The following is a 57,054-nucleotide window of genomic DNA, read 5'->3' on the forward strand; positions in this document are numbered from 1 at the left end:
GAAGGTGGCCAGTGGTACACGCCGGCCGATGGTCATTACAGCCCGCGTTCGCAGCATGGCTTCCACGAAGGCACCGGTTGGCAGTACCAGTGGTTGGCACAGCAGGATATGCCGGGGCTGGTGACTGCGATGCATGGTCGTGAAAAGGCCGGCGAACGTCTGGATGCGTTCTTCGCCTATGACGAACTGCTGAAGGCACCGCTCACCGCCGCGCGCAAGGCGTGGGTGGTTGGCCCGTACAGCTATTACAACCAGTACCGCTACAACCCGAACAACGAGCCGGACCTGCACTCCCCGTGGATGTACACGCTGATCGGCCAGCCGTGGAAGACCGCCACCGTGGTGCGCGCCGCGCAGCAGCTGTTCACCAACGCGCCCAACGGCGTCACCGGCAATGATGACCTGGGCACGATGTCGGCCTGGTACCTGTTCAGTGCGCTGGGCCTGTACCCCGCCGTGCCGGGAAGCGGTGAGTTGCTGCTGCATGCACCGCGCTTCAGCAATGCGCAGATCCAGCTGGGCAATGGCCGCACGCTGCAGCTGCAGGCGCCCGGCGCCGATGGCCGCAGCCTGCAGTACATCCAGGGCGTGCAGTTCAACGGCAAGCCGCAAACACAGGTGTGGCTGGATTGGGAACAGCTGCGCCAAGGCGGCACGGTGCGTTTTGAACTGGGCGCGCAGGCACCGGAGCGGGGCTGGGGCACGGCGGTTGCAGACCTGCCGGTGTCGTACTGCGCCACCCCGGGCAGCGAACTGAAGTGAGCGCCAAGCGCACCAGGCCTGCGGTGATGGCGGTGGGCGCCGATGCGCGCCCCGGCGATCCATTAGGCTTGGTGCATCCAGACAGACCAGCGGAAGCGATGAACGAGAAATCTCCAGGCGCCGGCAAGGGCGTACGCAAGGCCGGCAACCGGGCCGTCACCGTCACCGATATCGCGCAGGCGGTGGGGGTGTCGCGGGCAACCGTGTCGCTGGTGCTGCGTGGCAGCCCATTGGTCAATGTCGACACGCGGGCCAGGGTCGAGGCCGAGCTGCGGCGGCAACGTTACGTGTACAACCGCACCGCCGCCAATCTGCGTCGACGCACATCGTCATCGATCGCCTTGGTCATCAATGACCTTTCCAACCCGTTCTTCGCCGAATTCGCATCGGGTGTGGATGAGGCGCTGGGCGGCAAAGGCTATGTGACCCTGCTCGGCAGCACCGGTGAATCACCGGAGCGGCAGCAGGCGGTGCTGTCGACGCTGATGGAGCACACGCCCACCGGTTTCATTCTTTCGCCCGCCGAAGGCAGTGATACGCAGGCGCTGACGCAGGTACTGGGCGCGCACGCCAACGTGTTGTTGTTCAACCGCGAACTGGTTGGCGCAGAGTGGGACTTCCTCACCCTCGACAACCAACATGGCGCGTACATGGCCACGCGCCATCTGATCGAGCGTGGACATCGTGACATCGCCTTCTTCGGCGGTCATGCCGTTTCCAGTTCGTGCCATCAGCGCCGCACCGGGTATCAGCAGGCCTTGAATGAAGCCGGTTTGCAGGTGCGTCCGGATTGGTTGATCGAATCAGCGCCCAATCGTCTGGAAGCCGCTGCGCGCACCGGTGAGTTGTTCAACGGTGAGCAGCGCCCGAGTGCGGCGGTCTGCTACAACGACACCGTGGCGCTTGGCCTGATGCTGGGCCTGACCTCGCGCGGCATCCGCCCGGGCGGTGATTTCGCCGTCACCGGCTTCGATGACATTTCCGAAGCCGCGGTCGCGGTGCCGCCGCTGACCACATTGACCGCCGATCCACGTGAGCGTGGCCGTCAGGCAGCAGCCTTGTTGCTGCAGCGCCTGGACAACCCCGATGCACCGCCGATGCGCACCGTCGCGCCGGTACAGCTGCGTATCCGCGAAAGCAGTGCCGCGCGGCCGATCTGATCTTTCCTCCACCCTTCCGATATCACCGCACCGAGGCGTACCGCGCATGGCGATACCAACAACACCGCTGAAAACGACAGGTTCGTCCGCCTCGGTGGTCAATCCACGGATGGCCATGGCGGTCGCCACCACCATCTTCTTCATGTGGGGCTTTCTGACCAGCCTCAATGACGTGTTGATTCCACACCTGAAAGCGGTGTTCGAGCTGAACTATGCCCGCGCGATGCTGGTGCAGTTCACCTTCTTCGGCGCGTACTTCCTGATGTCGTTGCCGGCCGGTCGGCTGGTGGCACGGCTGGGTTACAAGAACGGCATCGTCGCGGGTCTGGTGATCGCCGGCATCGGTGCACTGGGCTTCTGGCCGGCGGCGGCGCTGCGGGTCTATGAAGGCTTCCTGGCCTCGCTGTTCGTGCTGGCGACCGGCATCACCGTGTTGCAGGTAGCTGCCAATCCATATGTGGCACTGCTTGGCCCTGAGCAGACCGCTTCCAGCCGGCTCACGCTGGCCCAGGCGCTCAACTCGCTGGGCACCACGCTGGCACCTTTGTTCGGTGGCCTGTTGATCCTCGGTACCACGGTCAAGAGTGGTGATCAGATCGATGCCTTACCCGCTGCAGAGCAGCTGGCGTATCGTGCCGCCGAAGCGCAGTCGGTGCAGGGGCCGTATGTCGGTCTGGCTATCGCGTTGGTGTTGCTGGCCGTGTTCGTCTACCTGTTCCGCCTGCCGCCGCTGTCCGAGGCCACCGAGCAGGCTGACAAGAGTCACCACACGCTGATGGACGCCCTGCGTCAGCCACACGTGCTGTTCGGTGTGCTGGCGATCTTCTTCTATGTGGGCGCGGAAGTGTCCATCGGCAGCTTCCTGGTCAATTATCTGTCGATGCCGGAGATCGGCGGGCTGACCGAGCAGCAGGCCACCAACTATGTGTCGCTGTATTGGGGCGGCGCGATGATCGGTCGCTTCGCCGGCTCTGCCCTGCTGGTGCGGCTGTCGCCGCGCAAGCTGCTGGCCGGATTCGCCGTGGCCAACGTGGTGCTGCTGGCGCTGACCCTGATGTCGTCCGGGCAGACCGCGCTGTACTGCATCGTGGCGACCGGCCTGTTCAACTCGATCATGTTCCCGACCATCTTCGCGCTCGGCATCGAGCGCCTGGGGCCGCTGACCAACAAGGCTTCCAGTCTGTTGATCATGGCCATCGTCGGCGGTGCGTTGATCCCGCTGCTGCAGGGTGTGCTGGCCGACCGCATCGGCCTGCATCACTCCTTCATCGTGCCGCTGCTCTGCTACGGCTACGTCATTTTCTACGGACTGGTGGGCTCGCGCCCCCGTACCGGCAACGGCCAGGGGGGCTGAGGCCAGATGGGCAAGATTGTTTGTTTCGGCGAAATTTTGATCGATCTATTAGCGCAGCCACCGGCCTCGGCGGACACCCCGCGCGCGTTCCTGCAGTACGCCGGTGGTGCTCCGGCCAACGTTGCCGTGGCCGCTGCACGACTGGGTGCCAGCAGTCATTTCGCCGGCATGCTGGGCCGTGACATGTTTGGTGATTTTCTTGCCGAGAGCCTGGCCGAGGCCGGTGTCGGTACCGATTGCATCGTGCGTACCGATGCGGCCAAGACCGCACTGGCATTCGTCGCACTGGATGCCGATGGCGAGCGCAGTTTCAGCTTCTACCGGCCGCCAGCGGCGGACCTGTTGTTCCGCAGTGAGGATTACCATCCCGCCTGCTTCGACGGCACGGGCTGCTTCCACGTGTGCTCCAACAGCCTGACCGAACCGGCCATCGCGCAGACCACGTTCACCGGCATGGAGCGCGCGCGCGATGCCGGTGCGGTGGTCAGCCTGGATCTCAACCTGCGCCCGGCACTGTGGCCAGCCGATGTCGATCCGACACCGTGGCTGTGGCAGGCGCTGGAGCGGGCCGACCTGGTCAAGCTGTCACGTGAGGAGCTGGACTATCTGGCAAAGCCGTACGGCAGTGACGGTGACACACACGTGCTGCAGCGTCTGTTGGCGGCACAGGCGCGCTGGGTGATCGTTACCGATGGTGCTGGCCAGCTGTACTGGTATACCCGCGACAGTCGCGGTGAGCTTTCCAGTTTCCGCGTTGACGCCGTGGACACCACCGCCGCGGGGGATGCCTTCGTCGGCGGCGTGTTGTTCGGTCTGGCCGAGCGCGCGGCCACCGGCACGGGCTTCGCTGCGTTCTGCCGTGATACGCAGGCCATCACCGACACGCTGCGCTTCGCCGCAGCCGTGGGCGCCCTGGCGGTCACCCGCAAGGGTGCCTTCGCCGCCATGCCCACCCTGGACGAAGTGCAACAGTTGCTGCAGCAACAGGACGCCATCGCATGAACACCACCACTCCCGATTTCCGTTCCCCGGCTTTCCTTCGCGCGCATATCGCCGACACGATGGCCTTCTACCATCCGCACTGCATCGATCCGCAGGGCGGCTTCTTCCATTACTACCGCGACGATGGCAGCGTCTACGACGCCAGTCATCGTCACCTGGTCAGCAGTACCCGTTTCGTCTTCAACTATGCGATGGCGTACCGCGAGTACGGCAATGCGGAGTATTTGGACGCGGTGAAGCACGGTGTGGACTACCTGCGCAACGTGCATCGCAATCCGGCCACAGGTGGTTACGCGTGGACGCTGCGCGATGGGCAGGTCGAGGACGACATGAACCACTGCTACGGCGTGGCGTTCGTGTTGCTGGCCTACAGCTGTGCGTTGAAGGCCGGCATCGAGCAGGGCCGCGAATGGATGGACGAAACCTGGCAGTTGCTGGAACGCCATTTCTGGGAACCGCAGCACGGCCTGTACCGCGATGAAGCCGATGCGCAGTGGAACTTCACCGGGTATCGCGGCCAGAACGCCAACATGCACATGTGTGAAGCAATGTTGGCCGCCTTCGAAGCCAGCGGTGAGCAGCGCTACCTCGAACGCGCACTGCAGCTGGCCGACAACATGACCCGTCGCCAAGCCGCCAAGGCCGGCGGTCTGGTGTGGGAGCATTACGACACCGCGTGGAATATCGATTGGGACTACAACCTCGACAATCCCAAGCACCTGTTCCGCCCATGGGGTTTCCAGCCCGGCCATCAGACCGAATGGGCCAAGCTGCTGATGATCCTCGACCGTCACGTGCAGGCGGATTGGCTGGTGCCGACTGCGCGCCACCTGTTCGATACGGCGATGGCCTGTTCGTGGGATGACGCGCGCGGCGGCCTCTACTACGGATTCGCACCGGAAGCACGCCGCCAGCCCGGCATGGACGGAGCGCCGATCGGTGGCGACAGCTTTGTCTGTGACGACGACAAATACTTCTGGGTGCAGGCCGAATCGCTGGCCGCTGCCGCGTTGCTGGCCAAACGTACCGATGACGCTGCGTACTGGCAGTGGTACGAGCGGCTGTGGGCGTACGCGTGGGAGCACTTCGTCGATCATCAGTACGGCGCCTGGTTCCGCATTCTGGATGCGGACAGCCGCAAGTACAGCGACGAGAAGAGCCCCGCCGGCAAAACCGATTACCACACCATGGGCGCCTGTCACGAAGTGTTGAACGTGGTGCGGGAGCCGCGTTGATCGTGCACGCGGTGTTTCCGTCGTCATCCCCGCCATCCCGGCAATGACGACTTCATGAACTTCAGAACCCGGTAAGGCATAGCGCAGACAGCGGCACGGAGGAGGGGACATGCAAGGTGCAAGCGTGAAATTTGGATCGATCCATAAGCGCCTCGTTCCGCGCTGGCGCAGCGTGCTGCTATGCCTGTTGTGCGGCATGAGTGGCATCGCCACAGCCGCACCGCTGCAAGCGCAATGGAGTTTCCGTCTGCTACCGGGAGATGCGCAGCTGCAGGCGCATGCAGGCATGGATGCCTGGCGTCCGGCGCAGGTGCCGGGCAGTGTGCACACCGATCTGATGGCTGCAGGCGTGATCGGCGATCCCTATGTAGGCGCGGCCGAGGCCGGGCTGCAGTGGATCGGCCTGGGTGATTGGGAATACCGTGCGCACTTTGACGTGGATGCGGCGACATTGGCAAAGCGTCACGCCGAGCTGCGCTTTGAGGGGCTTGATACGTTCGCCGAGGTCAGCCTCAACGGTGCGCCGTTGTTGAAGGCCGACAATGCACACCGCACCTGGCGCGTACGTGTCGACGGTCGCCTGCGTGCCACCGGCAACGAGTTGCGCATCGTATTCCGCTCACCGATCCGTACCCTGCTTCCTCAGGTGCAGGCGATGCCGCACAAGATCGCCGGCAACTATCCCTCGCCATATGGCGACGAGCCGAAGGATGCGATGGTCGGCAACTTCGTGCGCAAGCCGGCCTATCACTTCGGCTGGGACTGGGGGCCGCGCTATGTGACCGCGGGGGTGTGGCGCGGCGTGCAGCTGGAGAGCTGGAACGACCATCGCATCACCGACCTGGTGGTGCGCACCGACGCATTGGATGCGCAGCGCGCCGACCTGAGCGTACTGCTGCAACTGGAGCAGGGCGAGGTGGCTGGCAAGGCCAGGGTGGTGGTCGATGTGCTCGATCCGGACGGCAAGCGTGTGACGCGCCTCGAACGTGATGCCACATTGCAGCCCGGCAGCAACACGCTGCAGCTGCCGGTGAGCATCGCGCAACCGCGGCGCTGGTGGCCGGTGGGTTACGGCGCGCAGGATCGCTATACCGTGCAGGCCCGCGTGGACGGTGGCAGCAATGCCGAACACCGGGCCAGCCTGCGCACCGGCCTGCGTACCGTGGAGCTGCAACGCGAAGAGGACAAGGACGGCGGGCAGGGCTTTGCTTTCGTCATCAATGGCGTGCCGGTATTTGCCAAGGGCGCGAACGTGATTCCGTTCGATGCGTTTCCGGCCCGGGTCACCCCTGAGCGTCTGCGCCGCGATCTGCAGGCCGCGCGCGATGCCAACATGAACATGCTGCGCAACTGGGGCGGTGGCTACTACGAAGACGATGCGTTCTTCGACATCGCCGACGAACTGGGCCTGCTGGTCTGGCAGGACTTCATGTTCGGTGGCGGCATGCAGCCCGGCTACGATCCTGCGTTCCGCAGCAATGTCGTGGCCGAGGCACGCGACAACATCCGCCGCCTGCGCCATCACCCGAGCATCGTGCTGTGGTGTGGCAACAACGAAGAAGAAACGGCATGGAAAGACTGGGGGCATGGCAAGGACCTGAGCGCCGCCGACCCGGTGTTCGCGGCCAAAGTCTGGCAGGGCTATGTCGATCTGTTCGGCAAGGATCTGCGCGCGGTGGTGGCCGAGGAAAGCCTGGGCGTGCCGTACTGGTCCAGCTCGCCCAGCAATGATCTGGATGCCAAGGCCAATGATTCAACGCGTGGCGACAAGCACTACTGGCAGGTGTGGGGAAACCCCGCGCTGCCGGTGACAGCCTACCTGAGCGAAACGCCGCGCTTCATGTCCGAGTACGGCCTGCAGGCGTGGCCGCAGCTGTCCACCGTCGACGCGTTCGCGACGAAGCAGGAGCAGCAGATCGACGGGCCGGTGATCCAGGCGCACCAGAAATTCATGGCCGGCAAGGGCAACGAACGGCTGTTGCACTACATCGGAATGGAATATGGCGCGCCGCGCACGTTCGCCGACTTCGTCTACCTGAGCCAGGTGATGCAGGCCGAAGGTATCGAGCTGGCGGCGTTGCATCATCGTGCATCGCGTCCTTACACGATGGGCTCGCTGTACTGGCAGCTCAATGATGTGTGGCCGGGTGCGTCGTGGTCGAGCGTGGATTACTTCGGCAACTGGAAGGCGCTGAACTTCCATGCGCGCCGCTTCTTTGCCGACGTGGCGGTTGCCGCGCTGCGCGCTGCCGGCGAAACCCGGGTCAGCCTGCTCAATGATGGCCGTTCACCGCTTGCCGCGCAGCTGCGTTACCGGGTGATGGATTTTGATGGCCGCGTGCTGCAGCAACAACAGCAGGCGGTGACATTGGCGCCGCTGGCGGCTACCGAAATCATGCGCCTGAGTGATGCTGCATTGCTGAAGGGCGCCGATCCGCGTCGCACGCTGGCGGTGTTCGAGTTGCTCGGTGACGACAAGCTGCTGGCGCAGCGCATCGTCTACTTCGCCGCTGCAAAGGAACAGCTGCTTGCCGCCGACCAGGTGCAGGCCGAGCTGCGGGCGGAAGGCGATCACTACCGCCTGCGCTTGAACAGCCGCAGCCTTGCGCGTGCGCTGTGGATCGATTTTGACAATGCCAAGGCCGATGTCGAGGACAACGCCTTCGACCTGCTGCCCGGGCAACCCCATGACGTGGTCGTGCGCAGCCGCGCCGACCTGTCCACCCTGCGTGCCGCACTGCGTCTACAGACGCTGGGCGATGCGCTGCACTCCCACCCAGCTCCATCGCAAGACAACGCTTCCGTCCAGAGGATTCCATGATGACCCGTGCCCTGCGTAGTGCCCCCTTGGTAGTCGCCGTGATGTTGGCGCTCACTGCCTGCAACAACGCGTCCGCGCCTGCCGCTTCCACCGCCCCGGCAGCACCTGCAACGACGGCTGCAAAAGCCCCGCTGGCCGACGTGCCGGTGGTGGACGACGCCGAAGCCGCACGCATGGCAGAGCAGGTGCGCGAAGCCACCCGCCACGCCTGGCAGGGCTACATGCAGTACGCCAAGGGCCACGATGACCTGAAGCCGCTTACTGCCAAGCCGCGCGACTGGTATCCGGTGCCGTTGCTGATGTCGCCGGTGGATGCACTGGACACGCTGCTGCTGCTCGGCATGGACAAGGAAGCCAACGAAGCACGCGAGCTGATCGTCAGCCAGCTCTCGTTCGACCAGGACATCGACGTGCAGAACTTCGAGGTCACCATCCGTCTGCTCGGCGGCCTGCTGTCGGCTTACCAGATGACCAACGACGAGCGTCTGCTCAAGCTGGCCGACGATCTCGGTACACGCCTGTCGCCGGTATTCGACAGCCCCACCGGCCTGCCGTACACCCACGTCAACCTGCGCACCGGCAAGACCAGCGGCAAGATCAGCAACCCGGCCGAGACCGGCACGCTGCTGCTGGAGTTCGGCACCCTGGCCAAGCTCACCGGCAAGCAGGCGTATTACGACAAGGCCAAGCGTGCGTTGGTGGAAACCCACAACCGTCGTTCGAAGATCGGCCTGGTGGGCTTGAACATCAACGTCGAAACCGGCGAGTGGACCAACAAGGACGCATCGATCGCTGGCGGCATCGACTCGTACTACGAGTACCTGCTCAAGTGCTGGAAGCTGTTCGGCGATGAGGACTGCAAGCGCATGTGGGACGAGAGCATCGGCCCGGTCAACCAGTACCTGGCCGATGAAGTGCGTGAGGGTGAGCTGTGGTACGGCCATGCCGACATGGATACCGGCAAGCGCACTTCGGCGACGTATGGTGCGCTGGATGCGTTCATGCCGGGCCTGCTGGCACTGGGCGGTGACCTGGATCGCGCCAAGCGCCTGCAGGAGTCGAACCTGAAGATGTGGCGCTTGCACGGCATCGAACCGGAGTCGCTGGACTATGCCGCGATGGAAGTGCGCTCGCCGAGCTATGCGCTGCGTCCGGAGATCGTCGAATCGGCGTACTACCTGCACCACTACACCGGCGACGCGCGCTACCGCGGCATGGGCAAGGAGTTCTTCGACGACTTCGTGCGTTACACCCGCACCGAGCACGGCTTTGCCGCACTGAAGGATGTGCGCAGCAAGGAGAAGGACGACTCGATGGAGAGCTTCCTGTTCGCCGAGACGTTCAAGTATTACTACCTGCTGTTCGCCCCGGCCAAGACCCTCGACTTCGACGGCGTGGTATTCAACACCGAAGCGCATCCGCTGCGGAAGACCTGGTAAAGCGAAGGCGACCCTCGCCCCATCCTCTCTCCCGCAGGCGGGTGAGGGCCCAGGTCTGCATCGGCTGTTGCTCAAAGCCCCTCTCCCGCTTGCGGGGGAGGGGTTGGGGTGAGGGCACTCTCATTCATCCGGGCAGGCTCGGGCTTGCCGTAGGGGCGCGCTAAACTCCACCGCAACGGGGAGCGAGGCGAGCGCTGATGGAGTTGTCTTCCATCCTGATTGTCGATGATGACGCGGCGTCGCTGGCGCGGCTGGCACGGCTCGTGGCCGAACTGCTGGAACCGCAGCCGGTGAGGCTCCGGACCGCCGCCAACCTTGCCGATGCGCGCGACCTGCTGCAGCGTGAATCCTTCGCGCTGGCGCTGGTGGACATGCAGCTGCCAGACGGCACCGGTACCGATCTGATCGCGTGGATGCAGCGGCAGGTGACGCAGGTGCAGGCGGTGATCGTGTCCGCGTTCGCCGAGGAAGAGGCGATCTTCGCTGCGCTGCGTGCCGGTGCGGTGGGCTATCTGCTCAAGGACCGCGATGACATAGAGCTGCGCGTGGCGTTGCGCAGCCTGCAGCGTGGCGGTGCACCGATCGACCCGATGATCGCCCGGCGCATCCTTGCCTTCGTGCCCGCGGCGACACCCGCGGCACCTGCTCCGGCGGCCAGCGTGCCGCTGTCCGAACGCGAACTGGGCATCCTCGGCCTGGTCGCGCAGGGCTACGGCAACCGCGAGATCGCCGAGCTGCTCAGCCTGTCGCGCCTGACCATCGAGGCGCATACCCGCAACATCTACCGCAAGCTGGCCGTCGGTTCACGCACCGCGGCGGTGTTCGAGGCGCGCGTGCTTGGGCTGCTGCCATGATCCGCGGGCTGTTGGGCCTGTTGTTGCTGCTGCTGGTGATGGGGAGCGCGCTGGCCGCTCCCCCGGCGGTGGCGCGTATCGTGCAGGCCGAAGCGGTGCGTAGCGGCTGGGAGGCGCAGGCGCCACCGCTGCAGGGGTGGGAGCCTGTGACCCTGGCCGACCAATGGCAGACGCGCTGGCCCGACCATGACGGCGTGGTCTGGTACCGGCTGCGCTGGCAGCAGGGCGATGCCGGCGAACCGACCGGCCTGCTGCTGGACTACACCTGCATGGCGGCGGCGGTATACCTCAACGGCAGCCTGATCGACCGCGACCCGTCGCTGGTCGAACCGTTGTCGCGCAGCTGGCATGTGCCGCGCTACTACCTGCTGCAGTCACCGTTGCTGCGGCAGGGCGAGAACGAACTGCTGGTGCGGGTGTCGGGGCTGGTGGCGTACCAGCCCTCGTTCGGTGTGGTCGACGTGGGTGATGCCGCCGTGCTGCAGGCACGCTATCGGCAGGAAGTACGCGTGCGGCATGACCTGCAGCTGCTCGATACCGCCATCGGCTTCGTGCTGGCCGGCGTGATCGGCCTGTTCTGGTTGCTGCGGCGCAAGGAGGCGATGTACGGCTGGTATGCGCTGAGCGCGGTGTTCGGGCGCATGTATGACACCAACTTCGTGGCCACCAGCCCGTGGCCGTTTACCACCACCGATGGCTGGCAGGCCTTCATCGCTGGCTGCTACGTGGTGGCTGCGGCGGCGCATACCGTGTTCCTGCTGCGCTTCAGCGAGCGGCGCTGGCCGCGCTTCGAGCGTGTGCTGATGGGCCTGGCGGCGGTGGCGATGGCGGCGGCGCTGCTGTGGCCGCAGTGGATGGGGCCGCATCGCAACCTCTACCTGGTGCCACTCATCGCCTTCCTGTACGTGGTGTCGTTCACCTTCATGGGCTACGCGCTGCGCAGTGGCCGTCGTGACGCGCAGGTGCTGGCCTTGTGCATCGTCCTGCCGATCCTGGTGTCGCTGCACGACCTGGGCGTGTACATGGGCTGGTATGGCGGGGTCAGTTACCTGGGGTCCTTCACCTCGCCGTTGATGCTGCTGGGCATGGGCTTCGTACTGGCCTACCGTTTCGCCAACACGATGAAACGCGTGGAGGGGTTCAACGCCGAGCTGCGCCATGAAGTACAGCAGGCCACGTCCCAGCTGTCGGAAACCCTGAACGCGCAGCATGCGTTGGAGCTGGCGCACAGCCGCGCCGGCGAGCGCCTGCAGCTGGTGCGCGACCTGCACGATGGTTTCGGCGGCACCCTGGTCGGGGCGATCGCGCGGCTGGAGCAGGCCCCGCAGGAGATGCCGCGTTCAAAGGTGATCGAACTGCTGCGCGAGATGCGCGACGACCTGCGCCTGGTGATCGACAGCACCGCACGCGAGCACGCCGACCTGGCCGAGATGCTGGTGCCCTTGCGGCACCGCGCCAGCACCCTGCTGGAAGCCGGCGGCATCGATACCTACTGGCACCTGCAGGACCTGCACGGGGTGGAACTGGGCGCCTCCCGCAGCCTGGACCTGCTGCGGCTCATGCAGGAAGCCCTGACCAACGCGTTCAAGCATGCCCATGCGACACGGGTGGACATCACCCTGCGACGGGACGGTGACCGGCTGCAGCTGCAGATCGACGACGACGGCATAGGCCTGCCGGCGACCGTGCCGGGCAGTGCAGCGGGCGGCGCCGGCATGGCCAGCATGCAGCTGCGGGCCAGGCGCATGGGCGGTGACCTGCAGGTGGGTCCGGCCGATGACCGGAACGGAACCCGCGTGCAGTTGGAGCTTGACCTCGCCCGTTGATCCGCGTCCCAAGGACACCTGCGTACCTGATTTCGTGGATGCTGATCCTGCAATGATGGCGATAGGGTTTGCCCCTTGTTGAATCGGGGGACACCATCATGCGCGGCCGTGTCATTTCAAAAGCTGATCGAGTAGCCGCGGCACTGGCGGTCGCCGGCCTGCTCATCTTGTTCCCATCGCTGCCTGCGGATGCAGCCGAAGTGGTCGGCGGAACCACGCCAACGGCCCCCTGCACTCAGGATGCAAGTACCGGTGCCCTGGCCTGCCTGGACGGCAGTCGGGTGGGCGGTGACGGTGCGTCTGGGCCATACGAGCCCGGTGCTTCCAGTTCGGCCGGCGGCTTGGGAAATGCGACGGGCAACACGGCGATCGGTAAGGGCAGCTCGGTCGGCATGGGCGGGCAAGGTGCCAACGGGATGGCCGGTGGGAGCGGTGGGGTGGGTGGCAGCGGTGGAGGCTACAACCTCGCCTTTGGTGCCGGCAGCAGCGCTGGCAATGGCGGTAAGGCCGGCGACGGCATTGCCGGCGGCACCGGCGGAGATGGTGGTGCCGGCGGAAACTACAACATCGCTCTGGGCGATGGCAGCGAGGCGGGCAACGGCGCCGATGGCAAGGAAGGCTGTTGTGGCTTCAAGGGCACGTCTGGCACCGCAGGTACGGACAACAACGTGGCCATCGGCAGGAATGCCAAGGCAACGGGCGGTGGTTCAGTTGCACTGGGGGCGGGCAGCACCGATGCCGGCCTGGCCAATGTCGTGTCGGTCGGTTCGGCCAGCCAGCAACGGCGCATCGTCAACGTTGCCGCCGGCGTGGCCGCCACCGATGCCGCCAACGTGGGCCAGCTCACTGCGCTGGGGACGTCATTGAATGCGAACCTGGGAGGGGTCGCGTCATGGCTGGGCGGTGGGGCCGCTTACAGCGGCGGCGTGTTCACCGCGCCAACCTTCGCCGTCCAAGGCAACAGCTACGGCAATGTCGGTGCCGCGCTGTCGGCCATCGATACCCAGCTCACCGCAATCAAGGGCCGCGCCGACCTGGCGGTGTACTACGACGACGCCAGCAAGGCCTCGCTGACGCTCGGCGGGGGCGCCGGCTCGGGTTCCGCGGGAGCATCGGGGGGGACCCGGGTGGCGGGCGTGGCCGACGGCACCGCCGCCGACCATGCAGTCAACAAGGGGCAGATGGATGCGGGGGATGCGGCCGCCATCGACGCGGCCGGGAATTACACCGATACCCGCGAAGGCGCGATCCGTGCGGACATGGCCACGGCCGATGCCAACGTGTTGTCCTCGGCCAAGGCGCATGCGGACAGCGGCGATGCAGCCACTCTGGCCGCGGCCAACGGCCATACCGACGACCGCGAGGCGGCAATCCGCACGGACATGGCCAGCGCCGATGCCACCACGCTGCAGTCGGCCCGCAGCTACGCCGATGGCACTGCCAGCCAGGCCGTCGCCGCCGCGAACAGCTATACCGACAGCCGTTTCGAGGCCGTGGACCTGCAGTTCGACGGGTTGCGGCGAGAGATGGATGACCGCTTCATCCGTCAGGACCGTCGCATCGACCGGATGGGCGCGATGAGCAGCGCGATGCTCAACATGGCGGTGAATGCGGCGGGTTCGCAGAGCGGTGGCGGGCGCGTTTCGGTCGGCGCGGGTTTCCAGGGCAGCGAGAAGGCCGTGTCGATCGGCTACGGCCGCAAGCTCGGCGCACGCGGCTCGTTCTCGCTGGGTGGCGCATTCAGTGGCAGCGAGAAATCAGGCGGTATCGGCTTCGGCGTGGATCTGTAGGTCGTTCGATCCGCGCCAGCGATGTGGGGGCGTCATGAACACTTTCAGGTGCATGGTCGAGGCACGTCGTGCCGGGGGCGTGCCTGGCCGGCAGAACAACGCGTGGTGCGTGTGCAGCCCGATCCGCTGGTCCGCCGCGGGGCCGGTGGCAGGTGCATGGCTGGTCCACGACCCGGACCTGCGGCGTTGCATCGAGTGCGATGCGAACCAAGATGCCTGGCGAACGGTGATCGCGCAGCAGCAGGCGTTCGCCTCGGTGATCACACGCATTGAGGCCGCCGCAGTGTCCTCCATTGGCGGTTGAACGCTGCAACGTCAGTACAGGTCCATCGGATCCACATCCAGCGACCAGCGCACGCGCCGCGCCAGCGGCAGTGCTTGGACCTGCGCCATCAACTGGCTCAGCAGGCCATGCAGCGGCCGCCGTTGTTCGGCCGACAGCAACAACTGCGTGCGCTGGAATCCGGCCCGGCGCGGCATCGGCGCCGGCATCGGTCCGTAACGTTCGACGCTGCTCTGCGCGGGTATCAACTGTTTCACGGCGGCCAGAAACTCGTTGGCCTGCTCCACCTGTTTGGCTTCGGCACGCATCAGCGCCAGGTGCGCGAACGGTGGGAATCCCGCTGCCTCGCGCTGCAGCAGTTCGGCCTCGGCGAAGGCGTGATAGCCGCCGTTGACCAGCGTGTGCAGCAGGGCGTTGTCGGGATGGTGTGTCTGCAGCCAGACCTCACCAGGACGTTCCGCACGGCCCGCGCGGCCGGCGACTTGGATCAGCTGCTGCGCCAGTTTCTCGCTGGCGCGGAAGTCGGCCGAGAACAGGCCTTCATCGATACCGACCACCACCACCAGGGTCAGCTTGGGCAGGTCGTGACCCTTGGCCAGTATCTGCGTGCCGACCAGGATGCCCGGTTGTTCGCCGAGCGTGGCCAGCGTCTGTTCCAGCGCATCGCGGCGCGTGGTGGTGCCGCGGTCGATACGCAGCACCGGGTAATCGGGGAACAGCTGCAGCAGGCGTTCTTCCAGGCGCTCGGTGCCGATGCCCTGCGGTTGCAGTGCCAGGCTGGCGCAGTCGGGGCAGGCCAGTGGTACCGATTGGCGCGCGCCACAGTGATGGCACTGCAGACGACGGCCACCGCCATGCACGGTCATCGGCGTGGTGTGCAGCGGCGTGCTGCAGCGTTTGCACGGCGCCGTCCAGCCGCAGTCGTGGCATAGCAACACCGGGGCGTAGCCCCGTCGGTTCTTGAACACCAACACCTGGCTGCCGGCCTTCAGATGCTGGGCGATGCCAGCCAGTACCTCCGGTGACAGGCCATCCTGCAGCGGCCGTTTGCGCACGTCGAACACCCGTACGCCCGGCGGCTTTGCATCACCGGCACGCTGTTGCAGGCGCAGGTGCGTGTAGCGGCCGCTGCGTGCGTTGTGCAGTGATTCCAGCGAGGGTGTGGCACTGCCCAGCACCACCGGTATGTTCAGGGCCTTGCCGCGCACCAGTGCGAAGTCACGCGCGTGATAGCGGATGCCGTCCTGCTGCTTGTAGCTGCCGTCATGTTCTTCGTCGATGACGATCAATCCGGCCTGCGGCAACGGCGTGAAGATCGCCGAACGCGTGCCGACAATCACCCGCGCTTCGCCACGCGATGCGGCCGCCCATACCCGCGCACGTTCGTTGTCGTTCAAGCCCGAATGCAGCGCGTGCACCGGGATGCCCAGCCGGTTGCGGAAACGGCTCAGCATCTGCGGCGTCAAGCCGATCTCCGGCACCAGTACCAGCGCCTGGCGACCCTGTTGCAGGCAACGGCTGATCGCCCGCAGATAGACCTCGGTCTTGCCGCTGCCGGTGACGCCATCGAGCAGGAACGGCTGGAACCCGTCGCAGCTGTTGAGGGCGTCAATGGCGGTCTGCTGCTGCGGGTTGGGCGTCGGGCCGGGGCGGGTGTCGGCTTGTGGAATCAATGCCGGCACGTCGACGCGCTCTGCGAAGCCGCGCTTGGCCAGGGCGCGGGCCGCGCTGCGCCAGTCGTCGAGCTGGTCGTCCAGTAGGTCTTCGTTGACCGCGCCGACTTCCAGCAATGCGGCCAAGCGCTGCGGACGGGTGCCGGCGCGCAGCTTGGCCAGGCCGTCGCGACCGGCGGCGGTCAGCTCCCAGGCCCAGCCGTGGGTATCAGGCAACGCCTCGCCGCGGCGCAGGGGAGCCGGCAGGGCGGTGGCAATCACTTCGCCCAACGGGGCGTGGGTGTAACGCGACAGCCAATGCAGCGAGTCGGCCAACTCGCCGTCGATCAGCGGCGCCGGGTCCAGCCACTCCAACGCCGCGCGCAGGGGCACGTCGTCGTCGACCTGGCCGATGCTCTCCACCACCCCCACCAGCTCGCGCGGGCCGAACGGCACCCGCAGGCGCCGGCCCACGTCGTTGGCGGCGGGCGCGGGGCTGCCTTCGGGCGGCAGGTAATCGAACAATTGCGGTAGCGGCACCGGCAGGGCGATGCGCAGGGTGGGGCAGGCAGGCATGGGCGGCAGTGTAGCGTCAGCGGGCAGGGTGCCAGCGCTCATCGGCTTGCGTTGCGTTGTTGTGAGCGCGCGTATAAATGGCGCGTAAACGCAGGCCCTGATTGGGGATTTTGGCTTATCCACATTTGCTGTGGATAACTCTGTGGGTGAACATTGTGCTCCACGCGGTTTGGACGACAGTTCAAGCCTCAGGGTCAACTTGGACAAAAAATAGCCACATTGAATATTTAAATTAAATCAACAAGTTATCCGTGAAACAAAAACGAAATGTGGCCCGGTCCGGCTCCATGCGTGCTGTCTGTTACAGGGTATTGACGCTGTGCACAACTTGCGGCAGCCGCCTTGAAGCGCCCTGTGAAGGCCATGTGCAGGCATCGGCAGCCAAGGATGCGCTGGGTATCATTCCCGGGATGATGGAGTTCACATGACGGCCGCACCCGCCCCCCTTTCCCCGGCCGCAGCCAATGCACTGTCCGCCTTCCTGCGAGGCGTGGAGCGCCGCGCGCTGGTGGTGGCTGAACTGCAGGTCGGCGATGCCGGGCTGGCCGAACGTGCGGTGGCGGTGGCCATGCGTGCCTTCGTCGGCCACGCCGCCGACCTGCAGATGGCTGACTGGCCCGCCCGTTTCTGGGGTCTGTTGTGCAGTACCCCGCAGTTGCTGGCACCGCCGGCAGGTGGGCATTGGCCCGAGCAGGTTGCGCACCTGCAGGTTCTGGCCCCGGCTGAACGGCTGGCGATGCTGCTGCGCATCGGCGTTGGCATGGATGAGCCTGCCGCTGCTGCGGTGCTGGGGGTCGAGGTGGATGCCTATCGCCAGGCCCTGGCCGGCGCCTGCCCACGCGACGCAGAGGGTTACCCGGATGCAAATGGCTGGCGACAGCTGGCTGAAGACGTGCAGGCAAGGATCCGCGATCTCTCCCAGCCACGCCTGCAACAACTGGAGCAGCTGCGCGAGTCGGTGATCAGTGGCGTGCTCCCGACCAAACCGGCCCCGGCGCCTGCGCTCACCTTCCAGGATGACCGCCGCAGGCCCGCACCACGTCGGCGTCAGCGCGAGCCTTGGCGCCTGCGCACCTGGTTGCTGCTGTGCGTGCCGTTGCTGCTGCTGGCCGTGGTGGCGGTTTGGTGGTGGCGCTCGCATGCGCCAGCCGCCGCCAACACGGGCAATGGGGTGAGCGACACCGGCCCGGTGCAGGTGGAAGAACTGCCCGACGACAGCACCCCGCTGGCCCCGGGCGAGGACGCCCATGCTGCTGCTGATGCCGCCATGCTGGCCGATCCGCGCCTGGCGCTGGCACGCGACGCGGACTTCCTGGCCTGGTACGCCGCTGGTGGCCCGTTGCCGGTGGACGAATCCCAACCGCAGCCGAGCCGGCCGGAACCGGCAGGTGCTGCATTGGAGACGGTCGATGCCGAGAATTGATCGCCGCTGGCTGTGCGGCCCGCTGCTGCTGAGCGCCGCGCTGGTCGCGCATGCCGCCGTGCCCACCGCCTTGCCGGCGTCGGTTGAACAAGCCCCGCCGGTTGCCGGTGCGCAGACCCCGCAGGCGGCCTGGGCGGCGATGACACCGCAACTCAAGCGCGAACTGCGCGCCCGCTATGCCGCCTGGCAGGCGCTGCCCGAAGCCGAACGTCAGCGAATCGCGCAAGCGGCGGCCGCGCTGGCGGCCATGCCTGCCGCACAGCGTGATGCCCTGCAGACGCACTTCCAGGCCATGGACCAGATGCATCGCGATGGCTGGTTGCTGGGTCCGCGGCTGGGTGCGCTCTACGCCAAGCTGCAACCGCTGCTGGGCTATCTGCCGGCCGAACAGCGCGAGCCGATGCTGGCCCTGCTGCATCAGCTCGACGCTGCGCAGCTGGAACAACTGAGCCTGATTTCGCAGCGCACGCCGCCGCAGGAGCGGGTCGCACTGCGTGAACAATTGTTGGCTTTGGCGCCCACGCAACGTGCCGCGTGGCTGCAGCAGAACGTGGCACGCTGACCCAGTCGTGCCGGCCGTTCATCGGCGGGGCGGGGAAGTCACCTTCCTGCCACGCTAGAATGCGCACACTCCGCAACCCGGCATCGCTGCGCTTTCCGCGCCGGCCGCAGTCTGCGTCTTCTGTTTTTTATGTCTACTTCTCCCGCTACGCCGCGCTTCATGCAGGAAGTGCGGACGACCGGTCTGCTCGCGTTGCCGTTGGTGCTTGGCCACGTTTCGACCGGTCTGATCGCTTTCGTCGACAACACCATTGCTGGCCACCATGGCACCGATACCTTTGCTGCGGTCAGCATCGGTACGGCATTGCTGTGGCTGCCGATGCTGGTGCCGATCGGCACCCTGATCTCGCTCACCGCCTCGGTCTCGCAGTTGCATGGGGCAGGGCGCGAGCGTGAAATCGGCCCGCTGTTCCGTCAGGCGCTGTGGCTGGGCGTGGGCCTGAGCGTGCTGATGTTCCTGTTCCTGAGCGTGGTGCCGGCGTTCCTGCCGGCGTTCGGCATCGCCCCGGAAATCGTGCCCGGCGCCACCGATTTCCTGCATGCCATCCGCTGGGGCGTGCCCGCGCTGACGTTGTACTTCTGCATGCGCTATCTCAGTGAAGGCATGCACTGGACATTGCCGACCATGCTGATCGGCTTCGGCGGGCTGCTGGTACTTGGGCCACTGGGCTATGCGCTGTGCAACGGCAAATTCGGTTTCCCGGAACTGGGTGCCGAAGGCCTGGGCATCGCCTCGTCGGTGACCATGTGGGTGCAGGCACTGTGCTTTGGCACCTACCTGTGGATGACCAAGCGCTTCGCCCACCTGCAGTTGTTCAGTCACTTCGAGCTGCCGCGCTGGCGTGCCATCTGGGACCTGCTGCGTACCGGTTTGCCGATCGGCATCACCGTGCTGATGGAGGGCGGGTTGTTCATCATCACCGCGCTGCTGATCGGCCGCATCGGTGCCATCGAGGCCAGCGCCCACCAGATCGCCATCAACGTGGCGCAGCTGTGTTTCATGATCCCGATGGGCGTGGCCGAAGCCACTACCGTGCGCGTGGGCCATGCCGTCGGCAGCAACGATCCGCTGGGCGTGCGCCGTGCCACCTGGGCTGGCTATGCCATCGTCATGGTCACCCAGTTGCTGTCGATCACCGGCCTGCTGCTGGGCCATGACGCTGTGGTGCGCCTGTACACCGATGACCTGGCCGTGGCCGCGCTGGCCTCCACGTTGCTGCTGTACGCGGCCACCTTCCAGATTCCCGATGGCATCCAGGTGCTCTCGGCCGGTGCGCTGCGTGGGCTCAAGGACACGCGCGTGCCGATGTTCATCGCCATGTTCGCGTACTGGGGCGTGGGCATGCCGCTGGGCGCCGGTTTCGGCCTGGGCCTGGGCTGGGGGCCGCAGGGCATGTGGGTGGGCCTGATCATGGGCCTGACCGTGGCCGCGGTGCTGCTGGGCTGGCGTCTGCGGGTCAGCAGCCGGCGCCTGATCGCCCACGCGACCCCCTGACTTAAAGGCCATGCTGGCCTGCGTGGTTATGCGTATCCTGCTTTGCAACAAGCCCCATTCGGAGCGTCCATGAATCCCCCACCCCTGCCGCGTCGCAATCCCATCGCCAGCTTCTTCATCGGCCTGTGGGACGTGATGAATTTCACCCGCCGGTTGATCCTCAACCTGGTGTTCTTCGGGCTGTTGCTGCTGTTGTTGATGGTGTTCGTCGCCGCGATGGGCATGAGCGCCTCCTCCACCAAGGTGCTGCAGGACCGCACCACCCTGGTCATCGCCCCGGAGGGCCGGCTGGTCGAACAGTTCAGCACCGATCCGGTCAGCCGTGCGCTGGGCAAGGCGCTGGGCGACAGCAATGCCGAGGAGCTGCAGCTGCGCGACCTGATCCGCGCGATCGAGGCGGCCCGCGACGACAAGAAGATCGAACGCGTGGTGCTGAATCTGGACAAGCTCCAGCCCAGCGGCTTCGCCTCGATGCGTGAAGTGGCCGCAGCGCTGCAGGACCTGCGAGCGGCCAAGAAGCAGGTCGTCGCCTACAGCGAGAACCTGAGCCAGTCGCAGTACCTGCTGGCCGCACAGGCCGACGAGGTTTATCTCGATCCGATGGGCAGCCTGCTGCTGGAGGGCCTGGGCCGCTATCGCCAGTACTTCCGTACCGGCCTGCAGGAAAAGCTGGGCGTGGACGTGCACCTGTTCAAGGTGGGCGAGTTCAAGTCCGCTGCCGAGCCCTACGTGCTCGACGCGGCTTCACCGCAGGCCAAGGAAGCGGACCTGTTCTGGATGAACGACGTGTGGCAGCGCTACCTGGGCGACATCGCCAAGGCGCGCAAGCTTGATCCGGCGCAGTTGGCTGCCGGCATCGATACGCTGCCCGAGGGCATTGCCGCCGTCGAAGGCGACCTGGCCCGTTTCGCCCTGCAGCAGAAGCTGGTGGACGGCCTGAAGACCCGCGAAGAGGTGCAGGCGCTGCTCACCGAACGTGGCGAAGCCGACAGCGATGCCGATGGCGGGTACCGCCAGATCGCATTGAACGATTACCTGATGCAGGTCGATGCCCGCCGTTCGCCGATGGATTCGCGTCCGCAGGTGGCGGTGGTGGTGGCCGAAGGCGAAATCGCCGGTGGCGACCTGCCGGCCGGCCGTGTTGGCGGTGAGTCGACCTCGGCGCTGCTGCGTGCGGCACGCGACGATGACGATGTGAAGGCCGTGGTGCTGCGTGTGGATTCGCCGGGTGGTGAAGTGTTCGCCTCCGAGCAGATCCGTCGCGAAGTGGACGCGCTCAAGGCCGCCGGCAAGCCGGTGGTGGTGTCGATGGGTGACATGGCTGCTTCCGGTGGTTACTGGATCAGCATGAATGCCGACCGCATCTATGCCGACGAATCCACCATCACCGGCTCGATCGGCATCTTCGGCATGATCCCGAACTTCGCCCGCAGCCTGGACAAGATCGGCGTGCACACCGATGGCGTCGGCACCACGCGTTTTGCCGGTGCATTCGACGTGACCCGGCCGATGGACCCTGCCGTGGGCCAGGTGATCCAGTCGATCATCAACAAGGGCTATGCCGACTTCACCGGCAAGGTCGCCCAGGCCCGCAACAAGCCGGTCGAAGCCGTGGACGAAGTAGCCCGTGGCCGTGTCTGGAGTGGCGCGCAGGCCAAGGAGCGCGGCTTGGTGGATGAGTTCGGTGGCCTCAAGGCTGCCGTGGCCGATGCCGCCAATCGCGCCAAGCTGGGCGATGCCGAGAAGTTCCGCGTGCGTTACATCGAAAAGAGCGCAACGCCGTTCTCGCAGTTCATGACCGGCTTCGCAGGCAGCCGCATGGGCGCATGGATGCTGGCCGATTCCGGCGTGGCGCGCATGCTGCTGGCCCGTTCGATGCCCGAGCTGGACACCCAGCTGCGTTTCGTCGAGGACGCGGTGAAAGATCGCAACGGCACCCCGGTGAAGTCGCTGGCGTATTGCTTCTGCGGCTTCTAAGCGAACCGTAGGTTCGGATGCAGGCAACGCCGCCCCTGGGCGGCGTTGTTGTTTGTGCGGGAAGCTCCAGCGCAAGTGGAGCCAAGAGATCCTCTCCCGCAAGCGGAAGAGGTTGGGGTGAGGGCAGGGCGCGAAGTCCGTAAAGGCGGCACGCTGGACTGGGATGAAATCCCAACCTACGGCGTGGTGCTTGTCCCCGCCGTCGCATCCAGCGCGGCCTTCTCTGCCTTCGCAGCGTCCTCGGTCGCAGCCGCCGCTTCTTTGGCCTGCTTCAGCGGCTCGGCAATCGCCTCCCGCATCGCCGCCACCTGCGGCTCCGGGCGTCGTTCGGTTTCCGGCGGCTGCGGCTTGCCACACGCCGCCAGTAACGGCAGCGCCAACAGCATCAGGCAGTGATAAGGCTTCATCGACATGCTCCGCTGGACTCAGGCGGCTATCCTAGCGCCCATCCCCCGCAGCGTCCCTTTGCGACGCCGCATTCTGGCTTTGACGAGGAGCAGCAATGAATCCGCAGCGTTGGCGATTGGATGGGCAGACTGCGCTGGTGACCGGTGCCAGTGCCGGCATCGGCTTGGCGATCGCACGCGAGCTGCTGGGCTTCGGCGCCGACCTGCTGATCGTTGGCCGCGATGCAGACGCGCTGGAAATCGCGCGCGACGAACTGGCCGATGCCTTCCCCGAACGTGAGATCCACGGCCTGTCGGCCGACGTCTCCGACGATGAGGATCGTCACGCCATCCTCGATTGGGTCGAAGACCATTGCGATGGTCTGAATCTGCTGATCAACAATGCCGGTGGCAACATCAGCAAGCCGGCCAACGACTATTCCGAAGACGAATGGCGCGGCATTTTCGAAGGCAACCTGTTCTCGGCCTTCGAGCTGTCGCGCTACGCCTACCCGCTGCTGACCCGCCACGCATCATCGGCCATCGTCAACGTCGGCAGCGTCTCGGGCATCACCCATGTGCGCAGTGGCGTGGTCTACGGCATGACCAAGGCGGCGATGCAGCAGATGACCCGCAACCTGGCCTGCGAGTGGGCCGAGGACGGCATCCGCGTCAACTCGGTGGCGCCGTGGTACATCCGTACCCGCCGCACTTCCGGGCCGCTGTCAGACCCGGACTACTACGACGAAGTGATCGCACGCACGCCGATGCGCCGCATCGGCGAACCCGAAGAGGTGGCAGCGGCGGTCGGCTTCCTGTGCCTGCCGGCATCGAGCTACATCACCGGTGAGTGCATCGCGGTGGATGGTGGTTTCCTGCGTTACGGATTCTGAGCGCGGCTTACTTCGGTTCGGCGCAATCGCTGCTGTCCCATAGTTTCTGCAGGCGCTGATGCTCATCCTGCAGTGACTGCGCGGCCTGTGTGGAGGTGGCCGAACGCGGCGCGGTTCCGGCGTCGAGCAGGCGCTGGTGCCAGGTGGCGCAGTGCTGCGCCGGTTCGACGGCGGTGCAGGTGTCGCGCACGATTTCGCAGGCTTCACCGGCTCCGGTCTCCGGGTTGCCATCCAGGCCGGTCACCCGCAATGCCATGCAGCGGCCGGGCGGATCAGCGGTTTCGCTCAGGTAGTTCTGGCCGTCGCGCGAGCGGCATTGGAACAGCGGCGGCAGCGCCTTGCGCACAACCGGTAACGCCGGTGGTGGCTTGGGCGCGGCGACGGGGGCAGCATGTGGCGCGGCGGACAACAGCGGCAGCACCGCAGCAGGCGCGGGCGCTGGTGCTGGTGCTGGTGCTGGTGCTGGTGCTGGGGCGGGTGGCGGTGTGGCAACTGCCTGCATGACCTTGGTGGTCTGTTGCATGCCCTTGGGGCATGGCATGTTCTGCACGGTCAACGCACCGCCGACATCCGTGCAGCGATAGAAGGTCACCTCATCGGCCTGCAGTGCGCCGCAGGCCAACAACAACGCGAAGGTGAGTAGATACTTCATGTGCCGCCGCAATCCTGGTTGAGCCGTGCTTCGATGCCACGCTGCTCACGTACCAGCGTTTTGCGTTCGCTTTGCAGCGCACTGTTGTAACGGCGGATCAGTTCCCAGCGGCGGTCTTTCAGGCGCGCGCAGACTTCCTGCTGCGGCAGTGCATGACAGGCATCACGTACCAATATCGAGCCGGCCGGCACGGCAATGCCGGGCTGCCACGGCACACCACCGGCCCCCGGAGGGCGTGGCGGACGCGGGCCATGGCCGTGATGCGGCGGTACATAGCCAAACGCCCAGGTGGGTACCCAGCGCGGATTGCCTTCGTTGCTGTCGCTGGTATAGCGCTCGCCTTCGGGCGACACGCATTCGTACATCGGCTGTGGTGGTTGCACGGTGACCACGCGCACTTCGCGCTCGATCACCGGTGCCGACGTGGCGGGGGCAGGCGGCGCTGTCGCCGGCAGCGGCGCATCCTTGGGCCGGACCATGTCCAGCACCTGCTGGCGGTGGTCATCCTTGCAGGGCGCATCCTGCAGCGACACCGCACCATTGGCGCCCACGCAGCGGTAGATGCGCACGTTGCTCGACGGGGGGGGATCCACTGCCAATGCCGAGGCGGGCAGCAGGGTCAGGAGGCCGAGCAGGAGTAGGTGGGTAGGCATGGGTGCCATGGTGACACGGAGCTGCGCAGGCGGCGTGCAGGCGGCCTTGTGGTCGCCGCCGGCTTGCGCATCCTCGCGGCTCCCGCAGCAGCGGCCGGATTCAATCCCGCAGCACCTGCCCGGTGGCGGCGATGCGGATGCGGGTGGGTTGGGCCAGGCCACCGGTGGCACCGTCCAACAGCCCGTCCAGCAGACGCAGCAGTGTCGGGTCCAGTTGCACGCGCTGGCGTGCCGGCGATTCGCCGGCCAGGTTGGCACTGGTCGATACCAGCGGACCGCCCCAGGCTTTGCACAGCGCCTGCACCAGTGGGTGGGCGCTGACCCGCACCGCGATGCCGGTGTGTTCGCCGGTGATCCAGCGTGGCGCGCGGTCGCCGGCCGGCACGATCCAGGTGTTGGCGCCGGGCCAACTCTCCAGCACCGCTTGGCGCCGCTCGTCGGCCAGCGCGCCCAGGCGCACCCAGCCGTCCAGCTGCGTTGGATCGGCAGCCACCAGGATCATTCCCTTTTCGACTGGCCGCTGCTTGAGCGTCAGCAGCTTCATCACCGCCTGCTCGTTGGAGGGATCACAGCCCAGGCCCCAGACCGCTTCGGTCGGGTAGGCGATGACGCCACCGGCCTGCAGCACCGGGGCGACGGATTCCAGATCAAGTTCACGCATGGCCAGCTTCCTGTTGAATCTTCGCGCGGCGGTGCGGGCCCTTGCCTGGGACCCGCACCCCAGGCCCCGCAATGGGAATGTGAGGACTGCAAAGCATCAAGCCGCCCGGAGGCGGCCTGATGCGGGAGCGGTGATTATCCTCCTGCCGGCGTGGCAGGCGGTAACCGAGCTCAGAACGGCGGCGCGTCGTCGGCCGCGGTGCTCTTCACCGCTTTCTTGGCGACGGTCTTCTTGGTGGCCTTCTTCGCTGCCGCTTTTTTGGTCGCCGCCTTCTTTGCCGGCGCCTTCTTGGCTGCAGCCTTCTTCGGCGCGGCTTCCTTCTTCACTGCGGTCTTCTTCACCGTGGCTTTCTTGGCAGCGGTCTTCTTGCCGAAGCCCTTGCGCACCGGCTTGCCGGTATCGGCCATCAGCTGCTGCACTTCGGCCAGGGTCAGCGAGGCGGGCTCACGGTCCTTGGGGATCTTGCCGTTGAGCTTGCCGTCGCTGATGTACGGGCCAAAGCGACCATTGAGCACCTGGATGTCCGAACCCTCGAACTCCTTGATGATGCGGTTGCGGGCGATTTCTTCCTTCTCTTCGATCAGGAACACGGCACGGGCCAGATCGATCTTGTACGGGTCGTCTTCCTTGGTCAGCGAGGCATAGGTGCTGCCACGTTTGGCGAACGGACCAAAGCGGCCGATGCCCACGGTGACTTCCTCGCCATTGGCGTCCGCCCCGAGCTTGCGCGGCATGTCGAACAGCTTCAGCGCCTCGTCCAGCGAGATCGAGAAGATGCTCTGGCCCGGCTGCAGCGAGGCGAATTTGGGCTTGTCCTCGTCTTCGACGGTGCCGATCTGCACCATCGGGCCAAAGCGTCCGATGCGTGCGGTGACATCCTTGCCGCTGACCGGGTCCGGGCCCAGCACGCGCGCGCTGCCGGCATCGGTGCGGTCCAGCGATTCGCTCTTGTCGTCGACCAGCTCCTTGAACGGGCCCCAGAAGCGTTCCATCAGCGGCACCCACTCTTCTTCGCCGCGCGACACCGCGTCCAGCTCGTCTTCAAGCTTGGCGGTGAAGTCGTAATCGACGTACTGGGTGAAGTGGCTGGACAGGAACTTGCTCACCGCGCGGCCCACGTCGGTCGGCTTGAAGCTGCGGCCTTCCATCTCGGTGTACTTGCGGAACAGCAGGGTCTGGATGATCGAGGCGTAGGTCGACGGACGGCCGATGCCGTATTCCTCGAGTGCCTTGACCAGCGCCGCTTCGGTGAAGCGCGGCGGCGGCTGGGTGAAGTGCTGCTCGGCCTGGATGCGGTCCAGCGGGATGCGGTCGCCGGGCTTCATCGCCGGCAGCTTGCGGCCTTCGTCCTCGTCCTCGGCGTTCTTGCTGTCCTTGCCTTCCTCGTACACGGCCAGGAAGCCGGGCACCACCACGGTGGTGCCGCTGGCGCGGAACACATGCTCACTGCCGGCGGACAGGTCAACGCTGACGGTGTTCAAGGTGGCCGGGATCATCTGGCAGGCGACGGCGCGCTTCCAGATCAGCTCGTACAGCTTGCGCTCGTCGTCGGTGAGGTACTTGCCCACCTGGGCCGGCGTACGCAGTGCCGAGGTCGGGCGTACCGCCTCGTGGGCTTCCTGCGCGTTCTTGGATTTGGTGGTGTAGGTGTTGGGCTTGTCCGGCAGCGAGCTGGTGCCGTAATCGCGGGCGATCACGTCACGGATCTCGGCCAGCGCATCCTGCGACAGGCTCACCGAGTCGGTACGCATGTACGAGATCAGGCCGACCGTGCCTTCGTCACCGATGGCCACACCTTCGTACAGTTTCTGCGCCACCTGCATGGTCTTGCGGGTGGTGAAGCCGAGCTTGCGCGAGGCTTCCTGCTGCAGCGTGGACGTGGTGAACGGCGCGGCCGGACGGCGCTTGCGCTCCTTGCTGACCACATCGGTGACGTGCAGCGAGCCCTGCGCGGCCTGCTGGATGCGCAGGCGCGCGGCCTCGGCGGTGTCGCCGTCGGTCACGGTGAACTGTTCGAACTTCTGCCCGTCCAGCTTGATCAGGCGGGCATTGAAGTGCTGCGACGGATGCGCGCACTCGGCCTCGATGCTCCAGTACTCACGCGAGATGAAGGCTTCGATCTCCTCCTCGCGCTCGACGATCATGCGCAGCGCCGGGCTCTGCACGCGGCCGGCGGACAGGCCGCGCTGCACCTTGCGCCACAACACCGGCGACAGATTGAAGCCGACCAGGTAGTCCAGCGCACGACGCGCCTGCTGTGCATCGACCAGATCCGCGGCAATGGCGCGCGGGTGGGTCATGGCTTCCTTGATCGCGCGTGGGGTGATCTCGGTGAACACCACGCGTTGCATCGGCTTGTCGTCGACCAACCCGCGCTCTTTCAGGATCTCGGCGATATGCCAGCTGATGGCTTCTCCCTCGCGATCCGGATCGGTCGCCAGAAAGATGTCATCGGCGCCCTTTGCGGCTTTGATGATGGCTTCAACGTGCTTTTCGTTCTTCTCGATCAGGTCGTAGCGCATGGCGAAACCGTTGTCCGGATCGACCGCGCCCTCTTTGGGGACCAGATCACGCACGTGCCCATACGAGGCCAGAACCGTGAAGTCCTTGCCGAGGTATTTGTTGATCGTCTTGGCCTTGGCGGGCGATTCGACGATGAGCAGGTGCTTGGGCATGTCAGTACTTTATGGGGGCGGAAAGCGCCCCGGTGGGGGCGCTAGGGTGGCGTAAACCGGCACGATAGTGAAGCCGATGTCGCCGTTGTGCATAAATTGACGCCCGGGCAGGGGCCCGGGCGTTCAGCTTGTGCCTGTAGAGGAATCACGCCGGGACGGCCGCTGTCAAGCGCGCCCGGCGATCCGTCATTGGTTGAAGCCGGAGGCGCCGATGCTGACGGCGACGATCATCAGCACCGCCACGGCGGCCAACATCAGGCCGAACAGCGACAGGACCACGATGGTCACCGTGCCCAAACCGCGCTCCTGCCACTCAGGATGCTCGGTGAAGGCCCACTTATCCACCACGATGGTGTCGCAGATCATGTCATGCAGGCCCTGCTTGCGCTCGCTGACGCCAACCATGATCGCCGAGACCAGCATGGCCAAGCCGCAGGTGACCAGTGCCAGGCCCGCCATGGCGATGTAGCGCAGGAACGCGCGCCAGAAGCTGATGCGCTCGCCATTGACGCGCACGACCTTGGCGCCCACGGCGAGCTTGCCGAGGCTGGCCATGTTGCCGGACGACTGCATCCAGCCGAAGTAGATCGCCGGCACCAGGATGCAGATGGCGTAATAGAGTGCGTAGAAGACCAGCATTGCGCCGACGTTGGCCATCTCCGAGCCGGTCATGCTGACCACGCTCACGCCCATGACCAGCGCCAGCGGAATCAACAGCGCATACGACACCACGCCGGTGACCAGGCTGTCGATGGTCGAGGCGGCAAAGCGCCGCAGGAAACCGGCATGGACGATGTCGCCACCGGCCACCACATGGTTCGCATCGATGCTGATGCTGCCTGGCGCGGCGTACGGCGAGTGCGCGGCGGCTGACAGGATGGCCGGCTCCGGCGCTGTGCCGTTCTCGATGGCGGCGTAATCACTGCGCAGATCGATACCGGTCGTGGCCTGCACCAGCAGCTGCAGTTCCTCGGCCACGGCCGACAGTGGTTGCCACTGCGACATGCCTTCGCGCCACACCAGTGTGGTCAGGTCCAGTTCGCCCTGGCGGAATTTCTCGCGGATCGCACCGGCGTCAACCGGCCCGTGCCGCTCGCGCTGGGCGTCGGCGTAGTACCACTCACTCATTTCATTCCCCGTATAAGTTCAAGTCGTCCCGGCTCAGCCGCGGCAGCCCGGAGGCAGGTGTTTGTCGGCCACATCGGAGCTGCACTCCCAGGTGGCGGCCTGCGTATCGTAGTCGAGCCAGAGGGATTTGCCGTCAAGCAACTGCTGCTCGGGCATATGCAGTCGCGCTTCAAACCCACAATGGCCACCCTCGAAATCGCCAACGTAGACCTGCGCGATGCCATCGGCAGCATAGCTTTCCGGGTTGCCGAAACCCTCGTCGCCGTTGTTTGGGCAGCGCTCATTGCGCATGACGAAGTCGGCCACCTCGGCTTTCAGTGGCGCCAGCTGGGTTTGCACGGCGGCAACGCGTGAGCGCAGCACGTACTGTTGATACGAAGGAATCGCCAACGCCGCAAGCAAGCCGCCAATGGTCAACAGCGCCACACCCACCACTGCGGCAATGGCGCCGAAGACGACCCATCCGGAGGTGGCTGGTTTGCGCATGGGTATCGCTGGGCGCGACCGGGGAAGGGTTTGCAGCGGCGGCGGCAACGGTGGCGCGCCGGCCGGGAATACTGCAGAAGGCCGTGGCGTGAGCTCGTGCAGGCCAAGCTCATCGGCAACATTGCGCAACGGCTGCCAGTCAGTGATGCCTTCGCGCCAGACCAGCGTGTCGGCTGACAGTTGGCCGGAGCGGAACAGCGCGGCGACGTCTTCGCCTGACACCGGGCCGCGACGCTCGCGGTTGCCTTCAGCGTAGAACCATTGGTTCACTGGGTTTTCCTCATGCGTCCATGCATGGCGTGAGGCTCAGTGCAGGGGTTCGGGTTCGTCGAGGAACATCTGGGTTTCCATCCAGGCGTATGCCGCTTCGGCGCCCGGTTGGTTGAACAGCACCATCAGCACCACCCATTTCAGGTCGTCCAGATCCAGCTCGTCCTGATCCAGTGCCATCGCGCGGTCAAGCACCAGCTCGCGCTGGTCGGCGTCCAGGATGCGCTGCTGCTCCAGGAACAGCAGGAAACCGCGACACTCCACGTCCAGCTTGTCCAGCTCGGGGCCATGGAACACGCGCACCGGCCCGTCGACCCGGCCCAGGGCCACGGCCGGGCGATGCTCGGCCAAGGCGTCGAGCCAGTCGAAAGCCTTGCTGATTTCGGTGGGACTGAAACCGGCCTGGATCAGGCCGTTCTGTAGCGAGTCGCGGTCTCGGATGAGATCGGCGTCCTCGCTGAAATAGTGTTCAAACAAGTACAGCAGGACGTCCAGAATGCTCTCTTTCATTGCCCCTCGGCCTGCGCCATTGGCGCTGTGGAGGTGAAGAAACTTTAGTTGCGGGTGTAACGACCGTGTACGGACGACACTCTTCCTTCAAGTTCCATGACCAGCAGCATGGAGGACAGGCTGGCGGCCGTCAATCCAGTGCGCTCGATCAATGAATCCATACCGGTTGGGTCGAAGCCCAGTGCATTCCACAAGCGCTGGTAGTCGGGATCCGGCAGGGCGGGTGCCAGGCGGGAACCGACCGGCGCACAGGAGATGGGGGCCTGCAGACGGCTTTGCAAGGCGCTGGCCAGCTCGCCGGCCAGGTTGGCCACGCCTTCCACAATGTCGGCCGGGCGGCCGACCAGCGTGGCCCCTTCACGGATCAGGCGATGGCAACCCCGTGCCATCGGGTTGTGAATGGAGCCGGGCACGGCAAACACCTCGCGGCCTGCCTCGGCCGCCAGTCGCGCGGTGATCAGCGCGCCGGAACGCTCGGCCGCTTCAATCACCACCGTACCCAGCGCCAGCGCCGCCAGCAGCCGGTTGCGGGCTGGGAAATGACCGCTGCGCGGGGGCGTGCCGGGCAGGTATTCGCTGATTACCGCGCCCTGTGCAGCGACCAAGGCCTGCAGTTCCCGATGGTGGCGGGGGTATGTCACATCCGGCCCGGTGCCGATCACCGCGTACGTGGCGCCGCCACAGCCCAGCGCGGCGCGGTGCGCGGCCGCGTCGATGCCAGCCGCCAAGCCGCTGGCGATGGTGAGCCCGTTCTGCGCCAGTTCCGTGGCGAAATCCCGGGCGTTGTCGCGCCCGCCGGAGCTGGGCGCGCGGCTGCCGACGATGGCGATGGCCGGCGTCCACAGTTGGGTGGGGTTGCCGGCAATGAACAGCGCCAACGGTGGATTTGGGCTGTCGCGCAGCAGCGGAGGGTAGTCCGGGGCGCCCCAGCCAAGCAAATGATGATCGGGCGCCGCCAGCCAGCCTTGTGCACCTTCCAGGGCGGCGGGGTCGGGGTGGGCGAGTGCGCCACATTGTTCAGCTGTGCAGCCTGCGGCACGCCAGGCATCGATGCCGGCAGCAACCGCTGCCTCGGGATGTTCAAAGCGGTCGAGCAGGCCGCGCAATGGCAGCGCCGGCCCACCGGCGAGCAGCAGCGTGAGCAGGGTGGCGCTGTGATCTGCGGCCGGGGTGTGGTCGGGAGCTCGGAAAGGCATCCGCTAAGGGTCCAGCGCGAACAACAACGGCGCCCTCGGGCGCCGTTGTCTCACATCGTCGGAGTTTCCCCCGGCCGTCGCTTACTGCGCGTCGGGATGCTTCAGCTCGTAGCCCAGGCGGGTCGGCTTGGTGCCTTCCATGATCAGCGCGTAGCTGACCTTGTCGAACGTGCGGAACACCATCGCGTGCCCGGCATATTCATCCGGCAGCGAGACACGGCTGGCGCCATTGCGCAGTGCATCGTCCGTGCGCGAGGTGCCCATGCCCTTGACGAGGTCGTTGACATGGCTGCCGCTGCGCCAGATCGAGAACACCGTGCCGTTGTCGATGCCATCGCTGGCGCCGCCGGAAATGGCGATCACATCACGCGGGCCACCGGAGGTGAAGGTGTCGCTGATGGCAAGCACGCGCAGCTGGCCATCGGCCACCGGGTTGGCCGGTGCATGCGGAATGAACTGCAGGTCATACGGACGTGCCTGCAGCGGCAGCAGCCGGTCACCAGCACGGACTTCACGGCCGCTGTCTTCCAGGCGCAGAGTGGAGGCTTCGGTATCACCGCCAGCCACCTGGGTCAGGGTGCCGAGGTTGACCTGTGCCAGCTCGTAGCCAAGGAGCCCGCCGCGCTGATCGTTGGCGACGTAGTCCTTCCAGAGATTGCCGGAGCCGGGGATGTTGTTGCCGCGAGCATCCAGGTCATCGCTGGGCCGGGACTGGCCGTAGCGCACGGTTGGGCGCACCACGAGGTAGCGCTGGCCCGGTTGTGCGTCCTGCAGGCCGACGACATAGGCCTGGTGGCCGGCACTGGCGCGCAGGCGGTTGTCTTCCAGGCCGACGACGTAGGGCAGCTCCTTGAAACTGTCCACGACGGTCAGGTTCTTCAGGAATGGTTCGACGTCCGCCAGCGGGATGGTGTTGATCGGTGCTTCCTGGCGCGGGCCCGCCTGGGCGGTCACGCGGTCCAGGTAGGCAAGGCTCAGCACGTCACCCGGATAGATCAGGTGCGGGTTCTTCACCTGCGGGTTGGCCTGCCAGATCTCCGGCCAAAGCCACGGCTTTTTCAGGAAACGGGCCGAGATGTCCCACAGCGTGTCGCCCTTGCGCACCACGTAGGTGTCAGGGTGAGTGCCGTTCATTTCCACGGCGACGGCATAGGTCGTGACGGTCAGCAGCGCAACGGCAGCGACCGTACGGAATTGTTTCAACATGGTTTTGATCTGCCTGATTCCCCAACAGGTTGCCGCACTATATTCCAGAAAGCGGGGCGCCGGGCAAGCGCAAGCGGTAGAATTGGGACGTCTTGCCGAAATAAGCGGCATCCCTTTACCGGTACCCCCCATGGCCCTCCTGCCCATTCTCGAATTCCCGGACCCGCGCCTGCGCACCAAAGCGGCGCTGGTCGAGGCTGCCGAAGTGACCACTCCGGCCTTCCAGCAACTGCTCGATGACATGTTCCAGACCATGTACGAGGCGCCCGGCATCGGCCTGGCAGCCAGTCAGGTGGACGTGCATCAGCGTTTCATGGTCATCGACGTCAGCGAAGAGCATGACGTACCGATGGTGTTCATCAACCCGCAGATCATCAGCGCCAGCGATGGCGGCCGCGTCTACCAGGAAGGCTGCCTGTCGGTGCCCGGCATCTATGCCGATGTGACCCGCGCCGACTCCATCGTGGTGCGCTTCCTTGATCGTGAGGGCAAGCCACAGGAACTGGCCGCCGAAGGATTGCTGGCCACCTGCATCCAACACGAGATGGATCACCTCGACGGCAAGCTGTTCATCGACTACCTCTCGCCGCTCAAGCGCGAGATGGTGCGCAAGAAGCTGGCCAAGCAGCGCAAGCACGTTGCCTGAGAGCGAGGGGCGGGGAGCCGGCAACGGGGGCTGACCGATCATGGCGCTGGCTGATGCGCCGGGTACAGGTTGCCGTTCCGGATTGTTCCTCGTTGCTGCGTACGCCACTGCGACCCGCCATGCGGGTTCGTGAAGGCCGTTGCGCGCCGTCATTCTCCCTTCGTTGTTCCGCCTTCCCGGGTTCACTGCCATGAAAATCGTTTTTGCCGGTACGCCGGAATTTGCCGTCGCTTCGCTGGCTGCGGCCGCGCGCCATCACGAAGTGGTGGCGGTCTATACCCAGCCCGATCGCCCTGCCGGCCGTGGCCGCGGGCTGATGCCATCACCGGTCAAGCTTGACGCCATCGCCCGCGGCATCCCGGTGTTCCAGCCGGAATCGCTGAAGACGCCCGAAGCCCAGCAGCAGCTGCGCGAGCTGCAGCCGGACCTGATGATCGTGGTGGCCTACGGCCTGATCCTGCCCAAGGCGGTGCTGGCCATCCCCACGCATGGCTGCTGGAACGTGCATGCCTCGCTGCTGCCGCGTTGGCGTGGCGCGGCACCGATCCAGCGTGCGATCGAGGCCGGCGATGCTGAAACCGGTGTATGCCTGATGCAGATGGAAGCGGGGCTGGATACCGGCCCGGTGCTTCTGCACCAGAGCACACCGATCAGCGGGACCGACACCGGTGGCCAGTTGCATGACCGCTTGGCGCAATTGGGCGCGCAGGTACTTTCCGATGGTCTGGGCCTGCTGCGCGCCGGCATCAAGCCAATTCCTCGCCCGCAGCCTGAGGCCGGTGTCACCTACGCCCACAAGCTGGACAAGGCCGAGGCCAGGCTCGACTGGAGTCAGGACGCCGCCGCGCTGGCGCGCAAGGTGCGCGCCTTCAACCCGTGGCCGGTGGCCGAAGCCACGCTGGCTGGCGAGCGCGTGCGCATCCACGGCGCCATCGCCGTGGAAAGCAATGGTGGCAAGGCGCCGGGCACGGTGATCGCGGCCTCGCGTGACGGCATCGACATTGCCTGCGGACAGGGCGCACTGCGTCTACGCGTGGTGCAGCGTGAGGGTGGCAAGGCGATCACTGCCGCGGATTATCTGAACGCACGCCGCGACCTGCGGGTCGAGGGCTGAGCGGATGGGCACAGCAACAACTTCAACGCCATGGGGCAACAAGGGGCCAGCCCAACAACCGGGCGTGCAGACCCGCGCGCTGGCCGCCAAGGTGCTCGCGGCGGTACTGGGCCGTGGCCGTTCGCTGAAGGCCGAGTTGTCGATCGCGTTGCCAAAGCTGGATGACAGCCGTGACCGCGCGCTCCTCGAAGCCATCTGTTTCGCCGCGTTGCGCCGTCGTACCGCTTACGACCAGGCCTTGGGGCAATGGCTGCAGAAGCCGTTGGGCCCGCGTGAGGCGGACCTGCGTGGGCTGCTGATGGCGGGCTTCGCGCAGTTGGATGTACTGCAACTGCCTGCCCATGCGGCCTTGTCGGCCACCGTGGAAGCCGCGCGGGCACTGGGTCGTGAGCGACAGGCTGGCCTGGTCAACGCAGTGTTGCGTCGTGCACAGCGCGAAGGTTTTGCCGAAGCGCGTGCCGAAGATGCCTGGCCACAATGGCTGCTGGCGCAGGTGCGGCAGGACTGGCCGCAGCATGCCGATGCGATCTTCGCCAACAGCCTGCAGCCGGCGCCGTTGTGGCTGCGGGTGAATCGCCAGCAGCACAGTCGCGATGCCTATCTGGCGCAGCTGCACGAAGCCGGCATCGACGCACTGGCCGAGCCGGCGTCGGCCGATGCCATTCGCCTGCCGGTGGCGGTGCCGGTCGCAAGCCTGCCGGGCTTCGCGCAGGGCGCGGTTTCGGTGCAGGATTTCTCCGCCCAGCAGGTGGCTGATGCGCTTTCGCCGGCCGTAGGTGCGCGCGTGCTCGATGCCTGCGCCGCACCCGGCGGCAAGGCTGCACACCTGCTCGAACGCGATTCCAGCTTGCAACTGGTCGCGCTGGATGTGGATGCACGTCGTCTGCAGCGCATCCGCGAAACCTTCGCACGCACCGGTGTGGGCAGTCATGCACAGGTGCAGGCCGCCGACGCGGCCGACGTCGCTGCCTGGTGGGATGGCGTGGCGTTCGATGCGGTGTTGCTGGATGCGCCGTGTTCGGCCACGGGCATCATCCGTCGCCAGCCTGACGTGTTGCTGCACCGTCGGGCCGAGGACATCACCGCACTGGCTGCACTCCAGGCGCGTCTGCTCGACGGGTTGTGGCAGGTGCTGCGCCCGGGCGGTGTGCTGTTGTATTCGACCTGCTCGATCCTGCGCCGGGAGAACCGCCAGCAGGTCACCGAATTCCTGGCACGTACGCCGGACGCACGGCTGCAGCCGCTGGCTGATGTGTTGGGGCATGACGAAGACGGCTGTCGCCAACGGCTGCCCGGCGAGCGCGAAGGCGATGGCTTCTTCTATGCGCGCTTGGTGAAGTTGGCTGCAGGCTGAGCCAACCCCCGTCGTCATGCGGCGATGGGGGAGCGACATCGCATCGCGGGAATTACCGTGGTGGGTTGCTTGCCAGCAGCTGCTCGTAGACGGCCAGGGTGCGCTCGATGAACAGTTCCATGCCAAATTCCTCGACGGCATGTGCATGCGCGGCCACCCCCATCTGCGTGAGGGCTTCACGGTGCTGCAGCATCCAGCGCAGCGTTTCCGCCATCTCGGCGTGACCATGCACCGGCACCAGCCAGCCATCCTTGCCGTGGCGGACATTCTCCGGCAGTCCTGAGTAATCAGTGACCATCACCGGCTTGGCCATGGACATCATTTCGCGGCAGGCAAATGAAATGGCTTCGGTGGCGTGCGAGATGACGAAGCCGGCATCCAGGGCGGCCACTACCGGGCGCACGTCTTCGAGCATGCCCGGGAAGTGGAACTGTGCTTCAAGCCCGGCAGCACGCACGATGGCCAACTGGGGTTCGGTCGGTGGCTGTCCAGCGACCATGACGTGCACGCGGCGACGTTCGTCTTCGTTCAACAGCATCATTGCGCCGGCCATATCGGTCCAGCTCTTGTAGTCGGCGGTGCCGGCATTGCTGCCGATCAACAGTGCATCGACATCGGTGGTGAAGCGGCTGCGCTGGGCACGGGCATCGGCGTCGTTGAAGGGTGCGTAGTGGTGGGTGTCCACGCCGTTGTAGACAGTCTCAGGGTGGCAGACGCGATAGGGCGTGGCCTCGACCTGACGGCAGACGTATTCGCTCACCGCGATCACCTTGTCGGTGTGGAAGCGGGCGCGCCAGACATGCTGCAGGCCGTGCATCGGCTTGGTGTTGTGCTTGGTCAGTACCACCCGTGGACGCGGACTGATGCCGCGCAGCGCGGCAATGGTTATGCGGTGATCGGCCGAGCCGTTGACGTGCACGATGTCGAAGCGATGCGTACGCAGGTACTCGTGCAGTTGCCGCACGGCCGCGGCGCGCTCGCGCAGCCTGCGCAGACCGTTCGGAAATGGTTGTGCCAGGGTATGCACGCCGGGCAGCGCTGCTGATTCCAACAACAGCCGGCTGCCGGACGGCGCGGCGACGTGCACCTCATGGTGCCTGCCCAGTGCGCGCGCCAGCTCGCGTACATAGGTGGTATGGCCGCCGCCACTGCCGCTATGGAAGTTGGTGTAGAGCAGTTTCATGCGGGGTGGAATGCCTTGGGGACCTATCAGGAATGGGGAGGTGCCTGCGATGGCGCGACATGGCCATCGATGCCGTTCTCGCAGCGGGTGATCTTCCGGGTACGGGTGGCATGGAACAAGCGATTGTTCGGGAGATCCATGTCGTCCACGTCGGGAGGCGCGCGCGAGTTGTGCCACAGGTGCACCGCCAGCGCGGCCCATTTGAGGCCGCGCCGCTGCAGCCCGCTGTTTTCCAGGCGTACCGCCAACTCGCGGTCTTCGGCGCCGTAGCCTTCCATCCGCTCATCAAAACCGTTGGTCTGGATCAGGTCCTGGCGCCAGAAACTCATGTTGCAGCTCATCACCCTGCCACCGTTGCGCGAACGGGCTTTCAGCTTGGCCAGCAGTGGTTGGTGGAAAGCATACAGGCGCTGGGTGCCATCGAATTCGTGGAAGTGCGCATCCGACCAGGGGGCGAATACCGGTCGACCACCCGACAGCAGTCGCGTGCTCTCGGCGATGCTGGCCTTCAGTCGACCGCCCTGCAGGAAAAAGCCGGGCTCGGCGAAGCGCTCGTGATCGCCGACGAAAGCCGGATGCAGGATCATGTCACCGTCGAGCAGGATCACGTAGTCGCCGCTGCTCGCGGCAATGGCCTTGTTGCGGCACCGCGCGGCTCGGAAGCCCTTGTCTTCCTGCCAGAGGTGCATGACCGGCATCGGCAGCAGGCTTTGCCAACGCGAAATCACCGCGGCGGTCGCGGGGCCGGATCCGTCATCGGCGATGAGCACCTCATCCGGCTGCCGTCGCTGGGCGGCAATGCTCTCCAGTACACGCTCCAGTGCGTCTGGCCAGTTGTAGGTGAGAACTACAAGCGAGATTTTCATTGGACGGGGCGGCGTTTGATGGCTACCGGAGACAGCGACAAACTCAATGCCAGCGGCAGCCACAGGATCAACCAGCCCGGGCGGGGGCTGTCGATCAGGTGTGGCAGGTCGAACTGCACCATCACCGAGGCAAACAGCCACAGCCCCAGGATCACGCGGCCCAGCGGCTCCTGGCGGAAGTGCCACGCGCGCCAGCCCAGGCCCAGCCAGACCGCCAGCCATAACAGCAGGCCGGGCAGCCCCAGCTCCACCGCGACCTGGGTGAACAGATTATGGGTATGGACCTGGAACATGCCGGTACCGGCTTCCACGGGAATCGTGAAGCTGGCTCCCAGCCCCCAGCCCAGCCACGGATGCTGTGCAATCAGCCCGAGGGCGTATTCGAAAATCTGCGGTCGGAACGACAGGCCGCGCTCGGTCAGCTCCGGGTAAGCCGCAATGGCCACGCCCAGTGCGACGGCGAACAGCAGCACCAGACGCTGCCAGGCACGTTCACTACGGCGTACCGCCAGCAAAACAAACACCGCGGTGAACAGGGCAATCCACGCGCTGCGAGAGTAGGTGAGCAGCAGGCTGGTGGCCATCAACGCCATCGCCAGCCATTTGAGCAGGCGGTGGCCTGTGCGCTGGAAGCGCCATGGCCACAGCCAGAGAATGCCAGCGCCCATGGCCGCGCCGATCAGGTTGGCGTTGGCCATCACGCCGAAGCCGATCAGTCTGTCGCCAGCCGGGGAGTAGAGCGCGAACTTGACCATCGCTGCCACGGCGGTCGCGGTCAGTACGCCAGCGCCACACAGCAGCAGTCCGCGCTGCCGACGAGGATCATTGCCAAGCCCCTGCACGACGGCGAACAGGAACAGCAGCACGGTCAGCAAGCGCAGAAACTCATCGGCAGGCCGTCGCGCGTTGCTCCAGACCAGGCTTACCGTGGCCCAGCCGAACAACGCCAGCAGCATTGGCATCAGCGGTCGCCTGGCGAACTCCAGCCAACGGCCCGGGTGGGCGAAACCAATGATCAGGGCAGGCAGATAGAGCGACACGACCAACAGGTGCTGGAAGGGCCGGCTAGGGTTGAAAGACGGGCCGGCGGGCAGCGCGCACATTCCGGCGATGAGCAGCAGCAACCCCGCCCAGAGCAGATTGCGCCCGTAGCGGGGGGCAGGATTGGAGGGGAGTGCCGGCAAGGTCGTGCCTGGGACTGCGCCCTGGCCCACGGCAGGCGTCGGGGCGTGCGCGGACGCGCGTTCAGGGCGGCTCATGAAACAGAGCGCAGATCTGAGGGCTGCGTGGTGAATTCGGCTGCATGGCGGTCAAGGCCATGCTCGCAGCGCACCCGTCGCGCGTCCCGGCTCGCATAGAGCAACTGGTTGTTGGGCAGTTCCGGCGCACTGGGATCCGGCGGTGCCGAACTGCGGTGTTCCAGATGCAGGGCCAATGCCGCGAACTTGATCTGGCGGCGGCGTAATCCGGCCTGCCGCAGGCGCTCGTCCAGTTCCAGGTCCTCGCTGCCATAGCCGACCATGCGCTCGTCATAGCCGTTGACGGCAAGCAGATCCTTGCGCCAGAAGCTCACATTGCAGCCCATCGGATGCCCGGATGCCCGGGACTTCAGTTCCGCCAGCCATGGAATCCGCAAGGTGTGGTGACGACGGCCGAAGTGATAGGTGCTGCGGTCCCCCTCCTTGCGGAAGTAAGCGTCCACCGACAAGCCGAACTTTGGGGTGCCACCGGAGAGCAGGCGGGCGGTCTCCGCATCGGTGGTGCGGATGCGGGTGCCCTGCAGGAACGCACCGGGCCGTGCCAGGCGCATGTGATCGGCGATGAAATGCGGGTGCATGATCATGTCGCCGTCCAGCTGGATCAGATAGTCACCCCGTGCGGCAGCGATGCCGCGGTTGCGGCAGCGGGCCAGGCGGAAGCCATCATCGGGTTGCCACACATGCCTGAGCGGAACCGGAAAGCTGCCGGCCATGGCGTGCAGAAGTTCGGCGGTATCCTCCCGCGAGCCATCGTCTGCGACGATCACTTCATCGGGAAGCCGGCTCTGCCGGGCTGCGCTGTGAAGAACCAGGGCCAATGCCTCTTTCCAGTTGTACGTGGAAACCATGAGGGAGACGGTGGAGCTTGGTGCCGACATGACATTACTCAAGAGGTGACTCCCGCCAGCCGGCTGGAGTGGGTAAAAATTTTAACCTAAGGCCCGAATCATGAAGAAAACCGGGTGTGCAGGGGCTGAAGAGAAGGATGAACGGGATGATGGGGGCGTTGAGTGGTATTTCGCCCCATGAACATCCCGTTGTTGGCATTCAGCGCCTGGTATTGCCCGTTTGGGGGTGTGGTGATCGCAGGCATTCAGTGCCGGCAGGGGGCGGGAGCGGGGGCGTCGCCACGGCCACCGGCTGCCCGTTCTGGAGCAGCCACAGCATGATGGTTTTCTGGCGGACGTAATTGGCGCTGACGAAGGCTTCGATCAGGCCGGGCCAGCCGTCCAGGAAGCCGCGTTTGAACACGTAGCTGCGGAAGAAGCGCCAGGTCGGGGAAATGATCAGCTTGCCCAGGCTGGCGTGCTTGCCGCGACTGAACTCGTGCTCGGCCATCATCCGTGCGTATTTCTGCTTCTTGTCCAGCAACTGCAGGAAGCTGCGGTAGGGGTGGTGCAGCAGGTCGCCCTGGAGCAGGGCGATCGGGCCATCCACCGATACCGCTTCGTGAATCTCGCGGTCGCCGCGCCAGCCCCCATGGCGGCGGTCGAACAGCCGCAGCACGCGGTCCGGGTAGGCGGTGCCATGGCGCAGGAAACGGCCGAAGTATTCCGAGCAGCGGGCGAAGCGGTAGCCCTTGGCACGCGGGAAGCCGGCATCGCGTTCGGCCTCGATGGCAGTGCGCAATGCCGCATCCACACGTTCGTCGGCGTCCAGGCACAGTACCCAGTCGTGGCTGGCCTGATCCACAGCGAAAGCCTTCTGGCTGCGGAAGCCATCGAAGGCGCGTTGCAGCACGCGTGCACCGGCTGCTTCGGCGACCGCCACGGTGGCATCGGTCGAGAATGAATCCACCACCACGATCTCGTCGCAGAACGCCAATGAGGCCAGGCAGTCGCCAATCCGGTCGGCTTCGTTGAAGGCGATGATGCAGGCCGACAGCTGGGGGCGTTGGGCGGTTGCGGACGATTGAGGGTTGGGCATGGGGCCGTCTGGCGCGGGTGACCGGACCAAAGCCTAGCAGCGACGTTGCCTGCTGGCGATGCGATAATCGGCCGCATATCCCGGATATTCAGGAGTTTTGACCGTGCCACGCCACTATCTGCTGTACGGCTCCGAGCGCTACGCGCTGGCCATCCTCCGGCCGGTGCAGGCGGCGATCCGGGCCCGCGGCGACGAGGCGGCATGGTTCTTCGATGGCCCCGGTGCGGAAGATCTCGCTGCCGATGAAACCCTGCTGACGGTGCAGCAGGTGCGCGAATGGAACCCGTATGCGGTGATCACCTCGTCCAACGCGGTGCCGCATTTCTTCCCGGGCGTGAAGGTGGAAACCTTCCATGGCTTCGATGCCGGCAAGCCGCGCCATATCTATGTGCGTGGTTTCTTCGACCTGTACTGCACCACCGGCCCGCGCGATACGGCCGCGTTCTCCGCGTTGTCCAAGGAGCTGGGGCACTTCTCGGTGGTGGAAACCGGGTTCCCCAAGATCGACCCGTTCATGAGCCAGCTGCACGACCAGCCGGAGCCGGTGCGTGAGCCGCCAGTGATCCTTTACCACTCCACGTTCTCACCGTCGTGGAGTGCGGCCGGCATCCTGCACGACGAGATCAAGCGCCTGTCGCAGACCGGCGAGTGGCGCTGGATCGTCACTTTCCACCCGAAGATGGACCCGGAAGTGGTGGCCAAGTACCGCGCGCTGGAAGGCCCGTACCTGCGCTTTGCCGACGACGACAACATCCTGGACCTGTTCCCGCAGGTGGACATGATGTGCTCGGACACGTCCTCGGCGCTCAACGAATTCCTGCTGACCTATAAGCCGGTGGTGACGTTCAAGAACCGCCGCCCGGGTCCGCAGTTGCTGGATATCGACGATCCGGCCGAGTTTGAAGGCGCGATCCGCACCGCACTGTCGCGTCCGCCGGCGTTGATGGCGGCCGTGCGTGAGTTCGCCGATCAGCTGCATCCGTACCGCGATGGCAAGTCCAGTGACCGGATCCTGGATGCAATTGATGCCTTTGTCGCCAAGGGGGCGCGCAACCGTCGGCCCAAGCCGATGAACCTGTGGCGCAAGATCAAGCTGCGCAAGCGCATTGGTTATTGGGGCCCGGCACGGACCTGAGGGCTGGTTGGGGTTTGCGGGGTTTGTGCGTGCTACGGAGTGGGTTCTGCGGGATCTGATGCGCTGGACAGGGATTGACTCCGCTCGTTCCTCTCCCCAACCCCTCTCCTGCAAAGGGAGAGGGCGCGAACGGAGCCTGCAGCCCTCACCAGCGCAACTTGCGTCGCGCCATCTCCCGGCCAAGCTGTTCCATCAGTTCCCGCGCGCGCTGTTCTTCCAGAAAGCGAAGTTGCAACGCTGGCGCACCGAGCGCGCCGGCCGTATCCAGCGTAAGCGTGGCGGTGCCGAAGCGGCGGTCCAGTGGCGAACGGTCCAGACGCAGTGCCTGCAGCTTGTCCAATTCGGCAATGCGCCACCAGCGGTTCCACCAGCCGCCGCGCACGGCCACGCGCTGTGCGTCGATGTTGTAGGCCATGCGCGTGACTTGCCGGTGCGCTTTGAATGCCGACCATGGCAACCACAGCAAGGGCAGCAGACCCCATGGGCCGGTTTCATAAGTCAGCAGGGCTGCCAATGCGCTGGTCACGACCAGGGCCGGCAGGCATAGCCGCCACCAGCCGCGTGTGGATACCGCATGCCATTGCGACGGCGGCCACTGCAGCTGCGGCAGCAGATGTTGCAGCAATCCATCACAGGCGTCCGGCGTTGCCAGTGGCGCCAGTTCCTTCAGTGCGCGCCCCTGCTTTTCCTCGTTGCCGCCACCGCTGGCGATATCCACGCGCAGCTGGCGACGTCCGAACAGGCGATGCAGCGCGCCTTCGCGCAGCGTCCATGCCTGGATGCGGCGACGTGCGACGCTGCTGCGCAGCCGGGTCAGCAGCCCGCGTTCCACGGTCAAGCGTTGGTCCGCTTCGCTCAGGCGGAAGCCGTGGTATTGCACGATCGCCAGGCCGATCGACATCAACCACATCAACAGCAGGACGGTAACCAACAACGCGACGCCGCTGGCAACCAGTGTGGTGGTGCCCAGGTGCAACTGACTGGCATAGCCGACGGCCTGCTTGCCCTGCTGCTCGATGAAATTCTCGGTGATGTCGCGCGGCAGCATCTGGTAAAGCGCGCCGATGGCCGCCGCAACCACCACCATGGCGCGGTTGGAGATCAGCCCAAGCCGCACCAGTTCGGGCAGGCGCAGGGCCAGCAGTTCGTCATTTGGCGGGGGCGCATCACCTTCGCCCGCGGTGACATCCCCGCGCTGCCGGATCAGTTGTTCAAGTTCCAGCGCCTGCGCCAGCTTGAGCACGCGCATCTGCGCTTCGGGCTTGTCGCCCGCCGCCGATTCCAGGCGTAGTTCGGCCACGCCGAACAGGCGGTGCAGCAGACTCTGGTGAACCACCACGTTGTGGATGCGGGCGAAGGGAATCTCGCGCCGGGTGCGCTCGAAGATGCCGCTGCGGATGATCAGCCGGTCAGTGCTGATGCGGTAGCGGTAGGTCAGGTACTGCAGCAGCGCGGTGGCGACCAGTGCCACCACCACGATCAACGGCGCCCATTGGTAGAACAGGTTTTCTTCCTGTCGACGGCTGCCGAAAACCAGCAGTGCCACCAGCGGCAGCAGCAGTTGTTGAATCTGCTGTTGCAGCACGAACAGCCACGACCACGGATGCAGCCGCTGTTCGTCGTCGGTCGAAACAAGGGGCGCGCTCACAACGCGTCGTCATGGTCGAGCTGATGGGCAAGTTGATCGCGCAGGCGCTCGGCGTCGGCATAGTCCAGGCCGGAGATGGCCACGGTGTTCATGCGCGTGCCGGCGGTATGCACGATGAGCGTGGCCAGGCCGGCCATGCGCTGCAGCGGGCCGCGCTGCAGATCCAGGTGCTGCACGCGCGAGACCGGGACACGGCTTTCGCTTTGCCACATATGGCCGCGGCGGACGCCCAATGCCTGGCTGTCCAGTTGCCAGAACGTGAGCTGGTGCCGGCGTCGGCCCATCCATGCGCCCAGCAACAAACCTGTCACCGCGCCTGCCAGTGCTGCGAGCAACCAGTGTGGATAGTGCAGTGCGAACGCCAGCACGCCGGCAGCAGCGGCGAAGGGGAGGGCGGTCGCCACACCGGCACCGAGGGCGGCAAACAATGCGCCGCGTGGTGGCAATGACTGCCATCGGGTGTCGGCGGCGACGGATTCGGGCAGTGCTGGGGGCTCGGTCATTCGCCGACGATAGCTTTAGTGGGGCGGTGAGTGAAGGGATTGCCGCGTGGGGGAAGGCAAAAGCCACCGCACATCCCCTTCGCCTACGACGAAAGTGAGGGAGACAAACAGGCTTCTGCGAAAAATGGGGGGCTGTTGCTTTTCACCCCGGCCCTTTCGCAATGGGCGAAGGGCCGGTTGGGGGTGAGGGGTTCTGACCTTGGCTCCCGCTCACCCTCTCAACTCATTGCGGCGTCACTGCGCCGCCATGATCAGCGCATCCACATCCAGGTGATGGCCGGCACGTGCGGCCTTGGTGCGCAGATACTGTTCGTTCTCGGCAGTGATTTCGCCGGTTACCGGGACGCAGCCCACCACTTCGATGCCGGCATTGCGCAGCCGTTGGACCTTGGTGGGGTTGTTGGTCAGCAGTTGGATGCGCTCCACGCCCAGGGCGCGCAGCATCGCCACGGCGCTGCCGTAGCGGCGCCCGTCGGCACCGAAGCCAAGCAGGGCATCGGCGTCGATGGTGTCCAGGCCTTCGTGTTGATAGCCGTAGGCGCGCATCTTGGCGGCGATGCCGGTACCCCGGCCTTCTTGGTCCAGATACAGCAGGATGCCGCCGCCCAGTTCCTTGAGCGTGTGCAGGCCGCGGCGCAGTTGATCGCCGCAATCGCACTTGAGCGAACCGAACAGATCACCGGTCAGGCAGGACGAATGCACCCGCACCGGCACGGTGCCTTTCAGGTCCGGGTTGCCGACGATCACTGCCACCTGGTCGCGCTGGGCCACGCCGCCACGGAACACGGCGAACTCACTCATGCCGACATCGCGCAGCGGCACGGGTGAGCGGGTGACCAGTTCGTAGTCCTGCCCGGCCTGTTGTGCGCCGTCGCGCAGGTCATTGAAGCTCAGCTGCAGGCAGCCATCGAACGGCGTGCTGCCGGTGCCCAGCTCCACCGACACCATGGCCGGCAGCAGCAGCCCCAGCCGGGCGACCTCGACGCAGGCAGCGTCCATGTCGTTGCCGGCGATGGGGTTGCCTTCGGGGGCGACGGCATCGCGCAGGTACGCCAGCGCGGGAAGCGTGGTGAAGGCATGCCCGGCCAGCGGGATGCGGATGCCCTGCTCGCCGGCGATGCCCAGGGTCTGGGCGCGTGGCGCGGTCAGGTGCAGATAATGCTGTTGCGCCGCTGCCTCGGCGAACGCCTCGAAACCTGCCGGTGAGCTGCTGTCCAGCGCGGTGGTCGCCACGCGGCGCGGGCCATCGGCGATCACCACGGGCCGGCCAGCGCGGAGTTCGGCGGCGGCGCGTTCGCAGCGGATGGCCGCGGTTTCGCTGAAAGCAGCGGGAGAAACGGGGGAGGGGGACTGGGCGCTCATCGCTGTCCTTATGGGGGTCGCCGGCCGGGGATTCAATCAACAGGCTGACGACGCTGTGTTGCGGCTGGTGCGTCAGTGCGGGTGTTTGGCCGTGGCGTATGGGTCATGTTCGCCGCTGCCGGGCGGACGCAGGGTGAAGCGCTTGTAGGTCCACTGGTACTGCGCAGGGTCGCGTCGGGCGATGGCCTCGATGCCGGCGCTGAGTGCGCTGGCCGCGACCAATGGGTCGGGATCGGCGATCTGCGGCGACGCGGGTTCCACATGCAGTGCAAATGCCAGGTCGGGGCCGATGCGCTCACACCATGCATGCAGCACGGTGGCGCCAGTGCGCTCGGCCAGACGGTTGACCAGGGTCATGGTCAGCGCCTGCACGCCGAAGAACGGTACGAATACCCCGTCACCATTCTTGGGTTGCTGGTCGGGCAGGATGCCGGTGGCGCCGCCGTCCTTGAGTACCTTGAACAGCTGCCGCACCGCCGGACCTTCGGCGCGTACCTGGCGCACGTTGTCGCCGCCGCGTACCAGTTGCAGGAATTCGTCGCCGACCGGGTTCTCCGGCGGCGCGTAGACGATGGCAACCGGCCCGCGCGAAGCGAGCCACTGGTTCAGCAGTTCCCAGTTGCCGTAGTGCGGGGCCACCACGATCACGCCCTTGCCCGAGGCCAGGGCAGCGTCATAGAGGTCCTGGCCGTGCCGTTCACGCAGGTGGCGGGCAAGGTTGGTGGACGGATCGTGGGTCCACAGGTACAGCGTCTCCAGCGCTTGGCGGGCGGTGGTGCGAAGTACCTCCCGATGCAGGCGGCTGCGTTCGGCCGGTGCCAGCGCCGGGTAAGTCAGCTCCAGATTGCGGCGGGTGACCCGGCTCTCGCGTGCATCAATCCGAACCCACAACCAGGCCACGGTGTCTGCCAGTGATCGCTGCCAGGACCAGGGCAGGCGGGTCAGTACGGAAGCGAGGCGGTAGTACAGCTTGGCGATGGATTGCGGTTTCATCGGCACAAGTCTAGGACGTGCGGTTGCTTTGCGCGTAGCCCGATGGTCCTGCCTGGGCCGGTGTTAAGGTGCCCGATTGCCCCCAAGGAGCCCCCATGCTTTCTCTGATCCAGCGCGTTACCCAGGCCGCCGTCAGCGTTGATGACGAGGTGATCGGCCAGATTGGACCGGGCCTGCTGGCGCTGGTGGGGGTGGAACCGGGCGACGACGAAGCGACCTTGTCGCGGATGGCGGATCGGTTACTTGGTTATCGGGTTTTCGCCGACGATGCCGGCAAGATGAATCGTTCCCTGCGCGATATCGGCGGTGGCCTGCTGCTGGTAAGCCAGTTCACCCTGGCCGCGGACACCCGTTCAGGCATGCGCCCGAGCTTTACCAGTGCTGCACCACCGGCCGAGGCTGAACGGCTTTTCAACCGTTTGGTGGACATCTGCCGCGAAAAGCATGCCCCTGGGGTGGAAACGGGGCGGTTCGGCGCCCATATGGTAGTCAGCCTGGTTAATGACGGGCCCGTGACCTTCCTGCTCAGACCCTGACGCGCCGTGAAACCACCGCCCGGCAAGCGTTATGCTGCGCTGGTATAATGCTAGGTTCCCTATCTTCACAATCGCCGGTGGCGCGAGCACTACATGGCCAACGAACGTCCTGCCCAGCAAAACGACATCAAGCTTCTGATCAGCAAGGGCCTGGAACAGGGCTACCTGACCTATGCCGAAGTCAACGATCACCTCCCTGACGACATGGTCGACCCGGAGCAGATCGAAGACATCATCGGCCTGATCACCGGCATGGGCATTGATGTCCATGAGGTTGCACCCGACGCCGACACGCTGATGCTCAGCGACGGCAACACCGGCAACCGCGAAGTCGATGACACCGCGGCCGAAGAAGCCGCAGCCGCGCTGACCGCGCTGGACACCGAGGGTGGCCGCACCACCGACCCGGTGCGCATGTACATGCGCGAAATGGGTACGGTCGAGCTGCTGACCCGCGAAGGCGAAATCGCCATCGCCAAGCGCATCGAAGAAGGTCTGGGCCAGGTGCAGGCTGCACTCGGCACCTTCCCGCTTGCCGTGGAATCGGTGCTGGCTGATTACGAAACCCACAAGGAAGGCAAGAAGCGCCTGGCCGAAGTGATCGTCGGCTTCAACGACCTGGTCGAGGAAGTCCCGGCTCCGGCCGTGGCTGAAGACACCAGCGAGGAAGCCGAAGAAGACGCCGACGACGAAGCCGACGGCGACGAAGCGGAAGAAGAAGCCGGCCCGACCGGTCCGGACCCGCTGGAAGTCGCCCGTCGCATGGAGCTGCTGGCCAGCGACATGGCCAAGTTCAAGAAGGCCCACGCCAAGGGTGATGTCAAGGCGATGGCCAAGCTGCGTGAAGAGCTGTCGGCCACCTTTGTCACCTTGAAGCTGCCGCTGCCGCTGACCGACGTGCTGGTCCGCCTGCTGCGCGACACCATGGGCAAGGTCAAGGCCCAGGAACGCCGCGTGCTGCATCTGGCGACCATCACCGCCCGCATGCCGCGCAAGGATTTCATCCGCTCGTGGGAAGGCAACCAGACCAACCTGGAGTGGGTGGAAGACGCGATCAAGCGCAAGCAGAAGTGGTCTTCGGCACTGCGTGACGTCAAGGATCAGATTGTTGCCGAACAGCAGGCCACCATCGATCTGGAAAAGAGCGCCCAGCTGTCGCTGGACGAGCTGAAGGAAATCAGCCGCGTGATGGCCTATGGCGAAGCCAAGGCGCGCAAGGCCAAGAAGGAAATGGTCGAGGCCAACCTGCGCCTGGTCATCTCCATCGCCAAGAAGTACACCAACCGCGGCCTGCAGTTCCTCGACCTGATCCAGGAAGGCAACATCGGCCTGATGAAGGCCGTCGACAAGTTCGAGTACCGTCGCGGCTACAAGTTCTCCACGTATGCGACCTGGTGGATCCGCCAGGCCATCACCCGTTCGATCGCCGACCAGGCGCGCACCATCCGTATCCCGGTGCACATGATCGAAACGATCAACAAGTTGAACCGCATTTCCCGCCAGATGCTCCAGCAGTACGGCCGCGAGGCCACGCCGGAGGAGCTGGCCAAGGAAATGGACATGCCGGAAGACAAGATCCGCAAGGTGATGAAAATCGCCAAGGAGCCGATCTCGATGGAAACCCCGATCGGCGACGACGAGGATTCGCATCTGGGCGACTTCATCGAGGACACCAACGTGGAGTCCCCGATCGAGAACACGGTCAACATCAACCTGTCGGAAACCGTGCGTGACGTGCTGGCTGGCCTCACCCCGAGGGAAGCCAAGGTGCTGCGCATGCGCTTCGGCATCGACATGAACACCGATCACACGCTGGAAGAAGTGGGCAAGCAGTTCGACGTGACCCGCGAACGCATCCGCCAGATCGAAGCCAAGGCGCTGCGCAAGCTGCGTCACCCGAGCCGCTCCGAGCAGCTGCGCAGCTTCCTCGACATCGACTGATCGCCGGGTCGTAGAAGTTGAAATGGAAAACCCCGCTTCGGCGGGGTTTTTCTTTGCACGGGAGGCGACGTGTTTGGAGCGACCCTCATACGACGCGTGCATCGATCAGACCGCAGGAAGTGGCCGGCCACCCCGCGCTCCACTACACTGTGCCGTCTCTACGGGCCTATAGCTCAACGGTTAGAGCAGAGGACTCATAATCCTCTTCGAGATCGTCGCAAAGATTAGTAAAATCAACTCAAATTATTGAAATTTAAGTTGATTTCGTAAATTCGTGACCTCGGCGCTAGCTGCTTTTTGCGGCAAATTTCCGTTCATTGCCGGCACGATTACACCAAAACTACACAGCCAGGCATGCCTGCGCGTTCGCGATTCTGATCTTTACTTTCCTTAACGCTTTCAGTAGCGGATGTTGATAGTGGGGCAATGCCCCCCTATCGCTCTATCAGCGTGGCATACTTTGTACATAGTTTTTATGCCCACTCGGCACGTACCGGAGCTACCCCCATGTCTAGTCCCACTACCTTCAAGTTCGATGAAAAGCTGACCTCGACTCTAGAGGAGCTCAAGGATGGAACCAACGCGACTTCAAAGGCAGAAGTTGTTAGGCGAGCAATCGCTTTGATGAAAGTTGTACAGGATGCTCAAAAGCGTGGGGCTGAGGTTGTCATCAGAGATGACAGCGGCAAAGACAAAGTAATCATCCTGTCCTAAAGGAGACGAGCCATGGCAAATCCGCCCCTTCAGGATGAAGAGGTTGTAAGCATTGATGACACTGCCAACGAAGTTGGTGGAGTTGTGGATATTTCGCCGTCGGACAAGGCTCGCTTAACTATGGCGTACCTTGTCCTTGCGGGAGTGGCGATTCTATTAGTGCTCTCCTGGGCATCCTTGATGTTCATCCCTGATAACCGGCAAGTCCAAGCGCAAGCCTTTTTCGATTTCGTACGCGCATTTGGGCCACCCCTTATCACCCTCGTCCTCGGTTACTACTTTCGAGACTCTCAGTCGTGACGGTGGTGACGGTGGTGGCGGGTGCTGCGGATGCCCTTGAAGGAAAAGTTTTACTAGATCGCTGGGTCGTCGCTGACAAGGTGATGCGCGATGAAGGGCCTTCTAGCGAGGCACGATCGGTTTGCTACAGGGCAGTGGACGCTACGGGCCACGTAGCATTTGTGAAAGCCTTCGACTTCAAAGCACTTGAAAGAAAGGGTGACATTCAGAAGCTTGAAGATATGGCGCGGGAGTTCAATCACGAAAAGCGAGTGCATGAACTCTGCTTGGATAAGCGCCTAGGGCGTGTGACGCGCATCTACGATTCGGGCACTTGTGACGTTGCTGGAGAGCTCATTCATTTCATTGTTTGTGAGTATGCCCCTCGTTCTCTAAGAGATGCTTATCCACCCGGGGACAGGGAGGTGCCTGCATCTCAGCGCCTTTCGGCACTCCGACATGTTGCAGCTGGTTTGGCTCAGCTCCATAGCATCGGCGTTGCACACCAAGATATTAAGCCGAGCAATGCAGTAGCTTTCGACAATGAGTCGGTCAAAGTAACGGACTTAGGTAGTAGCTCATGTGCGGCATTGCCGCCAGCGCCTCATGATGAGTACAGCTTCTGTGGTCAGCCCAACTTTGCTCCACCAGAGCTTCTTTATGGAGAGTCTGGTACTTGGCACAAGCGTCGTATCGGCTGCGATATGTATCTGCTCGGGAATTTAGTGTTTACGAGCTTCGTTGGTCACTCGCTTACCTACGTTTTGGCGCATAAGTTGCCGCGGGAGCTGCGGCATACGGAGTTCACCGGAGCTTATGAGCTGGTTCTGCCAGTCTGGATCGAGCTGCATCACCTCATGGTCCCGGCCTTTCTTCAGCAGCACGTACCTCGGGAAGTTGCGGAAGAACTCATAACTATAGTTCTGGAGATGTGTCATCCCGATCCAGAGCAGCGCGGGCATCGCCGCAATATGGAAGGCAATGGTGCCCGTTACGGGCTAGAGCGCTATATCAGCGCTCTCGATCGATTGGCTAAGAAGTGTTCAAGGATAGAGCGAAATGGCAGATGAAGCGGCTCCTGAGAGAGTCCTTTCCGACAGGCATGTACTCCCGCGGTGGCGGCCGCCGTCAGAAGCCGTAGAAGAAATGCAGGGAACAGCGAGCGTAAGAAAGGCTCCCTTCTCCCACCGAGAAGGTTGGTTGGAGCGACTTCGCGCGCAATATGAAAATGCACCTAGCACTCAGGCAGCGACGGAGCTGGAAGAGGCTGCGTTCATTTTGGGAAAAGAGTTGAGCTCTGATGACCAGGAGATCGTTAGCAAATCTGCTCGTTCAACGCTTGGTCCATCGGATTTTGATCCTGTACGGCAGCCCGGCATAGATCGAATGGTGGCGATTCGCATGCTGCGCGCACGTGTGTCTTTCTCCCCCAATCAACCGCTCGCTTGGACGGAGCTTGCTAGGCACCACCTGGCATCTGGGAACCAAGCGAAGGCAAGCGATGCAATGAGTTGTGCCGTTCAACTTGCACCTAATAATCGCTACGTCCTTCGCTCTGCGGCGCGCTTTTACAGTCGTTCTGAAGACGGGCTTGATAGAGCACTTTGGTTACTAAGAAAGTCGCCGCGAACATCGCGCGATCCTTGGTTGCTCGCGGCGGAGATTGCCAGTGCCGATATGGCTGAGAGGCCGTCGCCATTCGTAAAGTTGGCAAAGTCGATGCTTGATACAAAACGCTCTGGACCGAGGCACTACTCGGAGTTGGCTGCCGCAGTCGGGACGCTGGAGCATGAATCGGGGCGGCATAAGAAAGCCAAGCAGTTGATGGTTCAGGCGCTAGTAGATCCAACTGGAAACAGTCTTGCCCAAGCCGTTTATCTCTCTCAGTCTGACAAAAGAATCGTTGTTCCTGCGCAGTTTGAGCTCTCTCAGGGGGATTTCGAGGCTAACGCGCGCGCTTACTATGCGGAGGGAAGGTTCGAGTTATCTCTATCTGCTGCATTTGCGTGGCTGCATGACGAACCCTTTGATGTGAAGCCCGCTCTATTAGGGTCTTTTCTGTCTTTCGACGATTCGTTAGCAGGTGGTGCTGAAAGAATCGCAACACTTGGACTTCAGTCTTCGCCGCATCATTCATCGCTCCACAATAACCGAGCTGTTGCCAGAGCGTATCTTGGTGACTTGCCTGGAGCGCTTGACGATGTCAAGAATTCCAACAGAGGTGGGCGCCAAGAACCTTCTCATCTCGCGACATTAGGGCTTCTTGGATATAGGATGGGGCTCGAGCAATTTGGCGAAGAATGCTACACCAAGGCTATTGCTTGGTTCTCTTCGATCGGAGACATGCTTTCCTGCTATCGGGCATGTCTCTACTGGTCACGAGAACGCGGACGCTTAGGTGACCCCAATGTGGTTTCCGACCTCGCTTTTCTTAAAGATCGTATTAGCCGTCTTCCACTTGATCAGCAGGAAAGCGATCTTTTTGCACTGATATCTGCCGTGGATCGTGAAATGGGACGAACGCAGATACAACCGCTATGGCCAGCACCGGACATGGCAATGCCGTCTGCCTTGGACACTATCCGCGCATCCTTCCGCCTGCCTGATGCTGCTGCACGTAAGGCCTTGGCATTCGAAAGTAATGTCCTGCCGCTCTTGGCGGATTAGGCTAGCTGGATGGATAGTGCAGTGGCCGCAACCTAAGGTATGGAAGGGCGATCATGGAGTTATTGACGGCTAATTAAAGAACTTGTCATCCGGATCTTCATTGTGATCCGGATGGTCAACTCTTGATTCATCCGTGGGCGTGGCCCCGAGCTTGGAGAGCATCGCGCTGAGCGCGTGCAATAGATCTACGGCGGCACGGGCCCGGTCACCGGCATGAGGTATCTGGATCTGGCTGCCGGCCCGGGCTGCAGGTGTTGTTGGGGACACCGCCTGCTGGTCCCTCCTGGCGAATCAGTCAGCCAGCGTGATCGCGGGGTTGGCATCGCTGCGGCGGGGGATGTTCTTACCGTCCGCGGCGGCCCCCCTGATCAGTACCTCTTCCTGGCGCTCCAGCTCCAACTGTTGCGCCTCCAGGCGCTCCTGCTTGCGGTCGTCTGTGATGGTCACCTCGCCCCGGTAGAGGGCTTCAACTTCGGCGCGCAGGCGATCACGGATGGCGTCGGGGAAGAACTTGCACGCGTAAGCGTGGGCACTCTCGGGATAAGCCGATACGGCAGGGCCGGCGTCGCCAGTGAAGGCGCTTGGCCGAATCTTGACGCTGTTGGCCTGGCGCTCGATGTGAGTGTCGATGGCGGCCAGCGCGTCTTCTTTCGGCGGCATGCCGTCGCTCAGGTCGCGGATCTCGTCAGCCAGCTTTTCGATCTGGGCGCGGACGCGCGCCACCTTGGGCAAATAGTCGGTCATGGTCGTTCCCCTTACTGGCTAAGGCCCCAATCGGCCACGGTTTGCTGGAGATGCTCTGCGGCTGCCTGGTAGGCGCCAGCGTCACCGGATGAGGCGCTGAGTTCGTCATAGGCTGCTGCCACGACGGCGTCCACCGCATCGATCGCCGCCATCCAGCGTTGCAACTTGGCCAACGTCTCGCGCCGTTGGCCGTCCAGGGTTTTACCGCCCAGGCTTGTGGGCCTCCCGATGCCCACCGTGGGCTGGCTTCCACTAAAGCTCTCTGCGGCGGTCACCATTTCCTGGCGGATGTACTTGCGCTGGTCGTTGAGCTCTTTGCGACGCTCGCTCAGCGCGCGCTTGGCGGCGAAATGGAGATCGCTGCGAATCCGCAGGCGCTCCAGTTTGAGTAGGGAAGGGGGGACGGGCGGGGATTGATCACTCACGGGGTGCTCCGGATTTGAGGGCGAAGGCTGGAAGCCACTCGGGCCTGTCCGCCAAGGCGCGCTGGAATGCCGGCAGGGTGCGCAAGGCATCTGCCAGGAGCTCGGCAGGGGGCACGCCTGCGGCTGCGGCGGCGTCCTGGAGGGCGTCGCAGATGACCTGGGGAAGTTCGAGCTCGATTACAGGCATGACGGGATGGCTCAGAGGGCCCGTCTATTGGACGTCGTGCCCGGCTATTTGGCCGAGCCGGAATGCGCCGGAACGCGCACTTGCTGGGAGCGAATCGCGGGAGGACGTCTTGTGCATCGATAGCCCTCCTGAATGGGCGGCCATGTACAACGTGTACAAGCCGAAATGTGCGTTTCTCTCGGGGAAAACCGCATTTTCGGGGTACCTGTGGTGGAGCATCCCTAAGGGCCGAAAAACTGGCAATTACCGGGGTCCGAATTCCCCCCGGTAGCAGTGAATAACCTCAGGGGCCCCGCCGGTGTTCCACGGTGCAATCGACGACCGCATCCGTTCGGTGGACGAACGCATCTCCGCCCAGCGACTCGTTGCGCCCATCAGAACTCTTCCACATCCCAGCCACCACCATTGCGCTTGGGCTTCACCATCACAGCGAAGAACCGGAACGGGTACATGGCCGCAGCGATCTTGATCTTGGCCCTGGCATCGTTACCGAACTGACGAAATGCTGTCGTCACTGGTTCGATGTGAAGCAACCACCGGGTTGGCCGCGCGAAAGATCCTCGACGTAGCGTTCGGCCGCGGTAGCCATAGAAAATGGTTCAAGCCAGTTCTGTGGCAGTAGATTGTGTCTGAAGCTGCGCAGGACAAAGACGAATCAATCTTGTTGTTCCGAACTCATTGCAGTAATCCAGTATCCGGCGGAAGGATCGGAGGCAGCCTGAAGCGCCATGCCCGCATGCTGTGCGAATGCTTCAAGCACATCAATGGGCGCCAGGCTTGGTGATTTAGGGGCTGCAAGTGCTTCACGGAGTGATCGGAACAGGCCTATTGCTAGGAAGGTATCTCGATCGTCCTCCGTAACGCTCGCGCTCAGCGTATGTGCCAATCGGTTGCGGATCTTATTTAAACGCCTAATGCCTGGGACGAGGTAAGAAATCCTATCGTCACCGACGCCCATCAGTTCGGCCTTCTGGGCGAATGTCAGCCTCGCATTTTCCAGGCTCCCAATATTCGGGTTGCGAGAAAGTAGATAGTTTTCTAGATAGTACTCGACGAACAAATGTGATCGCAGTATGAGGCCCATCAGGGCCGCATTCTGATTCCACTTCGTATTTAACTCGTCTATCTGGGCGGATGAGTGGGCCAGATACGCCTCTCTGCCTCCGTGCAGTGCAATCACGCGGGCGGCAACTGTTGTGGGGTTCAAATGTGTAGAGGTCATTGTTTTCGATGTATGCAAGGATTGAGACATGGGTGGGTCTTCGAAATCGACTGTTTGGGGCGCAGGTTGCTCAGAGAAGCGCTTTGCACTGTTTGAGGGAAGCACTATCGACTTCAGAGATGAGCTTCTCTACATAGTTGCGCCAGTTCGATACATGCCCTTTGGAAAGGGAGTCCGGGACCTTTCCTGTATGAACGATCTCTCCGCGTAACGTAACCAGTTCATCTAGAGCAGATGTCACCTTGTACAACTTCGGGTCCAAGTGCGCGGGCACGATGTTGTCGTCAATACCTTGAAAAGGATCTTGCACGCCGGCTAAGGAAAGAAGGTAGCGAACAGAGCCAGCTCGTGCGGTGTTCATTCCGAACTTATCGCTATCTCCTCCCACTGCTTTCTCGTTGACAAGGTCGCACCAGAGATTTCGCCAGCCTGGTGAGATGGTGAGCTCCCACGCGTTCTTCTTTTCGAGGATCTTACGAACTTCCGACGGTACTAGGTCTGCTAGGATTTCGTTCGAAAGTTGTTTGCACAGCTCAATTGCGAGCTGTTCGACATAGTTCTCCCAAACGCCGTACGCGAACACTATCGCTGCAGCAAAAAGCGCTCTTTCTTTTGTAGATGGCTTCCCCGCACCAGCTTTTACGTAGCCAGTAACATTGTCGATTACTGCCAAGCCGCTTTTCACATGCGCAAGTGCTGCCGAATGCTGATCTGTCCAGTGCTTTTTGGGATTTTTCATGGAGCCGTCTTCTCGTGTTGGAACAGTTTGACTTCCTTGTGGACAACCCCGCGACGCTGTCTTACGCCACTCTACGATTTGACGGCGTGATCGGTTGGCCGACCCTTTACGTATTCATCTTAGGTGTCCTTGGTCTGACCAACAACTCTCGCGCGATTGGTGAGTTTGGGCAGGCGAAAGCCGGGGGGGCTTTCCAGGAATGCAGCGGCAGGCGGCGGTGCCAGCAGGATGCTTTTGGTGCGGTGACTGATTAAGATCCATGTCGACGGCGGCCTTCATACCCAACCACTGGGTGATGAGCGTTACGAAGAGCGGAAGTGCAGACAGATCCGTTGGTTTTTACGTGAAGCTCTCGCCTGATTCGATCCACGCCAGAACATCACCCAAGTAGTACCAAGGTGTTTTTGCTGGCTGGAAGAACCTCGGTCCTTTTCCCTCCAGTCTCCAGCGTCTTAGACGACTCACGGGGCAGGGGATCAGTGTCGCCGCGGTCTGCTCTGTTACCCGACCATCGAGGGTGACGTAGTGGCCGCCTGCTTCCAGGTTGCGCCGCACCTCATCGATCGACGTCGGGATACCAGCGACCTTTGTGGGCTCACGATGCGGTGCGTTCACCCGTTCCTCCACTGGCACACCATGCAGCGCGCGTGCGCATCGCCCTTCGCGTGGTCCGCCGTCCAGAAGT

At 64.3% G+C, this 57,054-nt stretch carries 52 protein-coding genes (1 of these 52 running past the window's edge); 27 read left to right on the forward strand and 25 right to left on the reverse strand.

Annotated features, from left to right (window positions below):
* The 11 genes from ABB26_RS03405 to ABB26_RS03455 all read left to right on the forward strand — a co-directional run.
* On the forward strand, window positions 1-762 hold the 3' portion of the coding sequence (locus tag ABB26_RS03405) for a GH92 family glycosyl hydrolase (protein ID WP_057632171.1). 1,701 nt of this gene lie to the left of the window's left edge; 762 of the gene's 2,463 nt are visible here — the last part of the coding sequence; its start codon lies beyond the left edge, outside the window; the stop codon is at window positions 760-762.
* Window positions 763-860: 98 nt separating this feature from the next.
* Window positions 861-1,922, forward strand: a complete 1,062-nt coding sequence (locus ABB26_RS03410; protein ID WP_057632172.1) for a LacI family DNA-binding transcriptional regulator — start codon at window positions 861-863, stop codon at window positions 1,920-1,922.
* A gap of 46 nt (window positions 1,923-1,968) precedes the next feature.
* Window positions 1,969-3,276, forward strand: a complete 1,308-nt coding sequence (gene fucP, locus ABB26_RS03415; RefSeq protein ID WP_057632173.1) for an L-fucose:H+ symporter permease — start codon at window positions 1,969-1,971, stop codon at window positions 3,274-3,276.
* A 6-nt stretch (window positions 3,277-3,282) separates the two neighbouring features.
* Entirely contained in the window at window positions 3,283-4,278 is a 996-nt protein-coding gene (locus ABB26_RS03420) for a carbohydrate kinase family protein (RefSeq protein ID WP_057632174.1), read from the forward strand.
* Window positions 4,275-5,513 (forward strand): AGE family epimerase/isomerase, encoded by a 1,239-nt coding sequence (locus ABB26_RS03425; protein ID WP_057632175.1) that lies wholly within the window; start codon window positions 4,275-4,277, stop codon window positions 5,511-5,513. Before ABB26_RS03420 ends, ABB26_RS03425 begins: the two co-directional genes overlap by 4 nt.
* Before the next feature lie 196 nt (window positions 5,514-5,709).
* Window positions 5,710-8,334 carry a glycosyl hydrolase 2 galactose-binding domain-containing protein gene (locus ABB26_RS03430; protein WP_152982542.1) on the forward strand — a complete coding sequence of 875 codons (2,625 nt, stop codon included), beginning with the start codon at window positions 5,710-5,712 and terminating at the stop codon, window positions 8,332-8,334.
* Entirely contained in the window at window positions 8,334-9,773 is a 1,440-nt protein-coding gene (locus ABB26_RS03435; protein WP_057632176.1) for a glycoside hydrolase family 47 protein, read from the forward strand. Before ABB26_RS03430 ends, ABB26_RS03435 begins: the two co-directional genes overlap by 1 nt.
* A gap of 197 nt (window positions 9,774-9,970) precedes the next feature.
* Window positions 9,971-10,627 carry a response regulator transcription factor gene (locus ABB26_RS03440; RefSeq protein WP_057632177.1) on the forward strand — a complete coding sequence of 219 codons (657 nt, stop codon included), beginning with the start codon at window positions 9,971-9,973 and terminating at the stop codon, window positions 10,625-10,627.
* Window positions 10,624-12,453: a sensor histidine kinase gene (locus ABB26_RS03445; protein WP_057632178.1), complete on the forward strand. Its 1,830-nt coding sequence runs from the start codon at window positions 10,624-10,626 to the stop codon at window positions 12,451-12,453. The genes ABB26_RS03440 and ABB26_RS03445 overlap by 4 nt, the downstream gene beginning before the upstream one ends.
* Before the next feature lie 98 nt (window positions 12,454-12,551).
* Window positions 12,552-14,243: a hypothetical protein gene (locus ABB26_RS03450; RefSeq protein WP_057632179.1), complete on the forward strand. Its 1,692-nt coding sequence runs from the start codon at window positions 12,552-12,554 to the stop codon at window positions 14,241-14,243.
* 34 nt (window positions 14,244-14,277) lie between these two features.
* On the forward strand, window positions 14,278-14,547 hold the full coding sequence (locus tag ABB26_RS03455) for a hypothetical protein (RefSeq protein ID WP_152982527.1): 270 nt from the start codon (window positions 14,278-14,280) through the stop codon (window positions 14,545-14,547).
* An 11-nt stretch (window positions 14,548-14,558) separates the two neighbouring features.
* Here the strand turns inward: ABB26_RS03455 and ABB26_RS03460 are convergent, their stop codons facing one another.
* Window positions 14,559-16,754, reverse strand: a complete 2,196-nt coding sequence (locus ABB26_RS03460; RefSeq protein ID WP_057632244.1) for a primosomal protein N' — start codon at window positions 16,752-16,754, stop codon at window positions 14,559-14,561.
* Window positions 16,755-17,178: 424 nt separating this feature from the next.
* Here ABB26_RS03460 and ABB26_RS03465 point away from each other — a divergent pair, with 424 nt between their 5' ends.
* From ABB26_RS03465 to sppA, 4 genes are all read left to right on the forward strand, one after another.
* On the forward strand, window positions 17,179-18,177 hold the full coding sequence (locus ABB26_RS03465) for a hypothetical protein (RefSeq protein WP_057632181.1): 999 nt from the start codon (window positions 17,179-17,181) through the stop codon (window positions 18,175-18,177).
* The gene (locus ABB26_RS03470; RefSeq protein WP_057632182.1) at window positions 18,164-18,739 is read left to right on the forward strand and encodes a DUF3106 domain-containing protein; all 576 of its coding nucleotides are present in this window, start codon (window positions 18,164-18,166) and stop codon (window positions 18,737-18,739) included. Before ABB26_RS03465 ends, ABB26_RS03470 begins: the two co-directional genes overlap by 14 nt.
* Before the next feature lie 129 nt (window positions 18,740-18,868).
* The gene (locus ABB26_RS03475; protein WP_057632183.1) at window positions 18,869-20,233 is read left to right on the forward strand and encodes an MATE family efflux transporter; all 1,365 of its coding nucleotides are present in this window, start codon (window positions 18,869-18,871) and stop codon (window positions 20,231-20,233) included.
* A gap of 69 nt (window positions 20,234-20,302) precedes the next feature.
* Window positions 20,303-22,210, forward strand: coding sequence for a signal peptide peptidase SppA (sppA, locus tag ABB26_RS03480; protein WP_057632184.1), 1,908 nt, complete (start codon window positions 20,303-20,305; stop codon window positions 22,208-22,210).
* Window positions 22,211-22,386: 176 nt separating this feature from the next.
* Here sppA and ABB26_RS03485 read toward each other — a convergent pair whose 3' ends face one another.
* Window positions 22,387-22,617 carry a hypothetical protein gene (locus ABB26_RS03485; protein ID WP_057632185.1) on the reverse strand — a complete coding sequence of 77 codons (231 nt, stop codon included), beginning with the start codon at window positions 22,615-22,617 and terminating at the stop codon, window positions 22,387-22,389.
* Between the two features lie 95 nt (window positions 22,618-22,712).
* Here ABB26_RS03485 and ABB26_RS03490 point away from each other — a divergent pair, with 95 nt between their 5' ends.
* On the forward strand, window positions 22,713-23,489 hold the full coding sequence (locus ABB26_RS03490) for an SDR family oxidoreductase (protein WP_057632186.1): 777 nt from the start codon (window positions 22,713-22,715) through the stop codon (window positions 23,487-23,489).
* A 7-nt stretch (window positions 23,490-23,496) separates the two neighbouring features.
* Here ABB26_RS03490 and ABB26_RS19110 read toward each other — a convergent pair whose 3' ends face one another.
* From ABB26_RS19110 to ABB26_RS03535, 9 genes are all read right to left on the reverse strand, one after another.
* Window positions 23,497-24,141, reverse strand: coding sequence for a hypothetical protein (locus ABB26_RS19110; RefSeq protein ID WP_057632187.1), 645 nt, complete (start codon window positions 24,139-24,141; stop codon window positions 23,497-23,499).
* Window positions 24,138-24,794, reverse strand: coding sequence for a DUF4124 domain-containing protein (locus ABB26_RS03500; RefSeq protein ID WP_057632245.1), 657 nt, complete (start codon window positions 24,792-24,794; stop codon window positions 24,138-24,140). Before ABB26_RS03500 ends, ABB26_RS19110 begins: the two co-directional genes overlap by 4 nt.
* Before the next feature lie 100 nt (window positions 24,795-24,894).
* Window positions 24,895-25,455: an L-threonylcarbamoyladenylate synthase type 1 TsaC gene (gene tsaC / locus ABB26_RS03505; RefSeq protein WP_057632188.1), complete on the reverse strand. Its 561-nt coding sequence runs from the start codon at window positions 25,453-25,455 to the stop codon at window positions 24,895-24,897.
* 170 nt (window positions 25,456-25,625) lie between these two features.
* Complete coding sequence (locus tag ABB26_RS03510; RefSeq protein WP_057632189.1) at window positions 25,626-28,130, reverse strand: DNA topoisomerase I; 2,505 nt, start codon at window positions 28,128-28,130, stop codon at window positions 25,626-25,628.
* 186 nt (window positions 28,131-28,316) lie between these two features.
* On the reverse strand, window positions 28,317-29,258 hold the full coding sequence (locus ABB26_RS03515; RefSeq protein WP_057632190.1) for an RDD family protein: 942 nt from the start codon (window positions 29,256-29,258) through the stop codon (window positions 28,317-28,319).
* Window positions 29,259-29,291: 33 nt separating this feature from the next.
* The gene (locus ABB26_RS03520) at window positions 29,292-30,014 is read right to left on the reverse strand and encodes a GYF domain-containing protein (RefSeq protein WP_057632191.1); all 723 of its coding nucleotides are present in this window, start codon (window positions 30,012-30,014) and stop codon (window positions 29,292-29,294) included.
* A 36-nt stretch (window positions 30,015-30,050) separates the two neighbouring features.
* On the reverse strand, window positions 30,051-30,524 hold the full coding sequence (locus tag ABB26_RS03525; RefSeq protein ID WP_057632192.1) for a DUF494 family protein: 474 nt from the start codon (window positions 30,522-30,524) through the stop codon (window positions 30,051-30,053).
* 44 nt (window positions 30,525-30,568) lie between these two features.
* Entirely contained in the window at window positions 30,569-31,720 is a 1,152-nt protein-coding gene (gene dprA, locus ABB26_RS03530) for a DNA-processing protein DprA (RefSeq protein WP_057632193.1), read from the reverse strand.
* Between the two features lie 81 nt (window positions 31,721-31,801).
* Entirely contained in the window at window positions 31,802-32,926 is a 1,125-nt protein-coding gene (locus tag ABB26_RS03535; protein ID WP_057632194.1) for a LysM peptidoglycan-binding domain-containing protein, read from the reverse strand.
* Window positions 32,927-33,056: 130 nt separating this feature from the next.
* On the opposite strand from ABB26_RS03535, the gene def reads away from it, so the two are divergent.
* From def to rsmB, 3 genes are all read left to right on the forward strand, one after another.
* Window positions 33,057-33,572: a peptide deformylase gene (gene def, locus ABB26_RS03540; RefSeq protein ID WP_057632195.1), complete on the forward strand. Its 516-nt coding sequence runs from the start codon at window positions 33,057-33,059 to the stop codon at window positions 33,570-33,572.
* A 190-nt stretch (window positions 33,573-33,762) separates the two neighbouring features.
* A complete protein-coding gene (fmt, locus tag ABB26_RS03545; RefSeq protein ID WP_057632196.1) occupies window positions 33,763-34,686 on the forward strand; it encodes a methionyl-tRNA formyltransferase in 924 nt (307 codons plus the stop codon).
* A gap of 4 nt (window positions 34,687-34,690) precedes the next feature.
* A complete protein-coding gene (gene rsmB, locus ABB26_RS03550; protein WP_057632197.1) occupies window positions 34,691-36,040 on the forward strand; it encodes a 16S rRNA (cytosine(967)-C(5))-methyltransferase RsmB in 1,350 nt (449 codons plus the stop codon).
* A gap of 52 nt (window positions 36,041-36,092) precedes the next feature.
* On the opposite strand, the gene ABB26_RS03555 is transcribed toward rsmB, so the two are convergent.
* The 5 genes from ABB26_RS03555 to ABB26_RS03575 form a co-directional block, all read right to left on the reverse strand.
* On the reverse strand, window positions 36,093-37,223 hold the full coding sequence (locus ABB26_RS03555) for a glycosyltransferase family 4 protein (RefSeq protein WP_083490667.1): 1,131 nt from the start codon (window positions 37,221-37,223) through the stop codon (window positions 36,093-36,095).
* A 26-nt stretch (window positions 37,224-37,249) separates the two neighbouring features.
* A complete protein-coding gene (locus ABB26_RS03560) occupies window positions 37,250-38,089 on the reverse strand; it encodes a glycosyltransferase family 2 protein (protein ID WP_057632198.1) in 840 nt (279 codons plus the stop codon).
* Window positions 38,086-39,129 carry an O-antigen ligase family protein gene (locus tag ABB26_RS03565; RefSeq protein ID WP_161809005.1) on the reverse strand — a complete coding sequence of 348 codons (1,044 nt, stop codon included), beginning with the start codon at window positions 39,127-39,129 and terminating at the stop codon, window positions 38,086-38,088. Before ABB26_RS03565 ends, ABB26_RS03560 begins: the two co-directional genes overlap by 4 nt.
* Before the next feature lie 215 nt (window positions 39,130-39,344).
* Complete coding sequence (locus ABB26_RS03570; protein WP_057632200.1) at window positions 39,345-40,226, reverse strand: glycosyltransferase family 2 protein; 882 nt, start codon at window positions 40,224-40,226, stop codon at window positions 39,345-39,347.
* A gap of 169 nt (window positions 40,227-40,395) precedes the next feature.
* On the reverse strand, window positions 40,396-41,274 hold the full coding sequence (locus tag ABB26_RS03575; RefSeq protein WP_057632201.1) for a glycosyltransferase family 2 protein: 879 nt from the start codon (window positions 41,272-41,274) through the stop codon (window positions 40,396-40,398).
* Window positions 41,275-41,377: 103 nt separating this feature from the next.
* On the opposite strand from ABB26_RS03575, the gene ABB26_RS03580 reads away from it, so the two are divergent.
* Complete coding sequence (locus ABB26_RS03580; RefSeq protein ID WP_057632246.1) at window positions 41,378-42,409, forward strand: CDP-glycerol glycerophosphotransferase family protein; 1,032 nt, start codon at window positions 41,378-41,380, stop codon at window positions 42,407-42,409.
* 145 nt (window positions 42,410-42,554) lie between these two features.
* Here the strand turns inward: ABB26_RS03580 and ABB26_RS03585 are convergent, their stop codons facing one another.
* The 4 genes from ABB26_RS03585 to ABB26_RS03600 form a co-directional block, all read right to left on the reverse strand.
* A complete protein-coding gene (locus tag ABB26_RS03585; RefSeq protein WP_057632202.1) occupies window positions 42,555-44,057 on the reverse strand; it encodes a PH domain-containing protein in 1,503 nt (500 codons plus the stop codon).
* Window positions 44,054-44,560 carry a PH domain-containing protein gene (locus ABB26_RS03590; protein ID WP_057632203.1) on the reverse strand — a complete coding sequence of 169 codons (507 nt, stop codon included), beginning with the start codon at window positions 44,558-44,560 and terminating at the stop codon, window positions 44,054-44,056. The genes ABB26_RS03585 and ABB26_RS03590 overlap by 4 nt, the downstream gene beginning before the upstream one ends.
* Window positions 44,561-44,794: 234 nt before the next feature.
* Complete coding sequence (gene ribA / locus ABB26_RS03595) at window positions 44,795-45,922, reverse strand: GTP cyclohydrolase II RibA (RefSeq protein ID WP_057632204.1); 1,128 nt, start codon at window positions 45,920-45,922, stop codon at window positions 44,795-44,797.
* 72 nt (window positions 45,923-45,994) lie between these two features.
* Complete coding sequence (locus ABB26_RS03600; RefSeq protein ID WP_057632205.1) at window positions 45,995-46,915, reverse strand: lauroyl acyltransferase; 921 nt, start codon at window positions 46,913-46,915, stop codon at window positions 45,995-45,997.
* A gap of 95 nt (window positions 46,916-47,010) precedes the next feature.
* Here ABB26_RS03600 and dtd point away from each other — a divergent pair, with 95 nt between their 5' ends.
* The 6 genes from dtd to ABB26_RS18840 all read left to right on the forward strand — a co-directional run bounded on the left by dtd (window position 47,011) and on the right by ABB26_RS18840 (window position 53,052).
* Entirely contained in the window at window positions 47,011-47,451 is a 441-nt protein-coding gene (gene dtd, locus ABB26_RS03605) for a D-aminoacyl-tRNA deacylase (RefSeq protein ID WP_057632206.1), read from the forward strand.
* A gap of 93 nt (window positions 47,452-47,544) precedes the next feature.
* The gene (rpoD, locus tag ABB26_RS03610; RefSeq protein ID WP_057632207.1) at window positions 47,545-49,392 is read left to right on the forward strand and encodes an RNA polymerase sigma factor RpoD; all 1,848 of its coding nucleotides are present in this window, start codon (window positions 47,545-47,547) and stop codon (window positions 49,390-49,392) included.
* A 507-nt stretch (window positions 49,393-49,899) separates the two neighbouring features.
* The gene (locus tag ABB26_RS03615; RefSeq protein WP_057632208.1) at window positions 49,900-50,106 is read left to right on the forward strand and encodes a ribbon-helix-helix protein, CopG family; all 207 of its coding nucleotides are present in this window, start codon (window positions 49,900-49,902) and stop codon (window positions 50,104-50,106) included.
* Between the two features lie 12 nt (window positions 50,107-50,118).
* Entirely contained in the window at window positions 50,119-50,406 is a 288-nt protein-coding gene (locus ABB26_RS03620) for a hypothetical protein (protein ID WP_057632209.1), read from the forward strand.
* Window positions 50,403-51,455 (forward strand): protein kinase domain-containing protein, encoded by a 1,053-nt coding sequence (locus tag ABB26_RS18535; protein WP_083490669.1) that lies wholly within the window; start codon window positions 50,403-50,405, stop codon window positions 51,453-51,455. The genes ABB26_RS03620 and ABB26_RS18535 overlap by 4 nt, the downstream gene beginning before the upstream one ends.
* 130 nt (window positions 51,456-51,585) lie before the next feature.
* Complete coding sequence (locus ABB26_RS18840) at window positions 51,586-53,052, forward strand: tetratricopeptide repeat protein (RefSeq protein ID WP_152982531.1); 1,467 nt, start codon at window positions 51,586-51,588, stop codon at window positions 53,050-53,052.
* Between the two features lie 291 nt (window positions 53,053-53,343).
* Here ABB26_RS18840 and ABB26_RS03630 read toward each other — a convergent pair whose 3' ends face one another.
* The 5 genes from ABB26_RS03630 to ABB26_RS03650 form a co-directional block, all read right to left on the reverse strand.
* On the reverse strand, window positions 53,344-53,796 hold the full coding sequence (locus ABB26_RS03630) for a hypothetical protein (protein WP_057632211.1): 453 nt from the start codon (window positions 53,794-53,796) through the stop codon (window positions 53,344-53,346).
* Between the two features lie 11 nt (window positions 53,797-53,807).
* The gene (locus ABB26_RS03635; RefSeq protein WP_057632212.1) at window positions 53,808-54,221 is read right to left on the reverse strand and encodes a hypothetical protein; all 414 of its coding nucleotides are present in this window, start codon (window positions 54,219-54,221) and stop codon (window positions 53,808-53,810) included.
* Between the two features lie 561 nt (window positions 54,222-54,782).
* Window positions 54,783-54,923: a hypothetical protein gene (locus tag ABB26_RS19240; RefSeq protein ID WP_169790156.1), complete on the reverse strand. Its 141-nt coding sequence runs from the start codon at window positions 54,921-54,923 to the stop codon at window positions 54,783-54,785.
* Between the two features lie 140 nt (window positions 54,924-55,063).
* On the reverse strand, window positions 55,064-55,660 hold the full coding sequence (locus tag ABB26_RS03645; protein ID WP_152982533.1) for a hypothetical protein: 597 nt from the start codon (window positions 55,658-55,660) through the stop codon (window positions 55,064-55,066).
* A gap of 40 nt (window positions 55,661-55,700) precedes the next feature.
* Window positions 55,701-56,369 carry a HEPN domain-containing protein gene (locus tag ABB26_RS03650; RefSeq protein WP_152982534.1) on the reverse strand — a complete coding sequence of 223 codons (669 nt, stop codon included), beginning with the start codon at window positions 56,367-56,369 and terminating at the stop codon, window positions 55,701-55,703.
* Window positions 56,370-56,383: 14 nt separating this feature from the next.
* On the opposite strand from ABB26_RS03650, the gene ABB26_RS19270 reads away from it, so the two are divergent.
* Window positions 56,384-56,623: a hypothetical protein gene (locus tag ABB26_RS19270; RefSeq protein WP_057632216.1), complete on the forward strand. Its 240-nt coding sequence runs from the start codon at window positions 56,384-56,386 to the stop codon at window positions 56,621-56,623.
* Window positions 56,624-57,054 lie beyond the last annotated feature (431 nt).

Source organism: Stenotrophomonas humi (genome assembly GCF_001431415.1).
GTDB classification, from domain to species: domain Bacteria; phylum Pseudomonadota; class Gammaproteobacteria; order Xanthomonadales; family Xanthomonadaceae; genus Stenotrophomonas; species Stenotrophomonas humi.

Coding starts and splice junctions, on each gene's coding strand:
- ABB26_RS03410 (WP_057632172.1), top strand. CDS start 861: ATGAACGAGAAATCTCCAGGCGCCGGCAAGGGCGTACGCAAGGCCGGC.
- fucP (WP_057632173.1), top strand. CDS start 1,969: ATGGCGATACCAACAACACCGCTGAAAACGACAGGTTCGTCCGCCTCG.
- ABB26_RS03420 (WP_057632174.1), top strand. CDS start 3,283: ATGGGCAAGATTGTTTGTTTCGGCGAAATTTTGATCGATCTATTAGCG.
- ABB26_RS03425 (WP_057632175.1), top strand. CDS start 4,275: ATGAACACCACCACTCCCGATTTCCGTTCCCCGGCTTTCCTTCGCGCG.
- ABB26_RS03430 (WP_152982542.1), top strand. CDS start 5,710: ATGAGTGGCATCGCCACAGCCGCACCGCTGCAAGCGCAATGGAGTTTC.
- ABB26_RS03435 (WP_057632176.1), top strand. CDS start 8,334: ATGACCCGTGCCCTGCGTAGTGCCCCCTTGGTAGTCGCCGTGATGTTG.
- ABB26_RS03440 (WP_057632177.1), top strand. CDS start 9,971: ATGGAGTTGTCTTCCATCCTGATTGTCGATGATGACGCGGCGTCGCTG.
- ABB26_RS03445 (WP_057632178.1), top strand. CDS start 10,624: ATGATCCGCGGGCTGTTGGGCCTGTTGTTGCTGCTGCTGGTGATGGGG.
- ABB26_RS03450 (WP_057632179.1), top strand. CDS start 12,552: ATGCGCGGCCGTGTCATTTCAAAAGCTGATCGAGTAGCCGCGGCACTG.
- ABB26_RS03455 (WP_152982527.1), top strand. CDS start 14,278: ATGAACACTTTCAGGTGCATGGTCGAGGCACGTCGTGCCGGGGGCGTG.
- ABB26_RS03460 (WP_057632244.1), bottom strand. CDS start 16,754: ATGCCTGCCTGCCCCACCCTGCGCATCGCCCTGCCGGTGCCGCTACCG.
- ABB26_RS03465 (WP_057632181.1), top strand. CDS start 17,179: ATGACGGCCGCACCCGCCCCCCTTTCCCCGGCCGCAGCCAATGCACTG.
- ABB26_RS03470 (WP_057632182.1), top strand. CDS start 18,164: ATGCCGAGAATTGATCGCCGCTGGCTGTGCGGCCCGCTGCTGCTGAGC.
- ABB26_RS03475 (WP_057632183.1), top strand. CDS start 18,869: ATGTCTACTTCTCCCGCTACGCCGCGCTTCATGCAGGAAGTGCGGACG.
- sppA (WP_057632184.1), top strand. CDS start 20,303: ATGAATCCCCCACCCCTGCCGCGTCGCAATCCCATCGCCAGCTTCTTC.
- ABB26_RS03485 (WP_057632185.1), bottom strand. CDS start 22,617: ATGAAGCCTTATCACTGCCTGATGCTGTTGGCGCTGCCGTTACTGGCG.
- ABB26_RS03490 (WP_057632186.1), top strand. CDS start 22,713: ATGAATCCGCAGCGTTGGCGATTGGATGGGCAGACTGCGCTGGTGACC.
- ABB26_RS19110 (WP_057632187.1), bottom strand. CDS start 24,141: ATGAAGTATCTACTCACCTTCGCGTTGTTGTTGGCCTGCGGCGCACTG.
- ABB26_RS03500 (WP_057632245.1), bottom strand. CDS start 24,794: ATGCCTACCCACCTACTCCTGCTCGGCCTCCTGACCCTGCTGCCCGCC.
- tsaC (WP_057632188.1), bottom strand. CDS start 25,455: ATGCGTGAACTTGATCTGGAATCCGTCGCCCCGGTGCTGCAGGCCGGT.
- ABB26_RS03510 (WP_057632189.1), bottom strand. CDS start 28,130: ATGCCCAAGCACCTGCTCATCGTCGAATCGCCCGCCAAGGCCAAGACG.
- ABB26_RS03515 (WP_057632190.1), bottom strand. CDS start 29,258: ATGAGTGAGTGGTACTACGCCGACGCCCAGCGCGAGCGGCACGGGCCG.
- ABB26_RS03525 (WP_057632192.1), bottom strand. CDS start 30,524: ATGAAAGAGAGCATTCTGGACGTCCTGCTGTACTTGTTTGAACACTAT.
- dprA (WP_057632193.1), bottom strand. CDS start 31,720: ATGCCTTTCCGAGCTCCCGACCACACCCCGGCCGCAGATCACAGCGCC.
- ABB26_RS03535 (WP_057632194.1), bottom strand. CDS start 32,926: ATGTTGAAACAATTCCGTACGGTCGCTGCCGTTGCGCTGCTGACCGTC.
- def (WP_057632195.1), top strand. CDS start 33,057: ATGGCCCTCCTGCCCATTCTCGAATTCCCGGACCCGCGCCTGCGCACC.
- fmt (WP_057632196.1), top strand. CDS start 33,763: ATGAAAATCGTTTTTGCCGGTACGCCGGAATTTGCCGTCGCTTCGCTG.
- rsmB (WP_057632197.1), top strand. CDS start 34,691: ATGGGCACAGCAACAACTTCAACGCCATGGGGCAACAAGGGGCCAGCC.
- ABB26_RS03555 (WP_083490667.1), bottom strand. CDS start 37,223: ATGAAACTGCTCTACACCAACTTCCATAGCGGCAGTGGCGGCGGCCAT.
- ABB26_RS03560 (WP_057632198.1), bottom strand. CDS start 38,089: ATGAAAATCTCGCTTGTAGTTCTCACCTACAACTGGCCAGACGCACTG.
- ABB26_RS03570 (WP_057632200.1), bottom strand. CDS start 40,226: ATGTCGGCACCAAGCTCCACCGTCTCCCTCATGGTTTCCACGTACAAC.
- ABB26_RS03575 (WP_057632201.1), bottom strand. CDS start 41,274: ATGCCCAACCCTCAATCGTCCGCAACCGCCCAACGCCCCCAGCTGTCG.
- ABB26_RS03590 (WP_057632203.1), bottom strand. CDS start 44,560: ATGACCGAGCCCCCAGCACTGCCCGAATCCGTCGCCGCCGACACCCGA.
- ribA (WP_057632204.1), bottom strand. CDS start 45,922: ATGAGCGCCCAGTCCCCCTCCCCCGTTTCTCCCGCTGCTTTCAGCGAA.
- ABB26_RS03600 (WP_057632205.1), bottom strand. CDS start 46,915: ATGAAACCGCAATCCATCGCCAAGCTGTACTACCGCCTCGCTTCCGTA.
- dtd (WP_057632206.1), top strand. CDS start 47,011: ATGCTTTCTCTGATCCAGCGCGTTACCCAGGCCGCCGTCAGCGTTGAT.
- rpoD (WP_057632207.1), top strand. CDS start 47,545: ATGGCCAACGAACGTCCTGCCCAGCAAAACGACATCAAGCTTCTGATC.
- ABB26_RS03615 (WP_057632208.1), top strand. CDS start 49,900: ATGTCTAGTCCCACTACCTTCAAGTTCGATGAAAAGCTGACCTCGACT.
- ABB26_RS03620 (WP_057632209.1), top strand. CDS start 50,119: ATGGCAAATCCGCCCCTTCAGGATGAAGAGGTTGTAAGCATTGATGAC.
- ABB26_RS03630 (WP_057632211.1), bottom strand. CDS start 53,796: ATGACCGACTATTTGCCCAAGGTGGCGCGCGTCCGCGCCCAGATCGAA.
- ABB26_RS03645 (WP_152982533.1), bottom strand. CDS start 55,660: ATGTCTCAATCCTTGCATACATCGAAAACAATGACCTCTACACATTTG.
- ABB26_RS03650 (WP_152982534.1), bottom strand. CDS start 56,369: ATGAAAAATCCCAAAAAGCACTGGACAGATCAGCATTCGGCAGCACTT.